This window comes from Bifidobacterium mellis, assembly GCF_000967265.1.
GTDB classification, from domain to species: Bacteria; Actinomycetota; Actinomycetes; order Actinomycetales; family Bifidobacteriaceae; genus Bombiscardovia; species Bombiscardovia mellis.
The window spans coordinates 697908-755578 of record NZ_KQ033885.1 but is presented as its reverse complement, the minus strand read 5'-3'; the positions used below and the strand labels follow the sequence as shown (position 1 = coordinate 755578).

The window sequence follows — 57671 nt, the reverse complement described above, 5'->3', positions numbered from 1 at the left end:
GCTGGTGGCATCCACAATGACGAAGGGGACGTTCATGATGGTGGCCAGGGTTCGCGCCAGGTAGGTCTTGCCCACGCCGGTGGGACCCATGAGCAGGATGTTGGACTTGTCCACCTGGACGCGTGGGGCCGCGTCCTTTCGCTCAAACGCAGTGTCAGCAATACCTCCACGGTCGCCCAGGTCCATATTGACGCGCTTGTAGTGGTTGTAGACAGCCACCGACAAGGTGCGCTTGGCAGCCTCCTGGCCGATGACATAATGGTTCAGATAGGCGAATATCTTTGAGGGCGCAGGCAGGGACACCCGCTGATCGGCGGCATCCTTGGCCATGTCCTCCTGGATGATCTGGGCGCATAGGCGTATGCATTCGTCGCAGATTGCGCAGGAAGGCCCCTTGACCAGACGACGCACCTGGTGCTCGTCCTTGCCGCAGAACTCGCAGCGATTCAGTCCGTCATTGTAGCTGACCACACGGCCCATGGCTCTCCCTTCCTGGAGAATCCGCGAGGATCGCCGAAATCAAATTCTGACTGGCATCGGCCATGATGCCAAAACGTCCGGAGGCCGTGGGTCCCTGGGGCCCACCGCCATCCGGACAATCAATCATGCGCGCAGCCACCGGAGCTAATTGCGGTGATCCAGGACCTCGTCCACCATCCCGTAATCCTTGGCCTGCTGGGCGGTCAGAATGGTGTCCACTTCGATGTCCTTGCGGATCTTCTCCACATCCTGACCGGTGTGCTTGGCCAGGGTCTCCTCCAGCCAGGTGCGCATGCGCAGCATCTCCTTGGCCTGGATCTCAATCTCGGTGGCCTTGCCGAAGTCCTGCTCCATGGCCGGCTGGTGAATGAGCACACGGGCGTTGGGCAGGATCAGACGCTTGCCCTTGGTCCCGGCGGCCAGAAGAACGGCGGCAGCCGAGGCAGCCTGGCCAAGGCAGACGGTCTGCACATCGGGCTTGATGTACTGCATGGTGTCATAGATGGCGGTCATGGCCGTCATGGATCCCCCCGGCGAGTTGATGTAGATGATCACGTCGCGGTTGGGATCCTGGCTCTCCAGAACCAGGAGCTGGGCCATGATGTCGTCCGAGGACGTGTCATCCACCTGGACGCCCATGAAGATGATCCTGTCGTCGAAGAGCCTGGTGTATGGGTCCTGGCGCTTGTAGCCGTAGGGGGTGCGCTCCTCGAACTGCGGCAGCACATAACGGTCGGTGGGCATGGCGGCCAGGCCACGAGGGCCAGCCAATCGACGGGCCCGTGCTACGAATTGCGCTTCTTCAGATGCCATGTGGAGTGCTCACTTCCCTTGATCCGCGGTCATAGTGCCGTGGGTGGTCACGATCCGGTCGACAAAGCCGTACTCCAGGGCCTGCTGGGCCGTGAACCAGTGATCGTATTCATTGTCCCGGTAGATTTCTTCCAGGGTGTGGCCGGTCTGCTCGGCCGTCAGCTGGGAGAGCGTGCGCTTCATGTCCATGATCAGCTCGGCGTTGATCCTGACATCGGTGGCCGTGCCTCCGACGCCACCCGAGGGCTGATGCATGAGCACCCGTGCGTGGGAGGTGACGAAGCGCTTGCCCTTGGCTCCGCTGGAGAGCAGGAACTGGCCCATGGAGGCAGCCATCCCGACCGCGACCGTGGCCACGTCGGGCTCGATCAGCTGCATGGTGTCATAGATGGCCATGCCCGCCGTAATGGAGCCACCAGGCGAATTGATGTAGAGCCAGATATCCTTCTTGGGATCCTCGGCCGCCAGCATCAGCATCTGTGCGCAGATGACGTTGGCGTTGGCGTCCTTGACCTCGTCCCCCAGCCAGATGATCCTGTCCTTGAGCAGTCGGTTGAAGATGGGATCGGTCGGCGTAGGGGCCTCCCCCTCCTCCATCACGGGACTGGTTGCCAATGAGTTGTTCACCCTGTCTCCTTCGATAAACGTATCTGTATTGAGAGTAGCCCCCACAATCGACGCGGCCACGGTCTTTCCGCTCTTTGCGCAACCGCTACGACAGGGCCGCACCCAGGCTGTTTCGCCATTGGGTGCGGCCCTGTTTGCTGCTTTGGAAGCTACTCCTGATCCTGGGAGAGCTGGTCGGCCACTTCAGCTGCGGCAGAAGCAGCCTGGACGCTTTCGTCCTGCTCCTCCTGGGCCTGGGGCTCATCCTCGCCCAGGAAGCGGCTCAGGTCCACCTCCTGGCCATCGGGATCCTTGAAGGTGACAGCCCTCATGCCGGCCAGCATACCCTTGGAGCGGCCGACCTCCTGCACGGCCGAACCCAGCTGGCCGTTGCGGACGATGCCGTTGATGAAGGCGCTGGGATCCATGCCGTACTGCTGGGCGATGGAGGCCAGGAAGTTGGTCACGTCGGCCTGGCTGACCGTGATGCCCAGCTTCTCGGCCAGGGCGTCCAGGGTCATCTGGTCGCGCAGTTCCTTCTCCACGGTCTGCTCGGCCTCGGCCTTCTCGTCCTTGCTGGCCTTGTCGGGATCCTTGCCGCTGTTCTTGAGCTGATCGGTCACCATGGACTGCTTGATGCCCTTGGGCACCGGGATGTCCAGGCCGTCCTGGAGCTTGGCAATGAAGGCGTCGCGGGCGTCAGTGGCCTGCCGACCCTCGGCATCCACCTGGCACTGCTTGCGTACATCCTCGCGCAGCTCCTTCAGGGTCTCGAACTCCGAGGCCTCCTTGGCGAACTCGTCGTCCAGGTCGGGCAGCTCCTCGGCCTTGACCGAGTTGACCTTGACCTTGATCTGGGCCTTCTCGCCCTGATGCTCACCGGCCTCCAGGGTGCCCTCGAAAGTGGTCTCTTCCCCGGCGGACAGCCCGTCCAGGGCCTCATCCAGGCCGTCCAGCATGGTGTTGGAGCCCAGCTCGTAGCTGACCCCCTGCTGGGAGTCCACGGACTCGCCGTCGATGACGGCGTCCAGGTCGATGTTGGCATAGTCACCCTTGGTGGCGGGGCGATCCACGCTGACCAGGGTGCCGAAGCGCTGACGCAGGTTGTCCAGACGCTTGTCCACGTCCTCGTCGGTGACGGCGGGCTTGGGGACCTCAATCTCCATGCCCTCGATGTCGGGCAGGTCGAACTTGGGACGAATCTCCACCTCTGCGGTGAACTTGAGCTTGGTGTCGTCCTTGGCCGAGGAAGGAATGTCCTTGACATCGATCTGCGGCTGTGCCATGGCGTGCAGCTGCTTCTCCTCCAGGGCCTTGGAGTAGAGCTCGGGCACGCCGGCGTTGACGGCCTCGCCCGCCACGCTGGCAAAGCCCACGCGCTGATCGATGATGGGCCCGGGCACATGGCCCTTTCGGAAGCCGGGGATGGTCACCTGCTTGCCGATCTCCTTACGGGCCTGATCCAGGTAGGGGTTCAGCTCATCGGGATCGACGGTGATGGTGAGCCTGACCTTGGTGGGCTCGAGGTTTCTGACGCTGATTTTCACGCTGCGCTCCAATTCATCCAAACCGTTTGATCTGCCAGTAAGGCAACCGTTACATAATAGCGCGAGTCAGGGACTCTGACAGGAGCGAAACCTGCCAGGGGCGGGCGCCCTCCTGACGTAGGAAGTCAGCCACATCCCGCTTCTCCGGTTCGTCGGTCCAGCAGAGGTTGCGCAGGTAGCGGGGCTTGATCAGAATCTCGTCGGGGGTGTTGGTCCGGCGTCCCACCTCAGTCACCGCCTTGCGCGCTGCCTCCAGCCTGGCATATCGGTCCGGGTGGCGGTGCCGCCAGACCTGCATGGACTTGGGGGCGTTGGTCTCCTCACACCGCGGCTTGGGAGGCACCGGCAGTTCTTCGGTGGGCAGACTCAGCGCTTCCAGGATGGCCTGTTTCCAGACCGAGGGCCTGACCCGGCGCTGGATGGGCGCATAGCGCTCGAACATCCGGTCCTGCTCGCCGCCGGTGTGGATCCTGACCCGCTCATTCAAGGATCGGATGGAGCGGAATTGGGCGTTGTTGTGCGGCTTGAGCCTGCCGGCCTCGATGATGGCCTTGTCAGGCAGGAGGAGCGTCGGAGCAATGTCATTGCGTCGTGCCAGCTTGTCACGGGTGGTCCACAGGGAACGGGCCACAGCCAGGCCTCGACGGTCATTGCGCAGGGCGTTGATATGCGAGATATGCCGCCAGGGCTGCTCAGGCTCCTGCTTGGGGATTTTGCCCTGCTGCAGCAGCCAGGTGAATTCCTGCCTGGCCCACTCATCCTTGCCGTGACGGCGCAGATCCTCCAGCTCACACGATCGCACCTGATCCAGCAGCTCCACATCCAAGGCGGCGTAATTGCGCCAATCACGGGGCAGCGGGCGGTAGGACCAGTCTGCAGCAGAATGCTCCTTGGCCAGCGTCAGCCCCAGGTAGTGCGCAGTCACTGCAGACAGGCCGTAATGACCCAGGTTGAGCATCCTGGCCGCCAGCTCGGTGTCGAAGAGTAATGAGGGCCTCATACCCAATGCATGGAAGCCGGGCAGATCCTGAGGGGAGTCGTGAATGATCCACTGGGCTCCATCAACAGCCTTATTGAATTCCGACCAGTCACAGCCCGCCTGCCTCAGAGCCGGTGGGTCCAGCAGGAATATCCCCGCCCCCTGGCGCTTGAACTGGACCAGGTAGTCGTCGTGGCCATAGCGGAAGCCAGAGGCGCGTTCAGCATCAGCAGCCAGCGCACCGCTCCCCTGGGACAGTAGCCGGCAGGCCCGGCGGTATCCGGCCATATCGTCGATGACCGACGGCACACCCTGGGCGGGCTCTGAAAGCAGCTGCGTCTTAGGTTCCGTGGTCACCTGCGCTCAACCTCTTTTTTAGTTTGTCTTCCAAAACTCCACCGGACCTACCGGCCCGGAAAACACACGCCTGAAAGCATAGTCCATGGCCTCAACCCACCGACGATTTCTCACTGTGAATGCCATGTCGGGAATTTATCGATTTTTCAGTGTCGGTCATCCATTGAATCCGTCACCCATTGAATCTGCCAATCATTAAATCTGCCAATCATTAAATCTGCCAATCATTGAACCTGCCAATCATTAAGCCGGTCATTCGGCGTGCCATTCATCTGATGATTCTGTCATTCAGTGAGTCGGTCACTTGCTGATTGGCCGGCTGGCCTGCGCCCGAGCAAACAAAACTCCCCACGACATCTGCCGTGGGGAGTCACAAGAGAATTATTCGGGTTTCTCCTGGATCCGCCCTGGAACCAAATTGGGTTCCACGCCTCAGTAGACCACGAAGCCGTGGGCCTCCAGCTGCTTCTTGACCCGATCCTTCAGGGCCGCAGAGGGGCCTTTGGCATCCTCCAGCGGGTAGGGGATGCGCAGCTCATGCCACTTGGGCCGTCCAAGCTGATGGAAGGGAAGCACATCAATGTGCTCGATGGCATCCTTGAACTGTTCGCACACCCGAGCTACATTCTCGACGTTCTCCTCGGAGTCGGTCAGCCCTGGCACCAGCACAAAGCGAACCCATATCTTGCTGCCACGGGCTGCCAGACGCTTGCCGAATTCGATTGTGGGGGCCAGCGTGCCGCCGGTCACCTTCTTGTAGGTGGCCTCGTCGCCGGACTTGACATCCAGCAAGCACAGGTCGATATCGTCAATCATGGCATCGGTGTAGTTGCGATTGAGGAAGCCCGAGGTGTCCAGGCAGGTGTGAACTCCCATCTCCTTGGCAGCGCGAAAGACGCGTGAGACAAAGGCTGCCTGCATCATGGACTCGCCGCCGCTGAAGGTGATTCCTCCGCCCGTGCTCTTGAAGAGGTCCTGGTAGCGGGCCACCTTGTCGATCATGGCCTGCAGATATACGGGCTGGCCATCGCGCATCTTCCAGGTGTCGGGGTTCTGGCAGTACTGGCAACGCAGGGGGCATCCGCTCATGAAGACGGTCATCCTTGTGCCCGGCCCGTCCACTGAGGTGTTGATGTCCCAGGAGTGAACAAATCCGATGTCGCCCGTGCGCAGGGCATTCATACGGTCGTGCCGGTCCAGTCCAATGGGCGATTCGAACCCCGAAAGGCCGCCCATCAGGGTCTGGCTCTGGTAGACCTTGGATTCCTTGAGCATGTGCGGCTGTGTGGTATGGAAGGTGGTGGTCTCCGTCATCGGATCCTCCTGAAAAAGACGAAAAGGGGGCAGGGCCTTGGTGCGCCCCGCCCCATGATTCACCGTCTCATCAACGGTTGACTATCGCACGAGGGCGATCAGTCGGTTACCGCGCCCTGGTGGAAGGTGCGGGAGATCACGTCGAGCTGCTGCTCGCGGGTCAGCTTGACGAAGTTGACGGCGTAGCCCGAGACGCGCACGGTCAGGTGCGGGTACTTCTCGGGGTGCTCGACGGCATCCTCCAACTGCTCCTTGCGCAGGACGTTGATGTTGGCGTGGTAGAGCCCGTGGCCGTTGCCGGCGTCCAGGATGCCCACCAGGTTGTTGATGCGCTCATCCTCGTCGCGGCCCAGGCCGTCGGGGGTGATCGTGTTGGTCAGCGAGATGCCGTCCAGGGCATCGTTGTAGTCGATCTTGCCCACGGAGAACATGGAGGGCAGCATGCCGTGCGAATCCATGCCGTTCTCGGGGTTGGCACCGGGAGCGTACGGGGTGCCCTTCTTGTGGCCGGAGGGGAAGGACCCGGTGTTCTTGCCATACTCCACGTTGGAGGTGATGGTCAGAATGGACTGGGTCGGCACAGCGCCGCGGTAGACAGGCAGGCGCTTGATCTGGCCCATGACGGTGGACACGGTCCACTTGGCCAGATCGTCGGCGCGATCATCGTCGTTGCCGTAGATCGGGAACTCGCCAACGGTCTTGTAGTTGACGATCAGATCGTTGTCAGCGCCCTCGACATACTCAGGGGTGCCCTTGGCATCCTTGTTGTAGATCGGGTAGACCTTGGCGTACTTGATAGCCGACAGGGAGTCAGCGGCGATGGACAGGCCGGACATGCCGCAACCCAGGGTGCGGTAGACCTCCTTGTCGTGCAGGGCCATCTCAATGGACTCGTAGTCGTACTTATCGTGCATGTAGTGGATGATGTTCAGAGCCTCGACGTACGTCTCGCTCAGCCACTGCAGGGCCTTCTCGTAGTTGTCCTTGACCTCCTGGAAGTCCAGAGAACCGTCTTCCTTGGGGCTGACAGGCTTGATTACGTCCTTGTCGATGACCTGCATGCCGGTCATCTCGTCACGGCCGCCGTTCATGGCGTAGAGCAGGGCCTTGGCGGAGTTGACACGGGCGCCGAAGAACTGCATCTGCTTGCCGACCCTCATGGGGGACACGCAGCATGCGATGGCGGCGTCATCGCCCCAGTGGGCGCGAATGTCCTTGTCGGACTCGTACTGGATGGCGGAGGTGTCGATGGAGATACGGGCGCAGAAGCGCTTGTAACCCTCAGGCAGCTTCGGATCCCAGAAGATGGTGATGTTGGGCTCGGGGCCGGGTCCAAGGTGCTCCAGGGTCAGGGTTGCCAGCAGACGGAAGGAGGTCTTGGTGACCATGGGCCTGCCGTCGTCGCCGAAGCCAGCGTCGGACCAGGTGGCCCAGTAGGGGTCGCCCGAGAAGATGTTGTCGTAGTCCTTGGTCCGCAGGAAGCGCACGATGCGCAGCTTCATCACGATGTTGTCGATGATCTCCTGGGCATCGGTCTCGTCAATCAGGCCAGCGGCCAGATCACGCTCGAAGTAGACGTCGAAGAAGGCGGACAGACGACCGATGGACATGGCGGCGCCGTCCTGGCTCTTGACCGAGGCCAGGTAGGCCATGTAGGTCCACTGGACGGCTTCCTTGGCGTTCATGGCAGGACGGCTCAGATCCAGGCCGTACTCCTTGCCCAGGTTCAGCAGCTGCTTCAGAGCCTTGATCTGCTCGGCGTGCTCCTCGCGGAAGCGAATCCAGTGCTCGATCTCTTCCTCGGTGAAGTCGTTGCGGTAAGGAATCGAATCCTTGTCGGCCTTCTTGCGGGCGATCAGCTCATCGATCCCGTAGAGGGCCACACGACGGTAATCGCCAATGATGCGGCCACGGCCGTAAGCATCGGGCAGACCGGTCAGAATCTTGTTGTGGCGGGCCAGCTTGATCCTCTTGGTGTAAACGTCGAAGACGCCATCGTTGTGGGTCTTGCGATACCGGGTGAAGATCTTCTTAACCTCGGGATCGGGCTCCTTGCCGGCCTCCTTGAGGGCCTGCTCAACCATGCGCCAGCCGCCGTAGGGCATCATCGCACGCTTGCAGGGAACGTCGGTCTGTATGCCGACAATCACGTCGTCTTGGGTCTCGCCGGCAGGCTTGCCGTCGATGTATCCGGCCGGGAAGGCGTCAATGCCCGCCGGAGTGTGGGTGTCCACGTCGTAGACGCGCTGCTTGCGCTCTACGGCAAGGAAATTGTCATCCAGGTAGTTCCACAGGAACTTGGTCTTCTCAGTGGCCGGTGCCAGGAAGGATTCGTCACCGGTGTACGGAGTGTAATTCTTTTGGATGAAGTCGCGAACGTCGATGTCTTTCTTCCAGTCCTCGCCCTTGAAGCCCTTCCAAGCCTTGGCTTGCAGCTCTGCGGGAGAGACGGTATTGGTCTCAACTGCTGTCATAGTCAACTCCTTGTTGATATGGTCAATGGCGCTTCCTCACACCACTGTCACTTTCAAGTATAGGGGGCGCGTTACCACGGGAAACCGAATCGCGACGTGAGCTATATCACACTGCACGAAGACCCGCAATAGGCGTCACAACAATATCTTGCGAGCAGACCCGGCACACCGCCTGAGTCCCGATCCGTTCTGACGGTATGGCCGACTGATCGCCAAAGATAGTGGGCGATCCAGCGGGAGCTTCATCTGTCAGCTGATGACTGTCCCTGCCTGGGATCACCCTCCCAGGCCTGCCGCCAACGGCGGTCTTCTTCATCCCATTCCTTGTTGCGGCGCTTGGCGATCTTCCAGGCATCAAGGGCCTCCTGCCTGCTGCGGTAGGGGCCCATCCGCCTGTCCTGCGGAGACAGCTTGCCCTGCTCGGGCCTGCCGGTGACGGTGTTGAAGTACCAGGCCGGTTGCTCCTCTTGGGGATCCATGGCAATCACTCTTTGAAGGCGTTGGTGACGGGCAGCCGGCGGTCACGGCCGAAGGCCAGGGAGGTGACCTTGGGCCCCAGCGGGTACTGGCGCCGCTTCCACTCGGCCCGATCCACCAGCCGCATGACCGTGTCGACCGTGTCGGGATCGAAACCGTCGGCCAGAAGGTCGGCCCGACCATGCGCATGCTCGATGTATGCCTCCAGGACCTTGTCAAGCAGGCTGTAGTCAGGCAGGGAATCAGAGTCCTTCTGCCCTTGGCGCAGCTCGGCCGAGGGCGGCTTGACGATGGAACTGACCGGGATGGGCTCACGTTCACCCCGTGCCTGGGCCTGGGCGTTGCGCCAGCGGGCCAGCTGCCAGACCCGGGTCTTGAGCAGATCCTTGATGGGCGCGTAGCCACCGACCGCATCGCCATAGATCGTTGAATAGCCGCAGGCCAGCTCGGACTTGTTGCCGGTTGCCAGTGCCAGAAGCCCCTCGGCATTGGCATAGGCCATGACGATGACCCCGCGTATCCGGGCCTGCAGGTTCTCTTCGGCGACCCCCTCCAGATGCAACTGCCCTTGGAAGGCGTCGAACTCAGGGCCTATGGCTTGGACCACATAACGCACTCCCAGACGCTGGGCCAGATCGGCGGCATCATCCTTGGAGCCTTCCGAGGAGTAGCGGCTGGGCATGGAGATGCCGCGCACATGCTCTCCCCCGCAGGCGTCGGCGGCCATGGTGGCCACCAGGGCCGAGTCGATCCCTCCTGAGAGCCCCAGGCAGACGCCCGTGAAGTGGTTCTTGGCCATATAGTCCTTGAGCCCCAGCACGCAGGCCCGATAGACCTCCTCGTCCCCAGGCATCTCTTCGGCCATGCAGGACTCGCTGGGCAGCGGGCGCTTCCCTCGTGCAGGCAGGGTCCACGTGGACAGATCCTGGACGAACCTGGGCGAGCGCTCCAGCAGGGTGCCATCCTGGTCCACCACGAAACTGCCGCCGTCAAAGACCAGATCATCCTGGCCACCCACCTGATTCAGGTAGAGCAGGGGCGCACCGACCTGCTTGGCCCGGCGGGTTGCCAGCTCGTAACGGACGTGCCCCTTGCCTTCCTCGAATGGGGAGCCGTTGATGGTCACCAGGAGGTCGATGTCCCGGCCAGCCAGGTCGCTGATGGGATCACCTTCCTGCCAGATGTCCTCGCAGATGGCCAGCCCTATCCGGTGCCCCTGCACCTCCAGGACGACGGTCCTATCCCCCGGGGTGAAAATCCTGTACTCATCGAAGACCCCGTAGTTGGGCAGGAAGTGCTTGTCGTAGCCGGCCTCGACCCGACCCTGGTGCAGGACCACCAGCCGGTTGCGGGGCCTGTCCTGATCCGTATCGGTACCGACGGTTCCCACGATCACATAGAGATGGCCCAGACCCTGCTCCTCCAGCTCCCCGGCCAGACGGTCGGCCCGAGACCAGGCGGCCCGACGGAAGCTGGCACGAAATGCCAGATCCTCAATCGGGTAACCGGTCAGACTCATCTCCGGGAAGACGACCAGCGTGGCCCCCTGCTCAGCCGCCTTTCGGGAGTAGTCCATAATGATGTCGGCGTTGCCGTCAAGATCGCCCACACAAGTGTCGATCTGAGCCAGAGCCACCAGCAGATCGCCATCCCGCCGCGGCTGTTCCTCTTGTATGCCCATACCCATGATTCTAAACCGTGCCAGGGTCGGCCCACGGGCAGACAGTCCCGAGTGGGGACCGCTACAGAGAAGACTGGATTGCGGATGCCTCAGACCTTATCAGCACCAGCCTTGCTGGCGGCCCGGCGTACCAGCACCGAGGCGACCAGACCCAGGAGGAGTAGCAGAACCGCGAAACCCATGGCCCACTGGGCGCCTTGGGTGAATCCCGCGGTCAGGGCCTTGGTCACCTGAGGACCCAGTGCTCCCAGCCGACCTCGGGTACCCTCAGCACGCAGACCGACTATAGCGTTTCCGGCAGAGGACTGAACCGATCTGACCAGGCCATCGGCCATCCGCGCCGAGATCCCCTTGAGGGCCGTCAGATGTCTTGGCAGCACCAGGCTCAGAGCAAGGGAGAGGACGGAACCGGAGACTGCGGCGCCCAGGGCGGTCCCCCACTGACGGATGGTGGACTGGGTGGCCGAAGCCTGGCCGGACTGTGCCACCGGGACACCGGAGAGCACCAGACTGGTCAGCTGTGCCGAGGCAAAGCCCAGACCAGCACCGTAAATAATCAGAGTCAGGGCCATGGGCCAGACCGGCACCGACCCACGCATGAGCAGAATGGACAGGGCCACGCCGACAATCTCCATCAAGAGACCCGTCTGCACCGTGCCGCCGGCCCCCAGACGGGCTGAAACCACCCGGGCCAAACCGCCGGACACGACCGATCCCAGGGCCATGACGCCCAGGATGGATCCGGCCCCAAGGGGACTCAGGCCTCTGGCGTTGATCAGATAGAGAGGCAGGATGAACATGACCGCGAACTGACCGGCGTTGACGATGGCGGCCGTGAGGTTGCCCCAGCCGAAGGTGCCGATGGCGAACATGGACACGTCCAGGATGACCAGCCTGCCCCTGCGCGCCCTGACCAGCTCGGTCAGCGCAAAGGCGGCCAGCAGGGCCAGCCCCAGGATCAGACTGACCGGAACCGGCGACAGGGGCGCCGATACGGACCAGTGCAGTGGGCCTAGTTCAAGTGCGGCGCGGGGATGCCACCAGCCATAGGTCTGCCCCTCGATCAGCGCAAAGACCACCAGGGCCGACCCCAGGGCCGAAAGGAGTATGCCCTTCCAGTCGGCAAGCATCCCCCACCGGTCGCCGGCCTGCCGGGGCGCTGACTTGGTCTCGGGCACAAAGACCGCACTGGTCACAAGGACGATCAATCCCAGGGGCAGATTGACCAGGAAGATCCACCGCCATCCGATGGTGCTGGTGAAAACCCCTCCCAGGAAGGGGCCGACCGCCGCAGCGGACGACATGACGGCCCCCCAGATGCCGAATGCAGTGGCCCGGTGCCGACCCCGGAAGGTGGCGGACACGGTGGACAGGGTGGATGGCATGACCAGGGAGCCGCCGATTCCCTGAACAAGCCGGGCCAGAAGCAGCAGTGTGCCGGAGGAGGCCGATGCGGCAAAGACGGAACCCAGCACAAAGATGACCGTGCCCACCTGCAGGATCCACTTGCGTCCGATCATGTCCCCCAGACGGCCGGAGGGCAGGAGCAGAGCCGCCAGGACGATGCTGTAGAGGGCGGTCACCCACTGGGCTTGAGCCAGGTTGATATGGATGGCAGCGATGATGGAGGGTATGGAGACGTTGACGATGGACGAATCCAGCACAATCATGGCCAGACCCAGGGCCAGCACCCAGAGGGCACGCCAGGGCGGCGCAGCCTCCTGAGACCCCTGGCTGCCTGTCTGGCTGCCCTTCTTCACATCCATACTTGTCGATCCGGTCATCGGATTCCCCCTCACCCTGGTCTGCGAATTTTTTGCGACTATACGTCGCGAAAACCCGTCAGGCAAGTTCACTCTGCGCGGACAAGCCGCGGGCTAAAGAGGCCCTCGCGGCTTGGCTCTGCTGCGAATAGGCCATATCATATGCCCCATGACCGGTCGGGCTCGATTCACCAGGGCTGCACTTAGGCGGCCGGACCAAGGAGGACCATGCCCAGGATCCGCGAATCCACGCTCCAGGAGCACCGCGCCAAAACCCTGGACCAGATCATCGCCGCCGCCGAGGCCATCCTGCGCACCGGCGGACGCGACCAGCTGACCATGGCCGAGGTGGCCCGACGCACCAAGATGGCCCGGAACTCCCTCTACCGCTACGCCCGGGATGCCGACCAGCTCTGCGACATGGTCATGGAGCGACACCTGCCCGACTGGGGTCAGGCCCTGGACCAGGCCCTGGGTACGACAGACGACCCGAGCCGAACAATCGAGGTCTGGACCCGCACCAATCTGGAGCAGGCCGGACTGCACGGACACGGCTGGCTGATGAACCTCTACGCCGAGCAGCACGACGAGCAGTTACGTCAGGCCCTGATCTACGGCAGCCCTTCGAATCCCCACGAGCCCGCCCCAGGGAGCGATCGGTCCACAGCCCGGCAAATCCAAGCCCTGCTGGACTTCCACCGACAGGTCAACCAGCCGCTGATCCAGGCCTGGACAGCCCTGCGGCCAGCAGATCCGGCCATGGGCGTGGAGGTGACGCGGGGCATCGTCCAATCCGGCATGCGACTGATCGATGCCCTGGACCAGGGGCTTGCCCCCGAACAACGACAGCAACGACTGACCATCATCATCGAGAAAGTGACCGCCTGTGCCAAGGCCGTCACCGCCACCCTGACGGAAGGACCCACATGCGCCTGATTGGCAACATCTGCTGGCTGCTGCTGGGGGGACTGGCCATCGCCCTGGCCTGGACCCTTGTTGGCATCGTGCTCTGCCTGACCGTGGTGGGCATACCCCTGGGCGTCCAGGCCCTCAAGATGGCAAGACTGACCCTGACACCATTCGGCCGACAGGTCATCTATGGAGGCGGACTGGGTTCCTGGCTGGCCAACCTGCTCTGGATCATCCTGGGCGGCTGGTGGCTGGCTCTGGCCTATCTGGCGGCCGGACTGGTCACCATGCTGACCGTGGTGGGCATACCCTTCGGTCTGCAGGCCTTCAAGATGGCCCGCCTGGCCCTGATGCCCTTCGGATCCTCGGTGCGCGTCGCCGTCTTATGAAAGGATTGGGATATGAGCACAGTCATCATGCATACCTCAGAAGGCGACATTCGCCTGGACCTCTTTGACGACAAGGCCCCCGAAACCGTGGCCAACTTCCTGGACCTGGCCGCCGGCCGCAAGGAATGGACCGATCCCGAGACGGGTCAGAAGCGACAGGATCCTTTCTATGACGGGCTGACCTTCCACCGGATCATCAAGGACTTCATGATCCAGGGCGGCTGCCCGCTGGGCACCGGCACAGGCGGCCCCGGCTACGAGTTCGACGATGAGATCGACCCCTCCCTGACCTTCGAGGAACCCTACAAGCTGGCCATGGCCAATGCAGGGCTGCGCCGCGACCCCGCCACCGGGAAGACCCACGGCACCAACGGATCACAGTTCTTCATCACCACCGTGCCCACCCCCTGGCTGAATGGGCACCACACCATCTTCGGCCAGGTTGTCGATGAGGATTCCCGGAAGGTGGTCGACAAGCTGGATGCCGTGGCCACCGACTCGGGCGACCGTCCCCTTGAGCCGGTCTTCATCAACAGCATCGAAGTCCTCTGAGCCGTGCCGGGGATGGTTTCGAAAAAGACACCCAGCAGATTCCAGCCCGGCACACGCAGCTACACCATGTCCCGGATCAGGGGCACGGAAACATCAATAGAACGCCAGGTCCGGTCCTACCTCTTTTCGCGAGGTCTGCGTTTTCGCAAAAATGACAAGAGGTATCCGGGCCATCCTGATGTGGTTCTGCCCAAGTGGCGGGCCATGGTGTTCGTCAATGGCTGTTTCTGGCACATGCATCAGGGCTGTGCCAAATTCTCCCTTCCCAAATCCAATGTGGAGTTTTGGACCACAAAGCTGACAAGGAACCGTCTGCGGGATCAGGAGCAGGGGGAAAAGCTGAAAGCCATGGGCTGGCGGGTTTTTACAGTCTGGGAGTGTCAGCTGGATGCCCGCCACGCCCAGGAAACCCTGCAGAGATTGTATGAGGCCATCACAGCAGATGGCGATCCAAACGAAGGAGTCAAGGATGAGCAGATTGAACGGCAAACGGCAAGAGGCTGAGCAGAAGGGCATGCGGGTCAACTTCGCCATTCTCGGTGCCGGAAGGATAGCCAACGCCCTGGCAAAGACGGTGGTCATGATGGCCCAGGACCCGCAGTACAGCCATCTGATTGCCCCCTACGCCGTGGCCGCCAGGGACGGGGAACGTGCAGCCGCCTTCGCCGAAAAATATGGGTTCGCACATTCCTATGGCTCCTACCAGGAGCTCCTGGATGATCCGCAAGTGGATCTGGTCTACATCGCCACGCCTCACAGCCTCCACGCCGAGCAGGCCATCGCCTGCATGAAGGCCGGAAAGAACGTGCTGGTCGAGAAGTCCTTCGCCGCCAACGCCGATCAGGCCAGGCAGGTCATGGAGACATCCGAGAACACCGGCCTGCTCTGCACCGAGGCCATCTGGACCAGGTACATGCCCTCGCGCTCCATCATCGACGGCATCATCTCCTCGGGGGCAATCGGCACCGTCAGGACCGTGACCGCCAACCTGGGATACGTAACCGTGGGCAAGGCCAGGATGACCGACCCGGCCCTGGCCGGCGGCGCCCTGCTCGACGTGGGCGTCTACCCTCTCAACTTCATCGACATGGTCATGGGACCCAAGCCCATTGAACGGGTCTGCACGGATTGGGTCCGCAGCCCGGAGGGCGTGGACAGCCAGAACTCCACAGCCATTTTCTACAAGGATGGATCCGTGGGGGAAGCGACCAGCTCCATGGTTTCGGACAGCGACCGGACCGGCAGCATCTGGGGAGACCAGGGTTACCTGCAGTGCATCAATATCAACAACGTGGAGTCCATAGACCTGTACGACGGGGACCATAAATTGAGGAAGAGCTACCCCATCCCCGACCAGCTGACCGGTTATGAGTACGAGGTGGCCAGCGCCGCACAGGCCATCCTGGACGGCAAGACCGAGTGCGCCCAGATGCCCCACAAGGACACCATGCGCATCATGGAGCTCATGGACTCCCTGCGCCGCCAGTGGGGGTTGGTCTTTCCCTTCGAATCGAGAACCAGCAGATAAAAGCTGTAGATAAAAGCCACGGTGACCGCCCTGCCTATTTGATGCGGCGGACCCTGCCATGCTCGACCAGGTAGGCCCGCCGGGCAAGATCAATCATGGGCCGGTCGAAGGCCGAATCGGTGTAGAAGGCGTCGATGGCCGTCTCCCGGCCCAGGATCCGCTGAAAATGCAGGGGCTTGTCGGGTCCGAAGTTGAGGTAGCCCACAGTCAGGGACTCCAAATCCAGGGTGGAGCCGATGCAGCGGGTGATGCCCAGTCGCCGGCAGGCCTCCCCCGCCACCAGATCGAAGGAGGCGGTCACCACCACGTCGTCGGCCTGGGGGGTGTACCAATCCATGATCTTGTGCATGTTGGCATCCCAGAATTGGCTGACCAGGCGATCCATGTCAAAGCCGGGACGCGAGGTCAGTCGACGCAGGTAGCGCGAGCCCACCCGACGCATGGCCGAATCCAGCTGCTCCAGGGTGACCCGGCCCAGACGGTAGCGGACGGCATAGAAGAGGGCAACCGGCAGGTAGTGCAGCACTCGCGGATCCTTGCGGACAGTGAACAGGTAGAAGTCAAGCAGGCTCTCGCCATCGTAGATGGTGCCGTCGAAGTCCAGTACCCGCATGCCAATCCTTTCCAGGTCCCGTCACGAAAAGGGAACATCTTAGCATACCGTGGAGCAATGACGGTGATAGTCCCCGACCTTGGCAGGGCAACAAGGCAATTCCCTTAAGCCCATAAGCCTGAGCACAGGCCTGAAGTAGGCAGAGAATCCCTGCACAATCGACGATGAAAGGCTTCGAGCCGAATCGGCACCAGAGAAATCATGGCTTGCCCGGCCCATGTCTGGATCGTGGACGATACCCATGGTGTCGACGGTATTGATATGATGAAAAATGCGTCGTCCGTGCCGGGCCGAGGCTAGGGAGTTGCCGGAAACAGGCCTGGAAGGGGAACGGCGCCGAAGGGGTCCATGCGGTCAATCATGCCCGCCGAACTCTTTGATCTTCCTTACCAGCTAGGGGGCAGCAGCGATGTTGAAGAAGAGCCACTACCACAACCTGAGCAGCTGTATAGCCGGAATCTACCGGCATGCACGCAACGATGCCAGCCGGTACACAGGCGAAACCACCTTACGAGGCACCCAGGGTGATCTGATTATATACCTCTATGACCATCCCGGCCTCAGCCAGCGCCAGATAGCCCGGGACCTATGCGTAGACCCCAGTCTGCTGGCCCGGGATCTCAAGGCTTTGAAGGCCCAGGGTCTGGTCAGCCGTGAACAGAACCCCGCCGATCACCGGGTCAACATCATCGCCCTGACCAGGTCGGGCGCGGACATAGCCCGCAGGAGAATCAGGTCGGTCAACAACTGGTGGATCGATCTGTTCAAGCAGAATCCCGATATCGACCCCGAGACCTTCCAGAGCGAACTGCGCTGCGTCTACAACCGGCTGCTGGCCAACCAGCTCTGATATCTCTTACTGAGAAAGGGGCCTGGCCGAACCTTTCGCCGCCCTTGGACGGCTCCAGGCTCAGGCCAGGCCCCTTGATTTTCAGATTCCTTGCGACCTTGGACCGGCCTCCATCAGCCCACCGAACGACCGGAGGTCTCCCAGCCCATCAGGCCCACGACCAGCATGGAGGCCAGGGCCACCAGGCTGATGGTGACGAAGATCGAAGTGCTCCCCCACTGGCTGAGCATGGCGCCAATCAACACTGGCATGAGCACGTTGCAGAGCTTGGCGACGGCATTGGCGATGCCCACGCAGCGGAAGCGGACCGTGGTCGGGAAGAGCTCGGGCGCGTAGACGGCAACCACCGAAGACATGAGGACATAGAGGCTGGCCATGAGCAGGATGCCCACCAGAATGGCCGTGACCTGGCTGGTCTGCGCTGCGTAGAGCAGGCCGAAGACCGCCGTCAGCAGGAAGGCCGTGACGATGATCCGCTTGCGGCCGATCCGGTCGAGGAGCAGGGATCCGATCAGGCAGCCCAGTGGGGCGCCCAGCATCATCAGGGTGCTGATCCACAGGGATCCGCTCAGATTTATGCCCCGCTTGAGCAGGATGGTGGGCACCCAGGAGGTGAAGGCGTAGGAGCAGACGTTAGTGGCCGATACCGCCACGGTGGCCACAATCAGTCCGTGAACCACGCTACCCGATGCCTTGGCGGGTGCCTCAAGGCCCTCATCCTTGCCAGCAAGTGCGGAACCGCTGACAGAATCGGAGCTTGACCCTCCTCGACCATTGCCGGCCTCCAGAAGCTCAACCACCTGGATGGCCTCGTCCATCCGCCCATGCAGGGCCAGCCAGCGAGGGGACTCGGGGATGTCACGCCGCAGATACCAGATCAGCGCCGCTGCCAGGCCAATGCCGACAAAGAGCGGCCGCCAGGACCAGCGCGGAATGATCCAGGCGCACAGGAGCATGGCCAGGGGCACTCCGGTGTTGGCCACCAGTGAGACGATGGCGCTCCAGCGGCCGCGGTGCCTGATGGGAGCGAATTCGTTGACCATGGAGAATCCGGTGACAATCTCGGCGCCCAGCCCCAGGCCGGCCCCCAGCCGGCAGACCGAAAGGACAGCCATGTTCGGCGCCAGAGCGCCCAGCAGGGTAAAGCCTCCGAAGAGCAGCAGGTTGATCTGATAGGCAGTCTTGCGCCCCCGCAGGTCTCCGATGAAACCGGCCAGCAGCGAGCCCACCAGGAGCCCCAGGAAACCGGCCGACAGGAAGAGGGAATTCTGGGCGACCGTGGACCATCCCGTGCTCAATGCCGAACTGGCTACTGCGCTGCCCACATAGACATCGATGCTGTCCATGAGCATTCCCGCGGCCACCAGGGCCACGATCTTATAAAAAGTAGCCGATTCACGAGCATTGTCTACTCGCCGGGTAATCTCTCGGACCGCCAGGTCGTCCTCGGCCATGCCGAGATTCTTGGATTGTTCGGATATGTCTGCATTGTCAATGACCGCTGTCGACATCGTCACCCTCGCGCCCGTGCATGAGGCAGGCATGCCCCATGCGTCCATGCCAGACCTGCCGACGGCGACAGGCTCCTTCTGGGAGCATGGCGACCGTCAATATGGAAGGCCTGGACCCTGCGGCGTTTCGGTCATTGTGTGGCTACTCAACGTCTATTGGGTGACCAGTATAGGAGTCCGGACGGTCATTGCCCAGACCCGGCGTTTCCATCCGGCCCGACGGCCCTGTCCAGGATGGCCCTGATCGCCTCCAGACGTGGGCCCAGCTGACGCTCATAGCCCCGATCATTGGGGTGATAGTAGCGCCGTCCGACCAGTTCGTCCGGCATATACTGCTGGGGTGCCACTGCATCCGGCGCATCGTGGGCATACTGATAGCCCTCGTGGTTGCCCCAGGCCTTCATCAGCTTGGTGGGAGCGTTGCGTAGATGCAGGGGAACCTGACCGATATGCCCGGCGTCCACGTCCTCCAGGGCCTGGTTGATGGCCAGATAGGAGGCGTTGGACTTGGGTGCGGTGGCCACGGCGATGACCGCCTCGGCCAGAATCAGACGGGCCTCAGGCATGCCCACCATGGCCACGGCCTGGGCAGCCGCGACCGTGATCTCCAGCACCTCAGGAGAGGCCATGCCCACCTCCTCGGCGGAGGCGATCATGATGCGTCGGGCGATGAAGCGCGGATCCTCGCCGGCCCGGATCATCCGAGCCAGGTAGTGCAGGGCCGCATCCACGTCGGACCCCCGCATGGATTTGATGAAGGCAGATGCCACATCGTAGTGATCGTCGCCCTTCTTGTCATAGCGGACGGTGGCCACGTCCATGACCGAGGAGACCACCTTGGCGTTGATCAGCGGGCGACGCGCACCCTTGGCGCGAGACCCGTCCTCGGTGACCGCCCCGGCCGCAGCCTCCAGAATGGTCAGGGCCCGACGGGCGTCACCTCCGGCAAAGCGCACAATTTGGTCCAGGGCCTCTGGAGCCAGCCGCACCTGGTCCTTAAGCCCACGCTGGTCCTTGACGGCCCTGCGGACCAGCTTGGCCAGGTCCTGGTCGTCCAGGGCCTCCAGCTTGACCACCACCGAGCGCGAAAGCAGGGGCGAGATGACCGAAAAGCTGGGATTCTCCGTGGTGGCTGCGATAAACGTCACATCCCGGTTCTCCACGCTGGGCAACAGGGCATCCTGCTGGGACTTGGAGAAGCGGTGGACCTCATCGATAAAGAGGACCGTCTCCCGCCCCTGGCTGACCAGCCGCTCCCGGGCCTGGGCTAGGACCTGCCGCACCTCCTTGACCCCCGAGGTGACGGCCGAAAGCTCCTCGAAATGCCGCCCGGACTGTCGGGCCACAATATAGGCCAGGGTGGTCTTGCCCACCCCGGGAGGACCGAAAAGAATGACCGAACTGGGAGCGGTCAGACGGTTGTTCGGATCCGAGCGGGCCAGCCGCTCCAAGGGGGTTCCAGGAGCCGTGACCTTGTCCTGGCCGACCACCTCGTCCAGGCTCCTGGGCCGCATCCTGACCGCCAGAGGCAGGGTGTGCTCCTCGGGGGGATCCGCCGCCTGGAAGAGATCATCAACCATATGCACTACCTCATTCCTCGGGGCCCCTGTGGCTTCCCGCCCTCACCAGCATAGGCCTGTGCCTGCCACAAACAGCAGGACGAACGCGCTAGACTGGGAACCTATATGGCCGTATCGCCCAGCGCGTAGTTGGGTCCCGGAAACACGGTGTGTGTACAGTTTACTGGTCATCCGCCTGAATATATCTTCAGGTTGGCCCATGGACGGCTGCAAGGCCTGCCGCCTGAAAAACCCGGGACCGGCACAGTCGGAACAATAAGGAGAATCGCCAGTGATCGCCAAGCATGTTCGCCAGGGATGGACATCGGGTCCAGGCAGGTGGGCCATCGGCCTGCTCGCCCTGGTCCTGGGGCTCTCAGCCCTGATCGTCGCCCCCCTGGCCACGCCAGCGCAGGCGGCCGAGGACTCTCCCGCCGCCCAAGCGGTCCAAGGACGCACCTTCCGTGTCGCCACCGATACCACCTTCGCCCCCTTTGAATTCAGGGACTCCTCCGGCAAGCTGGTCGGCATCGATATGGATCTGATCCGCAAGATCGCCGACATCGAGGGGTTCTCGGTGCAGATCCAGTCCCTGGGCTTCAACGCCGCCCTTCAAGCCTTGAACTCCCAGCAGGCCGATGTGGTCATAGCCGGCATGACCATCACCGACCAGCGCAAGCAGGTCTACGACTTCACCGACCCCTATTTCGACTCCGGCGTGCAGATGGCCATCGCCAAGGACAACGACCAGATCCACAGCTACAAGGATCTGCAAGGCACGGTGGTGGCCGTCAAGACGGGCAGCGAGGGCGAGGCTTTCGCCAAGCAGCGTGCGGCCCAGTACGGCTTCACGGTCAAGGCGGTGGACCAGTCCTCCACCATGTATGAGATGGTCAAGTCCGGCAATGCCCAGGCGGTCATCGACGACTACCCGGTCCTGGCTTACGGCATCGCCCAGGGCAACGGACTGAAGACCGTGACCAAGAAGGAGCCTGGCGCCTCCTACGGGGCGGCCGTCCGCAAGGGCGAGAACAAGGAGTTCGTGGCCGCCTTCAACGAGGGTCTGGCCAGGATGAAGGCTGACGGCAGCTATAAGAAGCTGGTCGATTCCTATGTAGGCAGCGGCCACTCCAGCAAGAGTGCCCCCGCATCACGGCCCGGATTCTTCGAACTGGTCCGCCAGGCATTCCCCTCCCTGATGCTGGGCCTGCGCAACACCCTGGCCATCACGGCAATATCCTTCGTCATCGCCCTGGCCATCGGCGTCATCCTGGGACTGTGGAGGATCAGCCCCAACCGGATCCTGTCCTGGATCGCCCGCATCTACGTGGCGGTCTTCAGGGGCACACCCGTTCTGGTCTGGGCCTTCTTCTTCTACCTGGGTGTCCCCCAGCTGATCGGCCACCGCATCAGCATCTGGCTGGCCGGCGCGCTGACACTGTCCCTGAACTCCGGAGCCTACCTGGTCGAAATCGTGCGCGGGGCCATCGACTCGGTGGACGTCGGGCAGATGGAGGGAGCCCGCAGTCTGGGCCTGACACGTCGCATGGCCCTGCGCCGGGTCATCCTGCCCCAGGCCGTCAGGTTCGCCACGCCCTCCATCATCAACCAGCTGGTCATCATGCTCAAGGATTCCTCCCTGCTGCTGGCCATCGGCTTCGGCGAACTGCTCTACCAGGCCCAGCAGATCTACGCGGCCAACTTCCGCGTGACCGAAACCCTCTTCATGGTGGGCGTCATCTACTTCGTCGCCATCAGCGCCCTGACCTGGATGGCCAATATGCTCGATAGGAGGCTGCATCGATGAACTTCGAGGACCCGGACATGGACACCGGACGACTGACCCGTCGCATCCGCCAGAACCAAAGTCGCCTCAACCAGGGAGAGTCCCAGATGGCCGTATCCATCCGCGACCTGCACAAGCGCTACGGCGACACCGAGGTCCTCAAGGGGATCGACATGGAGGTCAAGCCGGGCGAGGTCATCTCCATCATCGGCCCCTCGGGCGCGGGCAAGTCCACCCTGCTGCGCTGCATCAACGCCCTGGAGATGCCGACCTCGGGCACCATCAGCGTCTATGGAATCGACATTTCCGACCCAAAGACCAACATCGACAAGCTCCGCGAGCACGTGGGCATGGTCTTCCAGCACTTCAACCTCTTCCCCAACATGAGCGTGGCCGACAACATCATGCTGGCCCCCCACATGTTGCACAAGACACCCAAGGAGGATGCACGGCAACAGGCCCTGGACCTGCTGGAGACCGTAGGGCTTCAGGAGAAGGCTGACGCACGGCCCACGGACCTGTCAGGCGGGCAGCAGCAGCGTGTGGCCATCGCCCGCGCACTGGCCATGCACCCGGATATCATGCTCTTCGACGAGGCCACCTCGGCCCTGGATCCGGAGATGGTGGGCGACGTGCTTGAAGTCATCCGCTCCCTGGCAGAGGGCGGCATGACCATGATTCTGGTCACCCACGAGATGGCCTTCGCCCGGGAGGTCTCCTCCAGGGTGATCTTCACCGATGCCGGAATCATCGAGGAGGAGGGCACGCCCGAGCAGATCTTCGGCCACCCGCAGAGCCCTCGGCTGCAGTCCTTCCTCTCCAAGGTCCTGTAACGCCTCGGGGCTAGAGGTCCATCAGTTCCTCGATGGGACCCACCCGGTATTCCTTGAAGACCACCTGGCCGCTCTCCTGGGTGGCATCCAGATTCACGATGCCTGCGATGCCCCAGTCGCGTTCGCCCTCGACATCGTCGAAGATCTGTTGGACCCACCAGGTGTGCCCCTGGCGCTCGTCCCGGTCATCCAGGCTGAAGAAGTCCGAGGACCTGGCCTGGGCATCGGTCAGAATCTGCTCATGGTCCTCGTAGAGGTCATCCAGCGCGTCGCTCCAGGCCCGCAGGCCGTAGCCCCAGTCCGCATCCAGGTCGGCCAGGGCCTCCGGACGGTCGGCGGCAACCAGCTCCACCCGCTGGAACATGGCGTTGCGCACCAGCAGGGTCAGTCCCCGCCGGTCCGTCACCACCTGGTTCTCCACCTTGGGCGGGGCGGCATCCAGGCCGCTTGCGACTTCACCATTTTCAGCCCTGCCCGCAGCCTCCCACTCATCCACCAGGCTGGAGTCCACCGAGCGCACAATCAGTCCCAACCAGGCCAGGATGTCCTCCAGCCGCTCATCCATGAACTCTTCGGGGACCGTCCTGCTGAGCGCCCGATAGGCATCGGACAGGTATCGCAGCAGGGTCCCCTCCGACCGGGATATTCCGTAGCGGGCGATGTAGCCATTGAAGTCCGAGGCCGTCTCGATCATGTCCCGCAGAACGGACTTGGGGTGGATCTCATAGTCGTTGGCCCAGGGAACATCCCGACGGTAGCGGTCGAAGGCCTCCCCCAGCAGCTCCTCCAGGGGCTTGGGCCAGGTCACCTCCTGCAGACGCTCCATCCGTTCCTCGTACTCCAGGCCATCCTCCTTCATCTGCTGGATGGCCGCGTCACGGGCCTGCCGCTGCTGGGCCTTGAGAATCTGCCGGGGATCCTCCAGGGTGGCCTCGACCATGGAGAGCAGATTCATGTCGTAGTCGGGGTCCTCGGGATCCAGCAGCTCCAGGGCGGCCAGCAGGAAGGGCGAGAGGGGCTGGTCCAGGGCGAAATCCTCGGGCAGGTCCACGGTCGTGAAGTAGTCCAGGCCGCCGTCAGGGTTCCGTTCGGTCTCGATGACCCCGGTGTCGGTCAGGGTCTGGAATATCTCGTCGGCCCGGTCCTGCAGATGCTCCTTCTGCTGCGGGGTCTGACGGGAGTCCTCGATCAGGTCCTCGACCCGCCTCCTGGCATCCCCGCCCTGGTCGACCTCGTTGAGCACCATAGCATGGGAGATCTTCAGGTGCGGCGTCAGGGTCTCGGGACGGGCCTCGATCAGCTTGTCGAAGGTCCCCTTGCCCCAGGTGACGAACCCCTCCTGGGGCTTCTTGCGTTTGATTCGCTTGAGCTTCTTGGGGTCGTTGCCCGCCTTGGCCACGGCCCTGGCGTTCTCAATCTCGTATTCGGGTGCCTCGGCCACGACCAGCCCGCTGGTATCGAAACCCATGCGCCCGGCCCTGCCAGCAATCTGGTGGAATTCCCGAGCCCGCAGGCGACGCATCCTGTAGCCGTCGAACTTGGTCAGCCCGGTCAGCAGGACCGTGTGGATGGGCACATTGATGCCGACCCCCAGGGTGTCCGTGCCACAGATGACCGGCAGAAGGCCATCCTGGGCCAGCTGCTCCACCAGACGCCGATACCTGGGCAGCATGCCCGCATGGTGGACCCCGACCCCGGTGCGCAACAGCCGCTGCAGAATCCTACCGAAGGCCGTGGTGAAGCGGGTGCCGGCCATGGCCTCCTTGATCCGGTCCCGCTGGCCCCGGTCGGAGACCCCAGTGCTGGACAGGGCCTGGGCCGTCTCCAGGGCGGCATCCTGGGAGAAGTGAACAATGTAGACCGGCGAATCCCCATCGGCCAGCAAGGACTCCACAGTGTTGGGCAATGGGGTGTCCACATAGCGGTAATCCAGAGGCACCGGTCGTGGGGCGTCGGCGACGATGTCCACACCCACCCCGGTTTTGCGCTCCAGGTCCACGGCGATCTGATCCACGTCGCCCAGGGTGGCCGACATGAGCAGGAACTGCACATCGGGCAGGGTCAGCAGGGGCACCTGCCAGGCCCAGCCGCGATCCGGGTCCCCGTAATAGTGGAACTCATCCATGGCCACACAGCCGATATCGGCATGGCGACCCTCTCTGAGCGCCTGGTTGGCCAGGATCTCGGCCGTGCAACAGATGACCGGGGCATCCGTGTTGATATGGGTGTCGCCGGTGATCATGCCAACACGGTCGCGACCCAGAACCGAGACCAGGTCGAAGAACTTCTCGGAGACCAGGGCCTTGATGGGAGCCGTGTAATAGGAGCGCCGCCCTGTGCACAGGGCGATGAAATGCATGGCCAGGGCCACCATGGACTTGCCCGAGCCGGTCGGGGTCGACAGGATCACATGGTCGCCTGAAACCAGGGAGAGGACAGCCTCCTCCTGGTGCGGCCAGGGGGTGATGCCCCGGGAAGCCACCCAGGAGAAGAAGCGGTCGTAGATCTGATCCTCGGTCAGGTTGCGGGGGCCTCCCGCCTCGGGGACCAAGTCGCCCAGGGAGGGAGGCCGGTCGGTTGAGGCGGTTGAGGAATCAGCATGTTCTTGGACCATGTCCACCAGTCTATCCAGCCAGGCACACAAGTCCGGCCGGAGACTGGCTTGGAATCATGGGAGCTGAGGACCGGTCAGTCCTGGTCTTTGCCCTCTTGCTTCTTGCCCTCGGCCTTCTGATCGCCAGCGGAGCGGCTGCCACGGCCGGGCTTGAGGAAGTCCGGAATCTCCAGGCTCGCCTTGTGTGGATCGACCAGCGTGTCGGGCTGGGTCCTGTCATAGCCCTGGATGTAGCGGGTCTTCCTCCAGTGCTGGATGGAGGCGTTGGATCCACGGTGATGTGCATGGTACTGCAACGGCGCGCCGCCGTACCGGTCCTCGTCCACCTCCTTGGCCACGGCTATCTGGTTGACATTGGAGGGATCCATGATGGCCACGGGCGCGGCCGGCTCCACGAAGTCGGCGGGGGCGGCGGTGCGCTCCTGCATCTTCTTGGGCAGCCAGCGGGCGAAGTGGGACAGCAGGAAGCAGACGAAGAAGTAGACCACCGAGGCCACCACCAGGGTCTGCAGGATGTTGAAGTACATGGAGCCCAGACGACGGGACTCCTGCAGCAGATCCGTGTACATGATGATGGAGCCCAGGGCCGTGTCCTTGAGGACCACGACCAGCTGGGTCACGGCCGCCGGCAACATGGCATAGACGGCCTGGGGAACCTCGATCTGCATCAGCGATTGGGTCCTGGTCAGTCCCAGGGCCAGGGAGGCCTCGCGCTGGCCATTGGGCAGGTTGCCCACGCCCGAACGTATCAGCTCGGCCACCACGGAGCCGTTGTAGAGGATCAGGCCCAGCACGACGGCCCAGTAGGAGGCCTGACTGACTCCGGCAAAGGCGAACCAGCGCCAGAAGAAGATCATCATCATCAGCACCGGGACGGCCCGGCAGAACTCCACGATGACGCCTGAGACCGCCCTGACCAGCCCGTTGGGCAACAGACGGCCTATGCCGAAGATGAACCCAAAGACGACCGAGCCGATCACAGCAACCACAGATGCCTTGATGGTCAGCCATAGTCCGGGCAGGTAGAAGTCCGACCAGGCTTCATAGTCCAGGGCCGGGCGCCAGAGCTCCCAGCTCAGCTGGTTCTCACCGTCCGGGGGGTTGTGCAGTCGCATCAGCACCAGGATGACCACTATGGCGAAGACGACAGCGGCTATCCAGTTGACGATTCGTATGGTGCGCCGGCCCTTGGGACCGGGCTGATCGAAGAGCAGCGAGCTCTCATTGTCCTGTGCCATGGCCGCTCACCTCCTCACTGCCAGCTTGTTGGACAGGTACGTGGTCAGCGCCCCGATGGGCAGCACCAGGATCACGTATCCCAGGGCGAAGATCAGGAAGATGGCCACGATGGCGTTGGCGTGGAACTCGATCATCTCGCTCATCAGGGAGGAGCTCTCCGAGGCCACGGAGGCCGCTGCAGCCACGGTGGAGTTCTTCAGCAGTGCGATGAAGGTGTTGCCCAGGGGCGCCACCGACCCACGGAAGGCCTGGGGCAGAATGATCTGCGAGGCCGACTGGAAGAAGCTCAACCCCAGGGCACGGGCCGCCTCGGCCTGGCCCAGAGGCACTGTGTTGATGCCCGAGCGCAGGGACTCACAGACGAAAGCCGCCGTATACAGGGACAGGCCCGTCACCGCCAGCCAGAAGAAGTTGACGGAGAATTCCGGCGAGAAGCTGATCTTGAGCTGGGCGAAGGCCCCCAGGACCATGAAGACCATGATGATGGTCAAAGGCATGTTCTGGAAGAACTCCACATACCCCCGGCCGACGGCCCGCAGGGAGGAGATGGGCGAGATGCGCATGATCACCAGGATGATGCCCAGGATCAGCGAGAAGAGGGCCGACCAGAGGGTCAGCTGGATATTGACCCAGAAGGCCGCCGGGATGTCGTAGTCGGAAAACAGTTCGATGATGGTTGACATCTCACTCCCCTTCCTTGGGCTTGGGCGGGTTGTAGCGCGGATCGGGTTTGTAGTGGGTGCCCCGGGTGTTGTTCTCCAACGCCCGCTGCCAGGAGCCGTTGGCTTCCATCTCAGCCAGAGCAGCGTTGATCTTGTGGGCCAACTCGGTATCGCCCTTCTTGATGCCCACGCCGTAGTACTCCTGGGTGAAGGGCTTGCCCACCAGCCGCAGCCTTCCACGGGAGGCGGAGGCCAGCCCCGCCAGGATGATGTCGTCAGTGGTGACTGCATCGACGATGCCGGAGAAGAGGGCGGTGGCGCATTCGGCATAGCCCGGCTGCTCCATCAGCTGGACCTCCTTGGCGAACCGTTTCTTGACGGTGACGGCCGAGGTGGATCCGGTCACCGAGCACAGCCGCTTGCCGTTGAGGTCCTCGGGCCCGCGGATATGATCGTCCTCCTTGCGCACCAGCAGGTCCTGGCCGGCCACAATGTAGGGTCCGGCGAAGGAGACGGCCCGCTTGCGCTCGTCGGTTATTGAATAAGAGGCCAGGATCATGTCCACGTCGCCGTTCTGGAGCATGGCCTCACGCTGTTTGGAGGGGGCCTCCTTCCAGACGATGTCGTCGGCGCTGTAGCCCAGCTTTCCTGCGATGTATGTGGCCACATCCACGTCGAAGCCCACATAGGTCCCGGCCTTTTTGAAGCCCAGGCCGGGCTGGTCGAACTTGATGCCCACGCGGATCTTGCCTGCCTCCTTGTCGGAACCGCAGGCCGCCAGGGAGACCAGGCAACCCAGGGCACACAGGATTGCAGTCAGATTCCTGGCCAGCCGTTTCAGCGGCCGGCCCATGCCATGCATGCTTGCATTCATGCGGATATGCTTCCCTCCTGCTTCAGTGGGTCAGAATCTTGGACAGGAAGTCGGCGGCCCGCTGGGTCTGGGGATGGTCGAAGAAGTCGTCGGGGTCGTCCTTCTCCAGGATGCGCCCATCGGCCATGAAGACGATATGGTCGGCGGCCTGACGGGCAAAGCCCATCTCGTGGGTCACGCAGATCATGGTCATGCCTTCCTGGGCCAGCTGGATCATGACGTCCAGCACCTCGTTGACCATCTCCGGGTCCAGCGCTGAAGTGGGCTCGTCGAAGAGCATGACCTTGGGCTGCATGGCCAGGGCGCGGGCGATGGCCACACGCTGCTGCTGGCCGCCTGAGAGCTGGGAGGGCATCTTGGAGGCCTGGGATTCCACGCCCACCCGGGCCAGGAGGTCCATGGCCAGGTCCTCGGCATCCTTCTTGGGCATGTGGCGCACCTTGATGGGCGCCAGGGTCATGTTCTCCAGGATGGTCTTGTTGGCGAACAGGTTGAAGGACTGGAAGACCATGCCCACCTCGGCCCTGAGCCGGGCCAGGTCGCGTCCCTCCTGGGGCAGGGGCTCCCCCTCGATCCTGATGACACCCGAGTCGATGGACTCCAGACGATTGATGGTCCGGCACATGGTGGACTTGCCCGAGCCTGAGGGTCCGACCACCACCAGCACCTCACCGGTGTCGACCTGCAGGTTGATGTCCTTGAGGACGTGCAGGCTGCCAAAATGCTTCTCGACGTGGGCCAGCTCGACCAGCGGCCCGGACTTGTCCTTGACGGGGCGATCCGAGGCCGGTTTCTCCGGCAGAATCCGCTCCGACGGATGCTTGGTTGTTTCGCTCATATTGGGCAGTTTACTCATCCTTTGTTGCGGAACGGTCATAGAAACGGTTCTCTTGGAAAGCCGAGCCTGGCCAAACGCACAAACGGTCCTAAACAATCAGGGCCGGAACCCCGCAGGATTCCAGCCCTTGTAGTCTCTCGCCGATCAGTGACGGAATGCGCTCAGTCGGCATCCTCCTGATCCGGCTCCCAGTCCACGCCGGTCTCGGCGCGTTGCTGGTCGGAGATGGGAGCCGGAGCACCGGTCATGGGATCCTGGCCGCCGCCGGACTTGGGGAAGGCGATGACATCTCGGATGGAGTCCGCCCCCGTCAGGATCTGTGCGGTCCTGTCCCAGCCGAAGGCAATGCCCGCGTGGGGCGGAGCGCCGTACTTGAAGGCATCGAGCAGGAAGCCGAACTTCTCCTGGGCCTCCTCGGGGCCGATGCCCAGCACCTTGAAGATCCTGTCCTGGATGTCGTCACGGTGGATACGCACCGAGCCGCCGCCCATCTCCTCGCCGTTGCAGACGATGTCGTAGGAGTCGCTCATGGCGTGCTCGGGATCCTTGTCGAAGCGGTCGATCCAGTCGGCCGAGGGCATGGTGAAGGGGTGGTGCATGGAGGTCCACTTGGAATGGCCCACGGCCACATCGTCGTCGTCCGGGTCGTCGGTGGGCTTGAAGAGCGGGAAGTCCACCACCCAGGTCAGGGCGAATTCGTCGGGCTTGAGCAGCCCCTGGCGGCGGGCGATCTCCACACGGGCCGCACCCAGCAGGGTCTGCGAGGCCTCGCGGGGTCCGGCTGCGAAGAAGACGGCATCCCCGTCCGAGGCGCCCACAGCCTCCTTGAGGCCCTGGCGTTCGGCATCGGACAGGTTCTTGGCCACGGGTCCCTTGAGGGTGCCGTCGCCGGTGAACTGGACGTAAGCCAGACCCTTGGCACCCCGCTGGCGGGCCCACTCCTGCCAGGCATCGAACTGCCGGCGGGGCAGGTTGGCCGCGCCCTGGTAGACCACGGCACCCACGTAGGGGGCCTGGAAGACCCGGAAGGGGGTGTCCTTGAAGTAGTCGGTCAGCTCGACGATGGGGTTGCCGAAGCGCAGGTCGGGCTTGTCGGAGCCGTACTTGTCCATGGCCTCCTGCCAGCTGATCCTGGGGATGGGCAGGGTGACCTCGAATCCCGCAGCCTTCCAGACCTCGGCGATGACCTGCTCGGCCATGGCCATGACGTCCTCCTGGGAGGCGAAGCTCATCTCGATGTCCAGCTGGGTGAACTCGGGCTGCCTGTCGGCACGGAAGTCCTCGTCGCGGTAGCAGCGGGCGATCTGGTAGTAACGCTCGAAACCGCCCACCATCAGCAGCTGCTTGAGCAGCTGGGGGGACTGCGGCAGGGCGTACCAGGATCCGGGCACCAGGCGGGCAGGCACCAGGAAGTCGCGGGCGCCCTCGGGGGTGGACTTGATCAGGGTCGGCGTCTCGATCTCGCAGAAGTCCATCTTGTCCAGGGCGGCACGGGCGGCCCTGTTCATGGCGGCCCTCAGGCGGATGTTGTGCTGCATGGAGGGGCGACGCAGGTCCAGATAACGGTAGCGCAGCCGTACATCCTCGCCTGGCAGCTTGTTCTCGGCCTCGTTCTCCAGGGCAGTGGACACCTGGAAGGGCAGGGCGGCCGACTTGGCCAGAACCTCGATCTTGTCGGCCACGATCTCGATGTGTCCGGTGGACAGGTGCTCGTTGTCATTGCCCTCGGGGCGTTCGCGAACCTTGCCGGTGACCTGGATCACGTACTCACTGCGCAGGGGCCGGGCCTCTTCCTCGTCGTAGATGACGATCTGGACCAGACCGGAGCGGTCACGCAGATCGATGAAGGCCACGCCTCCGTGATCCCGGCGGCGATCCACCCATCCGGCCACCGTCACCTGGCGACCGACCATATCCTGCGTGACATCCGTGGCGTAGCTCGTTCTGTAAGCCGACTGGCCCATGCTTTCCTGTACCTCCATAATGCTCGGCCTGCCCCTGCGTCAGGCCTGGTATTCCACACTCTGCCGGGCATACAGGCTATCCGGCGTCCACGACACCAGATCAGCCGGAATCTGCTCGCCGGTAATGATGTTCTTGACCTGGTCGCCCTCCTGCTGGCCCTCCTTGGCCGGGAACCAGACGTAGGGGATCCCCAGGTGGTCGGCATAGCGGATCTGCTTGCCGATCTTGGCTGCGGTGGGAGCCACGTCGGCGGCGATCCCCCTGGCCCGAAGGTCCTGGGCGATGTGGTTGCTGGCGGTGCGATCCTCCTCGTCCCAGACAGCGACCATGACCGCCGCCGGGGAGACACGGGAGGCCTGGACCCCCTGGGCCAGCAGGTAGGAGAGCAGGCGTGAAAGCCCGATGGACAGCCCCACACCGGGATAGGTGCGGTTGCCCTGGCTGGCCAGGTTGTCATAGCGACCGCCGGAGCAGATGGAGCCCAGGGACTGCGCCCCCTCCAGGAAGGTCTCGTAGACCGAGCCGGTGTAGTAATCCAGACCGCGGGCGATCTTCAGGTCGGCGATGACCGAGCCTGGCCGGATGCGGGCGGCCTCGTCGATGATCATGGCCAGCGTCTCCAGCCCCTCGATGGCCAGAGCGTAGGAAGGAGACTGCTTGTCGATGCCAACCTTGTCGACCAGGGCGTCGAACCGCCGGCGCAGCTGCTTGCCATCGTCGGCGGTCAGCTCGGCCAGATCCAGGCAGGCCCTGGCCTGGTCCTGGTTGGCGCCGCACTCACCGACCAGCAGGTTGGCCACCTCATCAGGGCCGATCTTGTCCAGCTTGTCGATCTCGCGCAGGACACCCTCCACGTCCTCCAAGCCCAGACCCCGGTAGAATCCCTCGGAGAGCTTGCGGTTGTTGGCGTGCACGGTGGGCTTGGGCAGGCCGAAGGCCCGCAGCTGCTCCAAGGCGCTCAGCATGACCAGGGGCACCTCGACCTCGTAGTGGTCGGGCAGCTCCCCGTTGCCGATCACATCAATATCAGCCTGGACGAACTCCCTGAACCGACCCTCCTGGGGGCGCTCCCCCCGCCAGACCTTCTGGATCTGCCAGCGCTTGAAGGGGAAGGTCAAGTCGTTGCTGTGCTCCACCACATAGCGGCTCAGCGGCACGGTCAGGTCAAAATGCAGGCCCAGCCGGCGCTCGACTGGCACATCCTTCTCCTGCCCCAGGTCCTGCAGTCGGGAGAGCAGGTAGATCTCCTTGCTGGTCTCCCCCTTCTTGAGCAGGCTGGAGCCCTCTTCCACGGCCCTGGTCTCAATGCCGATGTAGCCGTTCAATTCAAAGACCTTGCGAAGCGTGTCAATGATGCGCTGCTCCACCACTCTTTGTGAAGGAAGCCATTCAGGGAAACCGGATAGAGATGTGCCTTTTGCCATAAGAACCTATACTATAGGAGGTCAAGGAAAATGGTATTGCCATATTTTGCGATCTCTCCAACACACAAGCCTAAGGAGCTGGCCATGGCCGACAACACCGCCATCACACCCGAGAACACCTCGACACCGCAGGAGGAACACACCGCGGACGCGGAGGGCCAGGTCGCCGCTGCGACGACACCCGAAGCCGGACAGGAACAGGCTGCCCCCGGACAGACCGCTTCAACCGAGGACGCGCAGACACAGAGCACACCGGTACCGGCTGAGCCAAAGCCTGCAACTGCCGAAGCGCCTGCCGCGCCCAAGCCCAAGGCGGTTCCCTCCCCTGCGGCTCTGGCCCACAAGGCCCCTCACGTCAAGGCCGCTCCGGCCGCTCCCACCTACAGCCAGGAGGAGATCGACAAGGCGGAAGCCTTTGGCCGGGTGGACGAGCAGGGCAACGTCTTCGTCCACGAGGGCGACCAGGAGCGCCAGGTAGGCCAGTTCCCCAACGCTGATGCCAAGGAGGCCCTGAACCTCTACGCCCGCCGATACCTGGACCTCAAGGAGAAGCTGAACCTCTTCGCAACCCGGCTGCGCAGCCCCAAGATCAAGGCCCACGAGATCGACGAGTCCATAGCCTCACTCAAGGAGGAGACCAGCCAGCCTGAGGCCGTGGGCGACCTGGCCGCCCTGCGCACGCAGCTGAACCAGCTGGCCGAACAGGGCCAGGCCCGCAAGGCTGAGCTGGCGCAGGCCCGCAAGGACGCCATGGCCAAGGCCATCAAGGAGCGGACCGCCATCGTGGAGAAGGCCGAGGAACTGGCCGCATCCCTGGGCGACTCCACTAACTGGCGTTCCACCTCGGACAAGTTCCGTTCACTTTTCGAGCAGTGGCAGCACCACCAGCGGACCACCATCCGCATCGACAAGGCCGACGCGGACGCGCTCTGGAAGCGCTTCTCCTCCGCCCGCACCACCTTCAACCAGGCACACCGCAAGTGGGCCCAGCAGCGTGACGCCCAGCGGTCCGAGACCAAGCGGATCAAGGAGGAGATCATCGCCGAGGCCGACCAGATCAAGGACTCCACCGACTGGGGACCCACCTCTCGCCAGTTCAACGAGCTCATGGACCGCTGGAAGCAGGCCGGACGGGCGGGGCGTCAGGATGACGACGCCCTCTGGGCTCGGTTCCGTCAGGCCGCGGATGTCTTCTTCAACGCCCGTCAGGCCGACCGTGACAAGACCTCGGTCAACGAGCGCGAGAACCTGACCAAGAAGGAGGCCCTGGTGGCCAAGGCCGAGGCCCTGCTGCCCGTCAAGGACACCAAGGCCGCCAAACAGGCCCGGCAGGAACTGGCCAGGATCCAGGAGGAATGGGATGCCATCGGCTTCGTCCCCCGTGACGACGTGCGCCGGATCGAGGGCAGGATGGATGCCGTGGATCGGCAGATCAAGGCCGTGGAGGATGCGGCCTGGAACCAGTCCGACCCCGAGGCCGATGCCCGAGTCTCCAGCTTCGAGCAGCAGCTGGCCGCCCAGCTTGAGGACCTGGATCGTCGGATCGCCGCCGAGCAGGATCCAGCCAAGAAGCAGGAACTGGAGGCCGAGAAGGCCACCAAGGAACAATGGATGAACGCCGTGCGCTGATCGCACCCGTTTCCGTCAGGGCCCCCGGCCTGGTCATTGACCACCGGGGGTCCTTCTGTAACCACCGTTCACAGCAGTCTTTCAGACTGTGGCCCAGTGAATTTTCAAGGCTGGAAGCAAATGATCACTTCGACAGCACAACAGGAAGAATGCCGTCGAAAGAGTGCAGAGGGTAAGCGGACATATTGGTGGCTGAGAGGGAAGGTCAGATGGCCCGCATATGGGGACTGGCCGAGCCCTTGGCTCCTGTCAGCCGGTAGGCGTCGAAGACCCCATCGATCTTCCTGACGGCCGACAGGAGGGTATTCAGATGCTGGGGGTCGCCCATCTCGAAGACGAACTGGCTGACCGCCACCCGGTCCCGGCCTGTGGACTGGCTGCCCGACAGGATATTGACGCCGTGGTCGGACAGCACCTGGGTGATGTCCGAGAGCAGATGGGGCCGGTCCAGGGCCTCCACCTGGATCTGGACCATGAAGGTGCCCTGTTTGCCCGTCCAGGAGACCTCGATGATCCGTTCAGGCTGCTTCTTGCGCAGCTCCAGAAGGTTCTGGCAGTCGGACCGGTGGACCGAAACGCCCTGGTTGCGGGTGATGAACCCGGTGATGGGGTCTCCCGGCACTGGGGTGCAGCAACGGGCCAGCTTGACCCAGACATCGTCCACGCCCTTGACCGAGATCCCCTGGGAGGTCTCCGGCCGACTGGACTTGGCCACCCGCTGCAGGGGAATGGCCTCCTGCTCAACCTCGTCCTCAAGGGCTGACCGGCCGGCGTCATGGACCAGGCGCGAGATCACGTTCTGGGTGGAGACCTGTCCGTCGCCGATGGCGGCGTAGACCGCCTTCTCGTTGGGATAGTTGAGTTCGTCGGCGGCTCCCACCATGGCTTCGGGGGTCAGCAGGGTGGCCACGGGCAGGTTCCGTTTGCGCATGGCGCGGATCAGCTCGTCCTTGCCCTCCTCGATGGTCTCCGAACGGCGTTCCTTGCTGAACCACTGACGGATCTTACTGCGGGCACGGGGGCTCTTGGCGAAGCTCAGCCAGTCGCGCGAGGGTCCATCGGTGTCCGACTTGCTGGTCAGGATCTCCACCGTGTCCCCGTTGCGCAGCTTGGTGTCCAAGGGGACCAGACGGCCGTTGACACGCGCGCCCATGGTTCTGTGGCCCACCTCGGTGTGGACGGCATAGGCGAAGTCCACCGGCGTGGAATCGGCCGGCAGGGAGATGATCTTGCCCTTGGGCGTGAATACGTAGACCTCGGCCGAACCCAGATCGTCCTTCAGGGAGCCCAGGAACTCATTGGAGTCCGGGGTCTCGCTGGTCCAGTCGGCCAGCTGCTGGATCCAGGTCAGGTTGTCCTCCTGGCTCAGCTCCCCCTCCTGGCGCTCACGCTTGACATCGGACTTGTCGGGCTGGGAGAGCTCGCGGCCGGCGGAACCGTTCTCCTTGTACTTCCAGTGGGCGGCGATCCCGAATTCGGCACGACGGTGCATCTGCCAGGTGCGGATCTGAATCTCGACCGGCTTGCCGCCCGGGCCCACCACCGTGGTGTGCAGGGACTGGTAGCGGTTGGTCTTGGGCATGGCGATGTAGTCCTTGAACCGCCCGGGCACCGGGCTCCAGCGGGCATGGACGGCGCCCAGGGCCGCATAGCAGTCACGGATGGTGTCCACGATGATGCGCACCCCGACCAGGTCGTAGATGTTGGCGAAATCGTGCCCGCGCACAATCATCTTCTGGTAGATGCTGAAGTAGTCCTTGGGCCGCCCGGTCACCTGGGCCTTGATGCCCTGGGCGTCCAGATCCTCGTGGATCTCGTCCAGGATCTGCTTCAGGTAGACCTCCCGCTGGCCGGCCCTGCGGGAGACCAGGACCACGATCTCGTTGTAGATCTTGGGATAGAGGGTCTTGAAGCTGAGCTCCTCCAGCTCGGTCTTGATGGCGTTCATGCCCAGACGGTTGGCAAGGGGCGCATAGACGTCCAGGGTCTCGCGGGCCTTGCGCTGGGCCGATGAAGCCTTGACGTAGCGCCAGGTGCGGGCGTTGTGGACCCGGTCGGCAAGCTTGACGACCAGGACGCGCACATCCCGGCTCATGGCCACGATCATCTTGCGGATGGTCTCGGCCTGGGCCGAATCACCGTAGTCCATCTTGGATATTTTGGTGACCCCGTCCACCAGGCCGGCCACTGTGTCGCCGAACTCGTCCCTGCACTGCTCCAGGGTGTAATCGGTGTCCTCCACCGTGTCATGCAGCAGACCGGCCGAGACCACCGTGGGCCCCATGCCCAGGTCTGCCAGAATCTGGGCCACAGCCAGTGGATGGATGATGTAGGGCTCGCCGGACTTGCGCCTCTGGTCGGCATGCTGAACCACGGCCCGGTCATAGGCGCGCTTAAGCATGGACAGATCCTCACCGGGATGATGGACGGAGCAAATCTCCCAGATGGGCATCAGGGGGTTGAGCGGATCGTCGCTGACCTCGCAGCCCAAGGCTCTGGAGGACAGGCCGGAAGGGACCTGATCGCCGACATCATTGCTGCAGACGCTGCCCTCCTGAGTGACCATTCAAGCCTCCAATGTCCAGATATAATGCACCAATCCTACACTTGCGCCTGGCCCATTCAGGCCGCCCGTGTCCAAGGGTGCCTCAGCGGCCGGTCGAGCCGAATCCGCCATCCGAACGCACTGAGCCAGGCAGGCGTTCGGCGGGCACGAAGCGTGCCTGCACGTAGCGCTGGATGACCAGCTGGGCGATGCGCTCCCCCGGCTCGAAGTGGACCGACTCATGCGGATCCAGGTTGATCAGCGGCACCTTGATTTCACCCCGGTACCCGGCATCGATGGTCCCGGGCGCGTTGAGCACGGTCACCCCCATTTTGACCGCCAGTCCCGAGCGCGGATGAACCAGGCCGACGTAGCCGTTGGGCAGGGCCAGGGCCACTCCCGTGGGCACCAACGCCCGCTGGAAGGGGGCCAGATCCACAGCCACCCTGGCCCGCAGATCGGCCCCTGCATCGCCGGGCATGGCGTATTCCGGCACCTCGGCCCCATCCAAGGACTTGAACAGGACCTCGACCGTTTCAGGCTCGTTGTAGGACTCGTCATAGGCCATCAGGCGGCGCACTCCTTGCAGACGGGTTTGCCGTCGGGGGTGGTGTAGGCCAGCTGGCTCCGGTGCTTGACCAGGAAGCAGTTGGAGCAGATGAATTCATCGCCCTGCATGGGGATGACAGTCACTGAAGAGTCCTCATTGCTCAGGTCGGCGCCAGGCAGCTCGTAATCTTCGGCGATGGCGTTCTCGTCGTCGTCAAGGTCAGCCCCGGTATCCTGACCGCTTTTGCCAAGCTCCTGCAGGGATTCCTCGTCCTCGTCCTTGTCGCGCGGGGTATCGTAATCCTGTGCCATCGTGTACCCTTTCCTTGTTCGACCAGCCACCTCGTATGCCGGTCATTTCGCACGATATGTACTGCGCATAGGATACACGATTTCAAAAGCACGTAAAATACCAACCGTAGGGCACAATGGAAATACCTAAGGCCGTGTAAAGGAACCGTAAGAGGATAGGGGCGTGCATGTCTGAGAATGGGACCAGGGTGGCCAGCTTTGACCATGTCGACGACAGGGGCGATCTGGTCTTCGTCTGTGACCACCGGCACTTCGCCGTAAGGGTCGACGATGCGCTTGATCGCGCCATTCTTGAGGCCAAGCAGGTCAAGGAGGAAGAGGATGTGGACCCCCAGACCGGCAAGTCCAAGCCACTGCCCGTCTCTGCCATCCAGGCGGCTGTGCGCGCCGGCGCCCGCCCCGAGCAGGTGGCTCAGCAATACGCTGTCAACGAAGCGCTGGTACGGCGTTTCGCGGCCCCGGTGGAGACCGAGAAGAAGTACGCCATCGAGCAGTTCCTGACCATGCCGGCGCCCAAGGGGTCGGGCGGGCGAAACTACCAGGAGCTGATCGGCAAGGTGCTGGCCCGTGCGGGGGTCAGCCTGTCACAGGTTTCCTGGCAGGCCACCAGACGAGGGTACGAACCCTGGAACATCAACGGCGTGTTTACGCTGGATAAGCGGATATTCAACGCCCGCTGGGCCTGGAACATGCATGACAACACCGTGACCTGCCTGAACGGGGCGGCAAGGATGCTGCTGGACGATTCCACAGACGACCATGGACAGGAGCGGCCTGCCTGGGACCAGGGCCCCGCCGAAGAGATCGACGACCAGACCGACAGACGGCCTCCAAACCAGGAAGATGCCCTTGCCCAGATCGAGGAAGAGGACCGTGATTCGGACGGCCAGGAGGACGGCGAGCGTCAGGCGGCACTCACGGCCTGGCTCTATGGCAAGCCCAAGGAAGGCCAGGAGCGGACAGCCGAGCGAGAGCCCGGCCACCCCAGCGCAGAACTGAACGAGGACCCCGACACGGCCGAGCATCCTCCCATCCGGGACAATGAATCCACCATGGTCCTGCCCGTACAGAACCATGGGCAGAGCCAGCAGCCGGAACAAGGCGACGATGCCAGTCAGGATGAGCAGAAGGACGAGCCAAAGGAGGGTCGCCGCAGCAAGCGGGCCAAAAAACACTCCGGGCGGTCGGCCGTGCCCAGCTGGGATGAGATCCTCTTCGGCAAGTAGCTGAGTTCGTCATCCCAGGCAGTCGATCCCAGGCAGTCAGACCAGATCGATCAGGCAGGGAATCTGCGTCTCCAGACGGGTCCATGAGCCATGCACGCCAGGCAGTCTGGTCGCGGCATCCGTCTGACCTGCAGAATTCACCAGGGTGACCCGGTCACCGGCCAGAATCAGGAGGTCGCCGATCATGGGTCGAATCCGGGGGTCCACAGGGCCGAAGATGCCCTGTTGGATGGCCTGGTCCCGGGTCAGCACCCAGGCCCGCTCCCCCAGACGATCATGCCAGCGTGCAGAAACGACCTGTGGATCCGCCCCCTGGTCCAGGTAGAGCATGACCGCCCTGGGCTCGCCGCCCACCAGTCGCACATCCTGGCTCAGCTCCGGGTCCTGGGCTATGTCAATGCGCTGGTCCGGATCAGCCTCCACCATGCCGTGATCGGCTACGATCACCGTCAGCGTCCCGGCGGGCAGGCGGCGATGAAGCTCGGCCAGCTGGGCATCGGTCGCTTCGAGGGCGGCCACCCACTCCTCGCCCTCCCAACCGCTGTGGTGGCCCACCTTGTCCACATCGCGGATATAGAGGTAGGTCAGCCCCGACTGGCGGGCGGCCTGGCAGGCGGCCAGGAGACGCTGACGGGAGTGGTTGTGGGCCAGGTAGTCCCCGCCGCGCAGGGCTGCACGGGTCAGGGCGGAGTTGCGGAAACGAGGCAGACCTGACGAGGTCACCCGGACCCCCTGCGCCTGGAGGGTCTCGAAGACCGTGGGGCGGCGCTGCAGGCGCTCGGGGTCCTGGGCCCCCCTGAACTGGATCATCTGGCCCAGCTGGCCGGTGTCCGGATTCAGCTGGGTGTAACCGGTCATGCCGGTCAGTCCAGGGCTGGTTCCGGTGCCGAAGACCCCCATGGCAGCCACGGTCGTCGAAGGCAGGCTGGTGTAGAGGGGACGCTGGTTGATGGGTTCGGACAGCAGCGAGCGCAGGTAGGGCACATGACCCTGGCGGCTGACCAGGTTCCAGAATCCCAGACCGTCCACCAGGACGACGACCACCGACCGGGCGTCAGGCAGTCCCAGGGCCTCCTGGAGGGCTTTGGCGGACGGGTGGACATCAGTGGCCACGGGCGCTCCCAGGCAGGCGCTCAGGGCGGGCAGGACGGCAGACAGATGCCGGGGTCCGCCAACGTAATTGGCCCCCGTCCGGTCCCCGTATCGGATAGGCGGACTCGGCTCCAGCAGTTCCTTCATGTCAGGTGTATCCAGACCCATGCCTTCCATTCAAGCACGGTCAGACCCCAGGCCGACACTGCATCCCCGCCGCGGATGCTTTGGCAAGCCGTCCGGTTATCATAAGGCGGAACGTGAAGGAGCAGGAGCTGGAGCATGGCAACTCATCGCAGGAGCAAGGCGGCGGGGTACGACCCCCGGCAGGTCAAGGAGCACATCGTCGAAACCCCCCTGAACGAGGAGATGAGCAAGTCCTTCCTGGAATACGCCTACTCGGTTATCTACGCCAGGGCCCTGCCCGACGCCCGCGACGGACTCAAACCGGTCCAGCGGCGGATCATCTACCAGATGGGCCAGATGAACCTCAATCCCGACCGCCCCTACATGAAATCGGCCAGGGCCGTGGGCGAGGTCATGGGCAAGCTGCACCCCCATGGCGACTCATCCATCTACGAGGCCATGGTCCGCCTGGCCCAGCCCTTCGCCATGCGCCTTCCCCTGGTCGACGGCCACGGCAACTTCGGATCCCTGGACGACGGACCGGCGGCCTCCCGCTACACCGAGGCCAGGCTGGCCCCGGCGGCCCTGGGCATGAACGCCGACATCGACCAGGACACGGTGGACTTCTCCCCCAACTACGACAACAAGCTCAAGGAACCCCAGGTCCTGCCCTCGGCCATCCCCAACCTGCTGGTCAACGGGGCCTCGGGCATCGCCGTGGGCATGGCCACCAACATGATCACCCACAACCTGGGCGAGGTGGTGGCCGCGGCCAAGTATCTGATGGCCCACCCGGACGCAAGCCTGGACGAGCTCATGCGCTACGTGCCCGGTCCGGATCTGCCCGGCGGCGGAATCATCGTGGGAAGGGACGGTATCCGCAAGGCCTACGAGCACGGCCGGGGGGCCTTCGTGACCAGGTCCGTCACCCACCTGGAGAACGTGACCGCCCGCAAGAAGGCCATCGTGGTCACCGAGCTGCCCTTCATGGTGGGCCCCGAGCGGGTTCTGGAACGCATCTCCGAGGGGGTGCGCAACCACAAGCTGGAGGGCATCTCCAGCGCCATCGACCTGACCGACCGGCACAACGGGACCCGCCTGGTCATCGAGATCAAGACGGGATTCGACCCGGCTAAGGTCCTGGGCAAGCTCTTCAAGTACACGCCGCTGGAGGACTCCTTCACCATCAACAACGTGGCCCTGGTCCACGGACGGCCCAGAACCATGGGGCTCAAGGAGCTGCTGGAGGTCTGGGTGGAGCACCGGCGCACGGTCATCCATCGGCGCAGCGAGTTCCGCCGCAAGAAGGCCCTGGAGCGTCTGCACCTGGTCGAGGGGCTCCTGCTGGCCCTGGTCGACATCGACGAGGTCATCCAGGTCATCCGCAGCTCGGACGACGCGGATGCGGCCAAGACCAGGCTGATGGCGGTCTTCGACCTGGATCAGACCCAGGCCCAGTACATTCTTGACCTGCGGCTGCGGCGGCTGACCAAGATGAGCCGGATCGAGCTGGAGGGCGAGCGAGACGACCTCAACAAGCAGCTGGAGGAGCTGGAGCGGATTCTGGGCTCTTCGGCCGAGCTGGACCGGGTGGTCATCCAGGAGATGGATCAGGCGGTGGCCCAGTGGGGCACGCCCAGACGCACGGTCATCCTGGACCAGGAGCCTTCCGGCGACCTGGCCCCCGTGCAGTCGGCAGCCGGCGATCGGCAGACCGCTCGGCAGACCTCCGGAAAGATCGGTGCTGGCTCCCAGGGTGCACTGCTGGCCAGCGGAGGAACCAGCCGTGGCGGTGACGGGGGCGACCTGCACATGGAGGACAAACCCTGTACGGTCATGATGAGCGCCACAGGGCTCTTGGCACGAAGCACCCCGGGCGCCTTGGATGCCTGGCGGTCCCGGCCGCGCAACCAGGACCGGGGGCATGACGACCAGATCCTCGCCATATTCGCCACCACCACCCTGGCCACCTATGGCCTGGTCACCACGGCTGGACGGCTGATCACGGCCCCAGTGGCCGACCTGCCGCTGATCCCGGCCACCGCCAACCCCAACCTGAGCGGTGGCATCGTGGCCGACGAACTCCTGGGCGGGACCACCAGCACCGAGCCACAGGCCGACGAGCACGCCGTCACCGTCATCGACATGGCCGACTCCCGGCCCCTGGCCCTGGGCACCCGACTGGGCACGGTCAAGCGCTGGAACCGCGAATCCCCTACCACCATGGACTCCTGGTCGGTCATCGATCTGAAGGATGGCGACCAAGTGGTCTTCGCAGCCCCCTGCCAGGACGGGGACCGCATGGTGTTCATCTCCTCGGATGCCAGCCTGTTGACCTTCACCGGGGACAAGGTCCGACCCCAGGGCCGCAATGCGGCAGGCATGGCCGGCATCCGTCTGGCCCAGGGCTGCCAGGTCGCCACCTTCGCGGTCGTGCCGGCCGGGGAGATCGGCTGGACCTACCAGGAGACCGGCGAGGATGGCATGAGCACCCAGGCCGGGGCCGTGGTTCTGACCGTGGCCGGCGACTCCGAGGCCCTTCCAGGCACCGAGAACGGGTCGGGCAAGCTGACCCCGTTGGAGATGTATCCGGTCAAGGGCCGCGGCACGGGTGGCGTGCGCTCCCAACGCTTCCTCAAGGGTCAGGACACCCTCCTGCTGGCACGGGTAGGTGCTTGGCCCCTGCACGCCAGCACCGCCGCCGGTTCTCCGGTCGAACTGCCCGACGTGGACATGCGCCGGGATGCCTCCGGCCAGGAGCTGGCAGCGCCCATCGCCTTCGTGGCCTGAGGGCGCTCGGCACAGACTCAGTAGAGGGCCATGCCGCCCGGCCCGGCCGTGAATCCGGCGGCGGCCAGGGCCATGCCCACCGATTCGCGCATGGTCAGGGGCCGGCCATTGGCATCACTGAAGAGGATGCGTCCCTGCCCGCCCCGCCTCAGCCATGAGGCCAGCTGGGCGAAGGCGGCCTCCAGCAATCCACGCTCGGGATGACCGAAGACCAGGAGATGATGACCCTTGGGTGCCGCATAGACCAGGGCGCGGCCTCGATTCTGCACCAGGAGGTTCCCCATCCGCCGAACGGGCCGGCCGCCGGCATCCCCTGATGTGGTCGGCCAGGCAAGGGCCGTGCCATAGAGGTTGGCTGGATCGGTCACGTCCATGACCACAGGTTCGGCAGTTCGCTGCCCCGATCCGCCTTCACCGTCATCATTGCGATCATCCTCTTGGAAGCCCCTGAGCTGGTCGATCACCTCCCGCGGGGCGAACTGGGCGCCGCCGAAACCGTCGACGATGACCCCACGCGTCAGCTGGCCGGCCTCCTCCATGCGTCTGCAGACCTGATAGAGGGCCGAGAATCCGCCGGGCAGGGTCCGCACTTCGGGCAGGACCGGGGCCAGGAGCCCATAGCGGTCCAGGACGGCTCGCTCCTCGTGGACCAGGCGGACGGTCCGCTGCCGGTCATCGTCCTGGCCGCCTCTGGATCTGTCGCTCGAATCGGTCATGCCAGTTCCCGCTGCAACTTCTGCCGCTCCGCCCTCATCCGCAACCAGAGTCCAGAACCCCTCCATCGCCGCTGACAGCGCTGATGAGCCGGCCACACGCGTCAAGGCTGCGCGACCCAAGGGCCTGCCGCGTCCACGCAGTCCATGGGGTAAACGGCGGGTCCTACCCGAGCGTTGCGGTTCCGATCCTCGGACCAGCCGCCGGACCGGAGCCAGGGAGGCGTTGGTGACCAGTCCACGTCTAACCAGCACCCAGAGCGACCGGGCCATGGCCTCCTGATCGGGGGCCTGGGAATCAGGGGACCCAATGTCATCCCCGCCCCGGCCGGCACAGGCACGCAGAAGGCGATCGAAGCGGTAGGCTCCCCCATCAGCCAGAACATCCAGCAGGGTCTCTTCCATATCGCCCCCGTTGCCCGGGTTGCTCGATTTGCCGGCCTCATCCGTGACCGACGGAGAACCGCTGGATTGTGTCGGAAGCTCCCCATCCAGGTCCTCGGCAAGATAAAAGGTCATGGCGCCCAGCGGACCCTCCCCCTGGTCGGACCCCACCCAGACCACCTGGCCCGAGGCCAGCAGATCGTCCATCAATGCGGGACCGTAATCACGCACCCTGGCCGGGAAGATGGCCGACTCCCAGAGCGCGGGCGGCAGATTCAGTCCTTCCAGCTGCGCAACCACCTCCAGCAGTCCCTCGGTGCCCATCAACGGCTCCTGGCCAAGGGGTGCCAGACCCTGCCGGTGAAGGAGAAAGTCGCTGTAGACATGGCCGGGAACGGGGCTGGCGGCCTTGCTGGCCTTGGCCAGGGACCGCGAGCGCAGCCGACGGAAGACCCCTGGATCCAGCCATCCTCGGCAGGGTTCGCCTCCCTCCCATCCGGGCTCGCCATAGGCACTCAGGTCAGGACGGGGGAAGACACCGGTCATGAGCAGCTCGCGTGCGACCAGGGAACGCAGTCTGTCCTCCAAGAGCGCACTGCCCAGACCCAGGCGGCCGGCCAGGTCCTGGGTGGTGAACGGCCCATGGACTGCAGCATATTGCCTGACCAGCTGGTCGAAGGCCTCGCTGTCCGATTCAGATTGCTTTGTCGGCTGGGCGGATGGATGGATGATGCCGGGCCCCAGGACCGCCGTCAGCCGCCCCGCCTGACCGGCCCATACCCAGCAGTCACGAGCGCCCAGTCTGACCTGGACCACCCTGGACTGGGCCTGCAGCTCATCCAGCATGGCCCGGACCTGTGCCTCCGTCACCGATTCGTCCTCCTGACCGCGCATGCGCCGACGAATCCCGGCCAGGTCCATGGGGCCCAGGGTGCGCAAGAGGTCGGCCAGTCCTTCGGCACCCCTGGCCCGGGTCCTGGGCGAAAGCCGCTGCAAATCCGCGGTCACCTGGTCGACGGTCTCCTGGTCCAGAAGGTCAGCCATGTCCACCTGGCCGACCATCTGCTCCAGCAGGTCGGAGTCGATGGCCAGCATGGCGGCGTCGCGCTCGGCCTTGGGCATGTCGTACTGGTACATGAAGGTGCCCAGGTAGCCGAAGAGCAGTCCTGAGGCCATGGGTGAGGGGGTCTTGGTGGAGGCCGGGACCAGACGGACGCTCCCCTGCTCCAGGTCGGCCATGAGCTCGCGCAGGGCAGGCATGTCGTAGACATCCTGCAGGCACTCGCGCATGGTCTCCAGAACCAGGGGAAAGTCATCCTCCTTCAGGGCCGCGTCCAGCAGACGGGAGGCCCGCAGACGCTGCTGCCAGAGCGGAACCCTGCGGCCCGGCTCCATCCTGGGCATGTAGAGCGAGCGGGCTGCGCACTGGCGGAAACGGGCCTGGAAGAGCGCAGAGCCAACCAGATGCCGTCGGACCTCGCGCTCCACCTGATCGGGGGTGAATCCGAATATCCGCTGATCTTCCAGGAAGGCATCGGTGCCCGGGATCTGCACGACGATGCCATCCTCCCCAGCCCAGACGGAACCGTCGTAGCCGCGCTCGCGGGAGAGCCGGGCGGCTATGGCCAGGGCCCAGGGCTCGTTGACCCTGCGACCATACGGCGAATGGAGGATCAGCCTCAGGTCGCCCTCCTCGTTGGGGCAGCGCTCGACCACCAGATGCCGGTCGTCGGGCACCCGGCCGGTGGAGGCCTGCTGCTCGGCCAGAAAGGTGGCCAGATTGTTGATGGCAGGACGGTCCAGGCCGTCCTCCAACAGACGAGAACAGACGGGTCGAGTGAAGCCTGGTCGACCGGAGGCAGTCTGGACCGCCGGTATAAGGCCCTGTGACAGTTCCCTGGCGAGCCTGCCCAGACGACGGCTGAAGGCGGGGTCACGGCCGTTGCCCTCCCCGTGCCAGAAGGGCAGCCTGGCCGAGCGTCCCGGGGCGGGCACCACCACCACACGGTCGCGGGTGATCTGCTGGATTCTCCAAGAGGTGGTGCCCAGGGTGATCACGTCCCCCTTGCGGGACTCGTAGACCATCTCCTCGTCCAGCTCCCCCACTCGGCGGGGCTTGCCGCCGGCGGCCTCGGAGGGCATGACCACACTGTAGGAGCCACGGTCGGGGATAGTGCCTCCTGAGGTCACTGCCAGTCGTTGTGCACCAGGGCGGGCCGTCAGGGTGCCGGTCTGGTGGTCCCAGACCAGGATGGGGCGGAAGGCGGTGAAGTCCTGGGAGGTGTAGGCCCCGCTGAGCATGCCCAGCACCGCCCGGTAGACCTGCTGGTCCAGGTGGGCGAAGGGCGCGGCCCGTCTGACCGTGGCCAGCCAGTCCCCCTCCTTGAGTGGCCCCATGGCGGCCGCGGCCACCGTCTGCTGGGCCAGAACATCCAAGGGGTTACCGGGCATGACGGTGGGTTCGATGTCGCCCTGGACCATGCTTTCCATGCTGGCCGTGCACTCCAGGATCTGCCCGCGGGTCAGGGGAAAAAGCCTGGCCTGCGATACCCGTCCCACTTGATGGTCGGCTCTGCCCACCCGCTGCAGCCCTGAGGCGGTCGACAGCGGGGCGTTGACCTGGATGACCAGATCGACCGAACCCATATCGATGCCCAGCTCAAGGCTGGAGGTGGCCACCACGCACCGCAGTCTGCCGGCCTTGAGGTCGTCCTCCACCTGGCGGCGGCGCCCCTTGGACACCGAACCATGGTGGGCCATGGCAATGGGTTGGTCGACAGGCTGGCCGGATGTTCTCTCGGAGGTGGACCCGGTGGCCGAATCGTAGTGGGCTGGCTCCCAGGCCTGCACAACCCTGCCCGTGGTCCGGTCTGTTTCAGGGCACAGACCTGGCTGGTCCTGCCCACTGCTGCCTCGCCTACGGTGGTTGGGCGCTTGCAGATCGGACTGGTGCAGGTCATTCAGCCGGGCGGTCAGACGCTCGGCAAGACCTCTCGAGTTGACGAAGACCAGGGTGGTGTGGTGGGACAGGACCTGGTCCAGAATGGCCCGTTCGACGGCTGGCCAGATGGATCCGCTTCTTTGGTCGCCCTCCTGACCCTTCTGGCCGGATTCGCCGGGCGGTGCAGCCAGATCGCCCATGTCCTCCAAGGGCTCGATCAGCCGCAGGTCCATGGCCGTGGACGACTTGGGCTGGATCAGGCTGACCGGACGGCTGCCGCCTAGAAAACGTGCCACCTGTTCGGGCGGCCGTACCGTGGCCGACAGGCCGATCCGCTGCACGGGCTGTCCAACCAGATCGTCCAGCCGCTCCAGGCTCAGGGCCAGATGAGCCCCGCGCTTGTTGCCCGCCAGAACGTGGATTTCGTCCACAATAACGGTCTGCACATTCTTCAACGTGCTGGCTGCCTTGGAGGTCAGCATCAGATAGAGGGATTCAGGGGTGGTGACCAGAATATCCGGGGGATGGGCGGCCAGGACCCTGCGGCCGCGGGCGTCGGTGTCCCCGGTACGGATGCCGGTCCGGACCTTGGGCGCTTTGCGTCCCTGCTGTTCGAATCGCTCGGCTATACCGTCCAGCGGAGCCTGCAGGTTGCGGGCCACATCCGTCCCCAGGGCCTTCATGGGCGAAATGTAAAGCACGGCGACCCCAGGCTTCCGGGAGCGCCGAGGCATGGTCATGAGCTCGTCGATGGCCCAAAGAAAGGCAGCCAGGGTCTTGCCTGACCCGGTGGGCGAAATGATCAGTGCATCACCGCCTGAGCGGATGGCCGGCCAGGCCTGCATCTGGGTCGGCGTGGGCCCGTCGGGAAAGGCCTGGCGGAACCAGCCGGCCGTCTGCGGGGAGAAATTATCTAAGGGATCGCCCATATGCGTCACACTCCTCTCCCCGTCCCTTTGGGCCTTGCTGAAGGTCGATCAGGTGTCGATCTTGCTCCGGTCGAAGTCGTCGGCATTGTCCACGATGAACTGCTTGCGGGGCGGCACGTCGTCGCCCATGAGCAGGGGAAAGATGCCGGCCGCCTGAGCGGCATCCTCCATGCGGATGCGGCGCAACATGCGGGTCCGGGGATCCATGGTGGTGTCGGCCAGCTGGTCGGCGTCCATCTCGCCCAGACCCTTGTAGCGCTGCACATCGGGATTGTAGTCGATGTGCTTGGCCCGCAGGTCGGCCAGCTTGCCCTCCAGCTCATCGTCCGAATAGGTGTAGATGAACTTCCCCTTGTTCTTGCCTGCAAGCGCGATTCGATGCAGGGGCGGCACGGCAGCGTAGACCCGCCCGTTCTCGATCAAGGGCCGCATGTAGCGGTAGAAGAGGGTCAGCAGCAGGATGCGGATGTGGGCACCGTCCACGTCGGCATCGGTCATCATGATGACCTTGTTGTAGCGGGCCTGGTCGATGTCGAAGCTGGCCCCCGAGCCGGCGCCGACCACCTGGATGATGGAGGCGCACTCCTTGTTGGTCAGCATCTGGGACAGGGAGGCCTTCTGCACGTTGAGGATCTTGCCTCGGATGGGCAGCAGGGCCTGGAACGTGGAGTTTCGGGCTGCCTTGGCCGTACCCAGGGCGGAGTCGCCCTCGACGATGAACAGCTCGGCGATGTCGTCGTTGCCGGGCATGGAATCCGAGAGCTTGGAGGGCATGGAGGCCGACTCCAGGGCGTTCTTGCGCCTGGTGACCTCCTTGGTCTTGCGTGCCTGGACGCGGGCGTGCATCTCGCCGACGATCTTCTCCAGCACCTGGCCGGACTGCTCCTTGAAGCCGCGCTTGGAGCCGCTGATCATCTGGCCGAACTGGTCGTCGGTCATCCGGGTGACGATGGGCTTGACCTGGGCCGTACCCAACACGTCCTTGGTCTGGCCCTGGAACTGCGGCTCGGCGATACGCACGGTGACCACGGCCACCAGCCCGGCCAGGACATCGTCTCGCTCCACCTTGGTGTGGGAATCCTTGAGGTTGACCTTGAGGCGGCGGGCGTTGGCCTCCACGGCCTTGCGCACCTGGCGGGTCATGGCGTTCATGAACCCGTCCACATGCATGCCTCCGCCGGGCGTCTCCACCACATTGACAAAGCTGCGAACGACTGAATCGTAATCGTTGACCCAGCGCAGGGCGATATCCACCCCGCAGACGCGTTCCACCTGCTCGGCGTGCAACTCACCGTCCGAGCCCACCCGCTGGGTCTCCTCCTGGTAGGTGTCCTGGCCGCTGATCCGCCAGATGTCGCTGACCGGCTCGCCCTTGGACAGGAAGTCCACGAAGTCCGTCACCCCGCCGGTGTGCAGGAACTCCTCCACGCGCTGATGGCCGGACTCGTCCTCCGGCTGCAGCATGGCCCGGTCGGCCCGCTCGGTGGCCGAAAGGTCGGCATCATCCGGCTGCGCGTCCTCGGCACGTTCGCCTTCGGTGCCTTCTTCAGAGAGATCGTCCCTGTTGGAAGATCCATGAAGGTTTTCCTGATCGTCCTGGACGTTCTGATTGTCCGGCTCCGCAGCGGATTCGCCGTCAACCTCCAGGCGCAGGTCCTGTTCGGCGCTTCCTGTGGCGGGGATGCGGTCGTCAATCACGGTGATCTTGAGGCCGGGCACCAGGAAACTGGTCTGGCGCACCCGGTCGATCAGCTGGGCGTAGCTGAACCGGGCCGTGGGGTTGAAGATTTCCGGGTCGGCCCAGTAGCGCACCCTGGTCCCGGTCCGGGACTTGGGCACGCTGCCCACTACTTCCAGGGGTGTAGGCCGGTTTTTCCTGGTGCGCTTGAAGGGCGAGTCAGGCGAGGGCCGCTCCGGATCTGGGTCCTGGTAGGTGCCTGGATGGCCCTGGTGGAAGCGCATCCGGTGGGTCTTGCCGTCCCTGTCCACCTCCACGTCCAGTCGGGAGCTCAGGGCGTTGACCACCGAAGAGCCCACGCCGTGCAGGCCGCCCACGGCCGTGTAGGAGGAGTTGCCGAACTTGGCGCCCGCGTGAAGCTTGGTCAGGACCACCTCCACGCCGGTCAGCCCGGTTCGAGGCTCAATATCGACGGGGATGCCTCGGCCGTTGTCGTCCACCTCGATGGAGCCGTCCTTGTGCAGAATGACCTTGATGTGGTCGCACTGGCCGGCTAGGGCCTCGTCCACGGCGTTGTCGATGATCTCCCAAAGGCAGTGCATGAGCCCCTGGCTGTCCGTGGTCCCGATGTACATGCCTGGACGTTTGCGCACTGCGTCCAGGCCATCCAGGACCGTCAGACTGCCGGCACCATAGGACTTTCCCTTTTCAGGCTTTTTCGCCACCATTTACCTCGCCGTTCACCTCTTGGCGCCCAGGGGACACGGGTCCTCGCATGGGCGGTCGCTTACGCACCGATGACCATTTCTAGCAAGGAGGCCTCGACAGCATCCGGACCTCCCCGCCGGGCGCAGAGGTCACTGATCCAGGAAGTCACGCAGGGTCTGCGAGCGCGAAGGATGCCGCAGCTTGGACATGGTCTTGGACTCGATCTGGCGGATGCGCTCACGGGTGACCCCGTATACGCGGCCGATGTCGTCCAGGGTCTTGGGCTGCCCATCCTCCAGGCCGTAACGCATCTTGATGACGCCGGCCTCGCGGGGGCTCAGGGTCTCAAGCACCTGCTGGAACTGCTCCTGCAGCAGGGAGAAGGCCACAGCATCCGAGGGGGCGATGGCGTCGGTGTCCTCGATCAGATCGCCGAACTCCGAGTCACCGTCCTCGCCCAGAGGGGTGTGCAGGGAGATGGGCTCGCGCCCGTACTTCTGGACCTCCTGGACCTTCTCGACGGGCATGTCCAGCTCACGGGCCAGCTCGTCGGGGGTGGGCTCGCGACCCAGGTCCTGCAGCATCTGACGCTGGACGCGGGAGAGCTTGTTGATGACCTCGACCATGTGAACGGGCACACGGATGGTGCGGGCCTGGTCGGCCATGGCACGGGTGATGGCCTGACGAATCCACCAGGTGGCGTAGGTGGAGAACTTGTAGCCCTTGGTGTAGTCGAACTTCTCCACCGCACGGATCAGACCCAGGTTACCTTCCTGGATCAGGTCCAGGAAGAGCATGCCTCTGCCGGTGTATCGCTTGGCCAGGGAGACCACCAGTCGCAGGTTGGCCTCCAGCAGATGGTCCTTGGCCTTCTTCCCGTCGTTGGCGGCCCACTTGAGCTCGCGGCGGCGCTTGAAGTCCATGCCATCGCCTTCGGTGTCCAGCAGATGCTGGGCATAGAGGCCGGCCTCGATACGCTCTGAGAGGTCCACCTCCTGTTCGGCGTTCAGCAGGCTGACGCGGCCGATCTGCTTGAGGTAGTCCTTGACGGGATCGGCAGTGGCGCCGGCGGTGACCACACGACGCTTGGGGTTGCCTGAGGGAGTGACATTCTCATCGTCATCGGAATCGTCGACGACGAAGGCGCCCTTGACCTTGGCGGCGAGGGCATGGGCGGCCTTGCGGTCCTCCTCGGCCTCATCCTCGACCTGGTGGGCCTCGTCCTCCTCCTGATCGTCCTCGTCGGGCTCGTCCTCCAGCTGATCCTCGCTCTTGTCCAGCTGGTCGTCGTCCTCCTGGTCCTCGAGCAGGTCCTCGTCGGGCTCCTGCTCCTCCGGCTGCAGGATGGGCTCCTCTTCGACCTTCTTCTTGGTCTTGGAGGCCGGGCGACGGTTGGTCTTGGCCGTCGAAGTGCTGGCAGTGGCGGTCTTGCGGGCTGCGGTCTTGCGGGACGCCTTGCTGCTGCTGGTCTTGGACCTGGTGGCGGTCTTGGTCTTGCCGGCGGTTGAACTGGTCCGGCCCTTCCCGGTATCCACTGCGGCTGTCTTGGCTGACTTGGTGTCCTTCGTGGCCAAATTCTCCTCCTGGATCATCCCACCCGCCGACACTGCTTTCAAGGCACAGCTATGGCAAGGTCAAATCTTAGACTCACTAAGTGAACCACCCCAGGGGGACGATTATTCCCGATTCAGCCCGATTGCCTCCAGGCCGGTTCGATGCCGCGGCCGATCAAAGCCAGGACGATGGCGGCCAGACTGCATGAGCGGTCGTCGGAAAGAGCTTCCTCGGCGAACCCGGATGCCCGGGATCCCCCATTCCACCAGTCGACGTAGGCCGCGACCGCCAGGGGCTGGGACCGAAACCCCGGCGGAACCTGATCAGTTATGGCTTGAAGCATGGCCAGCCCGGCCCGGCAACGCGGATGGTCCGGCCGCGTGGCAGGGTCCTTGAAGACCGCATCCAGAATGTTGCAGAGCACCGTCACATTGGACGCATCGTTGGGACGCACACACAGGTCCAGCAGCCGGTCAGCATGCAGACCAGGCTCAGGCGCCAGGATTGACAGAATCAGCCCGTCGCGTATGGCCAGGGTTTCCTTGATGGCCACAGCCAGACGGTCCGCCGAGTCGGAGTCCAGAGGCGGGTGCGCCTGCTGCCGCCCCCTCAAGCCGGCAGTCCAGTCTGTCAAGGGTTGCTGGAGCCATCGCCTGTCAGCATCTTCCACGCCCCATCGTCGTCGACCCTCTCGATAGTTCTCCACCAGTTTTGTCATGCCGTGTTCATATGAATCGTTCATGCCGTCATCGCCTCCCATCCGCTCCCGGTCTGTGGTCCGGGGAGCCTGGGCACCATCCTGAACCAGCTGGAACCGTTAGGAAGGCCACAGCCGATCATGTGGTCAAGTGGGGTCATCCATCCACCATGGTCCTTGCAGCCATGGGCCTTGCAGCCTGCCTGCTGGGCAGATATGCGGATAGGCTCTAAGGCATGAAGAGCGTGACTGCAGCACGGGTCGAACAACGCATGGAGGAACTGCTCCGGAGCCAATGCGACCACCTGACTGCTCCAGAGCCCGGACTGGACCATCCCCTGGATCAGAACCCCTCACAGGGGGCTTTGCAGGAGGTCATCCACCAGGCAATCGAGGCAGGCCGTGGCGGCAAACGACTGCGCGCCCTCCTGCTCTGCGATGTCTGGCGGGCTCTGGAATCCGAGCAGAATCCGGACCGTGAACAGGCGGCAGTGGACCTTGCCTGCGCCTTGGAGGTCTATCAGACCAGCGCCCTGGTCCACGACGACATCATCGACGGCTCCCCCCGTCGTCGGGGCCGTCCTGCCGCCCATCTGGCCCTGAGCCGGTCGGCCGCCGGAAACGATCCAAGCGACCGGCTCCCCGCAGGCCCCGATGCCCGTGGCACCGGCCTGGGCATCCTCCTTGGCGACCTGCTGGCATCACTGAGCACAACCATGGCCCTCCAGGCGGCTGCCGACCTGCCTCAGGAATCGGCCATCGGCAGAGCCTTCCAAGCCATGCAGACGGCCGTGGTCACCGGCCAGATCCTGGACATGGGTATGGAAGAGGCTCCACTGGACGATCCGGAACGCCTGCGCAGTCAGGCCCTGCACACCATGGCCTGGAAGACCGCCTCCTACACCACCATGGCCCCCCTGGCCCTGGGCCTGCTGGCTGCCGGAATAGACCTGGAAGGGCACAAAGATTCGGTACGCGCCCTGGGCCTGGATCTGGGTCTGGCCTTCCAACTGGCGGACGATCTGCTGGATGTGGCAGGCGACGACCGCCGCACCGGCAAACCCGTGGGCGGCGACATCCGTGAGGGCAAGCGGACCGTCCTCCTGGCCGACACCCTGGCCATGGCCGGCCCTGGTCAGGCCAAGGAGGTCCGCCGACTCTACAATTCACCGACCGAACGCCGCAAGGATGCCCAGGTGGATATGGTCCGTGACCTGATGCGCTCCTGCGGGGCCGTGGAAGCCAGTCGTCGACGCATTGCCGGCCTGTCCTCCCGAGCCCAGGCCCGAGCCCAGGCCCTGGCCGATGCTCTGCAGCTGTCAGCAGAGGGCCGAGCGATCTTCCTCAAGGCCTGCCGACGCTTCCTGCCGCTTGCCACCACCGCCGGGTATCATGAACATGTATCTTCCATTGATGCCGAGGCCGGTCAGGCCTCCGAGGTGCAGAGGGCCGGACAAGACGAGCATGAGTGAAGCGGACGAGAGGACCAGCGACCGGATCATAGACGGGCGCTACCGCATTCTGCGCGAGATTGCGCAAGGTGGCATGGCCACGGTCTACGAGGCTCTGGATCTGCGGCTGTCCAGGCATGTGGCGGTCAAGATCATGCACACCATGCTGGCCCAGGGCCCGCACAGGGCCCAGTTCGAGGAGCGTTTCCGCCGGGAGGCCAGGTCGGCGGCCGCCATCGCCAACCCCCACATCGTCCAGGTCTACGACACGGGCGTCGATCAGGGGCTGGACTACCTGGTCATGGAGTATGTCCACGGCATCAGCCTGCGGCGGGACATGGCCCGGCAGGGCATCTATCCCCTGAAGGAGACCCTGCGCATCCTGGGCGAAATACTGGACGGCCTGGCCTCCGCCCACCGAGCCGGCGTCATCCACCGCGACATCAAGCCGGAAAACATCCTCATCAACGACCGCGGCCACGTGGAGATCACCGACTTCGGCCTGGCCCGCGCCGCCGCCCAGGCCACCCTGTCCTCCACGGGCATGCTCATGGGCACGGCCGCCTACCTGGCCCCCGAAACCATCGAGAACAATGAGGCCTCCCCCCAGAGCGACCTCTATGCCGTGGGCATCATCGCCTACGAGATGCTGACCGGCACGGTCCCCTTCGCCAGCGACAACCCGGTGACCATCGTCTTCAAGCACGTCCACGAGGACGTCCCCTCCCTGGCCCAGGCCTGCCCGGGAATCGACCCATCCGTGGCCGCATTGGTCTCCGGACTTACCGACCGCTCACCGGAAAACCGCCCGGACGACGCAGGCAAGGCCCTGGAAGGCCTGAGGAAGGTGGTCAGGGGACTGGACCGGCAGGCCATGGACTACGTGCTGCCTGCGACAGCCCCAGCGGCCGCAGCAGCCGCAGCCAGCGGACAGCCCGGGTCCGCCAACCCTGAGATGACCGAACCGCCAAGGCAGGCAGCCACGGCACCCAGCGACGATTCCGAAGACGCAGCCACACAGACCATTGCTGCAGCAACCGACCCGGAGGATTCGGACACGGTCCTGAATGTGCCCGCCCCGCCCGAAACCGATGATGCGGACGCAGCGACCAGGCGCTATCGGCTCAACGACGTGGACACCCCCTCACGGGCAGAAACCACAACCGTCCTGCAGCCTCAGGACCCGACAGCATCCCCCGCCGATACAGGCCTCGTTCCGGCTTCCGTCCAGACCATGCAGCAAGGTGCCGAAACGGCCAAACCCAAGCACCGGCATCGGGGCCTGATCATCGCGCTGGTGGTTCTGCTGGTGCTGGCCCTGGCCGGAGGCGGCGGTGGCGCCTGGTGGTACTACCTGGGTCCGGGCAGCTATGTCGCCCTGCCCAAGCCGGACGATATCTCCTGCCCCGAGAATCAGGAGTGCAAGGTCATCGGCGCCGACTACGCCAGGTACGCCAGCACACTCAAGGTCGCAGGCATCGATGTCGACACCGACTACGACTTCAGCGACCAGGTGCCCAAAGGGGCCATCATGGCTGCGGATCCCGATACCGTCGGAGCCCATATCAGCAAGCGGGGCGGCATCCTCAGCCTGACGGTCTCCAAGGGGATTCGCCAGGCCACAGTGCCCAAGGACATCCTCATGCCGGACACCTCCAACGGCAAGGACCCCCTGCAAGCCCTGAAGGCGGCTGGGTTCGACAAGATCGACCATGACTCCTCCAAGGACCAGTACTCCATGGATATTCCCGAGGGAGCGGCGATTTCGGTGGAACCGGCCCCGGGAACCAGGACCCGGCATGATACCAAGGTCAGTCTGGTCCTGTCCAAGGGGCGGATGCCGGTGGCCATGCCCGACATCATCGGCAAGGCCAGGGATGATGCCAAGGCGGCCTTGGAAGCCCTCCGGCTCAAGGTCAACTACAGCGAGGACTGGTCAGACACGGTGCCCCGCAACCAGGTGATCTCCGCCTCCCACCAGGCCCAGGAACAGCTGCACTGGGGCGATGCGGTCAACGTGGTGGTCTCCAAGGGGCCGCAATTCATCAGCATGCCCGACGTGAAAGGCAAGAGCCAGGATGAGGCCACACAGATCCTGCAGGGATACGGGCTCAAGGTCAACATCTCCGCGCCACTGGGCAATCTGACCCACACGGTGCGAATCCAGGACCCCAACCCCGGCACCCAGGTCAAGGTGGTCAATGATGACGGTTCGCCGGCCGTCGTGACCCTGACTGTGGTCTGACCACCCTGTCTCTGCGGTCAGTCGTCAGGCAGCTCTTCCTTGTTTTCATGCGCCTTGATGACCTGGGCATACACATCCACGTAGCGCTGCCCGCTCATCTCCTGAATCTCCTGCATGATGCGGTCGGTCAGGTTGCGGATCTCCTCGTGGGTGAGGCTGTTGACCGGCACGTAGGGCACGGTGATGGGCTTGCCGAAGATGACCTTGGTCCTGCCCTTATGCGGAAGCACGTGGCCAGGCTCCTGAAGCTGCCGGGTGCCGATGATGGCGGTGGGCACCACTGTCGTTCCGGTCTCGAAGGCCAGCCGCGCCGCCCCGGTGTGTCCACGGTAAAGTCTGCCGTCCGGGCTGCGCGTACCCTCCGGATGGATGCCGAAGATATGCCCGTGTTCAAGGATGGAACGTGCCGTTTCCATGGCTCCCAGCGACTTGGAGCCGCCCGACCTGTCGACGGGGAAGACTCCGACCGAGCTGAACCACCACTTCTTGAACTTGCCCTTTATCCCCTTGCCGTTGAAGTATTCGGCCTTGCCCATGAAGTGGATCATCCTGGGGCAGGTGATGGGCAGAAGGGCGTCGTCGATGACGGCCAGATGGTTGGAGGCGATGATGGCAGCCCCCTGCTTGGGAATGTTCCCCGTGCCTTCAACGGTCGGTTTGAACCAGATACGCGCCAACGGACCGAGCAGTTTGACGAAGAACCAGTACAGCACAGAGACTCCTTGGTAGCGAATGCGTGCGGCCGAGGTTACGATGGTTCTATGACCGAGCACAAGCATAACGACGCCGGGAATCAGTATAACAGCGAGGCGGGAACCGGGCCCTCACAGGGGGACGAGGAGTGGGCGGACTTCCTGAATTCGCACGCTGACGAGCTGGGTTCCCTGGAATCGTCCAGGACGGCCAAGGAGTTCGAAAAGAAGGCCCGAAAGTCCGAGAAGAAGGCGGCGCTGAGGGCCGAGGACCTGAAGCGCGACTCCTTCGTCGGCGGCTCCGGACCGCGCGATTTCCAAGGCAGCAGCTGGCTGGACACCGACGAGGTCATGGACCAGTCGTCGAACTTTGTGCCGCCCAACCCCGATCTGAGCGACCTGGGCAGAAGGCATGCGGCCTTCATGATCATGACGGTGCTGGGCCTGATCTGCTTCTTCCTGACCATATTGATCCCCCGCTGGTCCGGCTTGACCGGCCTGCTGGCGGGACTGCTCCTGCTGATAGGCATCGCAGGACTGATCATCGACCGGAAGAACTTCCGCGACGATTCAAGCGGGCTCTTCGATGACGACGAACGGCACTACCGGCGATAATGCCGAGTGCCGCCATATCCAGCATATCCAGGCCACCAATACGTTCGGACCCCACTGGCAGGAACATCAGCCAACGGGGTCCGAACAGGTTTTGCAACCGCGAACCTAGACCAGGACAGGACGGCGTGTCCGTTCCTCTTGCCGGCAGCGGGACTGCG

At 64.0% G+C, this 57671-nt stretch carries 44 protein-coding genes (2 of these 44 cut by a window edge); 14 read left to right on the top strand and 30 right to left on the bottom strand.

Annotated elements, in window-relative coordinates; all coding sequences use genetic code 11:
* From clpX to JF70_RS03305, 10 genes are all read right to left on the bottom strand, one after another.
* Nucleotides 1–480, bottom strand: partial view of an ATP-dependent Clp protease ATP-binding subunit ClpX gene (gene clpX / locus JF70_RS03350; RefSeq protein ID WP_045935286.1) — the beginning only. It extends 834 nt beyond the left edge of the window; only the first 480 of its 1314 coding nucleotides appear in the window; it begins with the start codon at nt 478–480; the stop codon falls past the left edge of the window.
* A gap of 144 nt (nt 481–624) precedes the next feature.
* Entirely contained in the window at nt 625–1293 is a 669-nt protein-coding gene (locus JF70_RS03345; RefSeq protein WP_045935285.1) for an ATP-dependent Clp protease proteolytic subunit, read from the bottom strand.
* Nucleotides 1294–1302: 9 nt separating this feature from the next.
* Nucleotides 1303–1890, bottom strand: coding sequence for an ATP-dependent Clp protease proteolytic subunit (locus tag JF70_RS03340; protein WP_029678947.1), 588 nt, complete (start codon nt 1888–1890; stop codon nt 1303–1305).
* A gap of 179 nt (nt 1891–2069) precedes the next feature.
* Nucleotides 2070–3446, bottom strand: a complete 1377-nt coding sequence (tig, locus tag JF70_RS03335) for a trigger factor (protein ID WP_045935284.1) — start codon at nt 3444–3446, stop codon at nt 2070–2072.
* 49 nt (nt 3447–3495) lie between these two features.
* Complete coding sequence (locus JF70_RS03330) at nt 3496–4782, bottom strand: HRDC domain-containing protein (RefSeq protein ID WP_045935283.1); 1287 nt, start codon at nt 4780–4782, stop codon at nt 3496–3498.
* 432 nt (nt 4783–5214) lie between these two features.
* Nucleotides 5215–6096: a pyruvate formate-lyase-activating protein gene (gene pflA, locus JF70_RS03325; RefSeq protein ID WP_015021700.1), complete on the bottom strand. Its 882-nt coding sequence runs from the start codon at nt 6094–6096 to the stop codon at nt 5215–5217.
* Between the two features lie 98 nt (nt 6097–6194).
* Complete coding sequence (gene pflB, locus JF70_RS03320; RefSeq protein WP_045935282.1) at nt 6195–8570, bottom strand: formate C-acetyltransferase; 2376 nt, start codon at nt 8568–8570, stop codon at nt 6195–6197.
* 242 nt (nt 8571–8812) lie between these two features.
* Nucleotides 8813–9049, bottom strand: a complete 237-nt coding sequence (locus JF70_RS03315) for a hypothetical protein (protein ID WP_045935281.1) — start codon at nt 9047–9049, stop codon at nt 8813–8815.
* Nucleotides 9050–9054: 5 nt separating this feature from the next.
* The gene (locus JF70_RS03310; protein WP_420804932.1) at nt 9055–10734 is read right to left on the bottom strand and encodes an NAD+ synthase; all 1680 of its coding nucleotides are present in this window, start codon (nt 10732–10734) and stop codon (nt 9055–9057) included.
* An 83-nt stretch (nt 10735–10817) separates the two neighbouring features.
* A complete protein-coding gene (locus JF70_RS03305) occupies nt 10818–12512 on the bottom strand; it encodes an MFS transporter (protein ID WP_052690716.1) in 1695 nt (564 codons plus the stop codon).
* 207 nt (nt 12513–12719) lie between these two features.
* On the opposite strand from JF70_RS03305, the gene JF70_RS08485 reads away from it, so the two are divergent.
* The 5 genes from JF70_RS08485 to JF70_RS03280 are packed head-to-tail and all read left to right on the top strand — an operon-like array spanning nt 12720 to nt 15869.
* A complete protein-coding gene (locus JF70_RS08485; RefSeq protein ID WP_052690715.1) occupies nt 12720–13427 on the top strand; it encodes a TetR/AcrR family transcriptional regulator in 708 nt (235 codons plus the stop codon).
* A complete protein-coding gene (locus tag JF70_RS03295) occupies nt 13418–13789 on the top strand; it encodes a YccF domain-containing protein (protein ID WP_045935278.1) in 372 nt (123 codons plus the stop codon). Before JF70_RS08485 ends, JF70_RS03295 begins: the two co-directional genes overlap by 10 nt.
* 12 nt (nt 13790–13801) lie before the next feature.
* Nucleotides 13802–14341, top strand: a complete 540-nt coding sequence (locus JF70_RS03290) for a peptidylprolyl isomerase (protein ID WP_045935277.1) — start codon at nt 13802–13804, stop codon at nt 14339–14341.
* A gap of 12 nt (nt 14342–14353) precedes the next feature.
* Nucleotides 14354–14845 carry a very short patch repair endonuclease gene (locus JF70_RS03285; RefSeq protein WP_045935276.1) on the top strand — a complete coding sequence of 164 codons (492 nt, stop codon included), beginning with the start codon at nt 14354–14356 and terminating at the stop codon, nt 14843–14845.
* A complete protein-coding gene (locus JF70_RS03280) occupies nt 14811–15869 on the top strand; it encodes a Gfo/Idh/MocA family protein (protein ID WP_045935275.1) in 1059 nt (352 codons plus the stop codon). The genes JF70_RS03285 and JF70_RS03280 overlap by 35 nt, the downstream gene beginning before the upstream one ends.
* A 34-nt stretch (nt 15870–15903) precedes the next feature.
* Here the strand turns inward: JF70_RS03280 and JF70_RS03275 are convergent, their stop codons facing one another.
* On the bottom strand, nt 15904–16482 hold the full coding sequence (locus JF70_RS03275) for a haloacid dehalogenase-like hydrolase (RefSeq protein ID WP_045935274.1): 579 nt from the start codon (nt 16480–16482) through the stop codon (nt 15904–15906).
* A gap of 409 nt (nt 16483–16891) precedes the next feature.
* Here JF70_RS03275 and JF70_RS03270 point away from each other — a divergent pair, with 409 nt between their 5' ends.
* Nucleotides 16892–17332: a MarR family winged helix-turn-helix transcriptional regulator gene (locus JF70_RS03270; protein WP_045935273.1), complete on the top strand. Its 441-nt coding sequence runs from the start codon at nt 16892–16894 to the stop codon at nt 17330–17332.
* 113 nt (nt 17333–17445) lie between these two features.
* Here the strand turns inward: JF70_RS03270 and JF70_RS03265 are convergent, their stop codons facing one another.
* Nucleotides 17446–18786 (bottom strand): MFS transporter, encoded by a 1341-nt coding sequence (locus JF70_RS03265; protein ID WP_045936084.1) that lies wholly within the window; start codon nt 18784–18786, stop codon nt 17446–17448.
* A 242-nt stretch (nt 18787–19028) separates the two neighbouring features.
* Entirely contained in the window at nt 19029–20423 is a 1395-nt protein-coding gene (locus JF70_RS03260; RefSeq protein ID WP_045935272.1) for a replication-associated recombination protein A, read from the bottom strand.
* Between the two features lie 271 nt (nt 20424–20694).
* Between JF70_RS03260 and JF70_RS03255 the strand changes: the two genes are divergently transcribed.
* Together JF70_RS03255 and JF70_RS03250 are read left to right on the top strand one after the other, a co-directional pair.
* Nucleotides 20695–22209, top strand: coding sequence for an amino acid ABC transporter substrate-binding protein/permease (locus tag JF70_RS03255; RefSeq protein ID WP_197069095.1), 1515 nt, complete (start codon nt 20695–20697; stop codon nt 22207–22209).
* Between the two features lie 86 nt (nt 22210–22295).
* Nucleotides 22296–23021, top strand: coding sequence for an amino acid ABC transporter ATP-binding protein (locus JF70_RS03250; protein ID WP_045936082.1), 726 nt, complete (start codon nt 22296–22298; stop codon nt 23019–23021).
* Between the two features lie 10 nt (nt 23022–23031).
* Here the strand turns inward: JF70_RS03250 and JF70_RS03245 are convergent, their stop codons facing one another.
* From JF70_RS03245 to hisS, 7 genes are all read right to left on the bottom strand, one after another.
* On the bottom strand, nt 23032–25635 hold the full coding sequence (locus tag JF70_RS03245) for a DEAD/DEAH box helicase (protein ID WP_045936081.1): 2604 nt from the start codon (nt 25633–25635) through the stop codon (nt 23032–23034).
* Nucleotides 25636–25709: 74 nt separating this feature from the next.
* Nucleotides 25710–26873, bottom strand: a complete 1164-nt coding sequence (locus JF70_RS03240) for an amino acid ABC transporter permease (protein ID WP_045935271.1) — start codon at nt 26871–26873, stop codon at nt 25710–25712.
* Between the two features lie 6 nt (nt 26874–26879).
* Nucleotides 26880–27557 (bottom strand): amino acid ABC transporter permease, encoded by a 678-nt coding sequence (locus JF70_RS03235; RefSeq protein ID WP_024627819.1) that lies wholly within the window; start codon nt 27555–27557, stop codon nt 26880–26882.
* A gap of 1 nt (nt 27558) precedes the next feature.
* Entirely contained in the window at nt 27559–28389 is an 831-nt protein-coding gene (locus tag JF70_RS03230; RefSeq protein ID WP_045936080.1) for a glutamate ABC transporter substrate-binding protein, read from the bottom strand.
* A gap of 43 nt (nt 28390–28432) precedes the next feature.
* Entirely contained in the window at nt 28433–29248 is an 816-nt protein-coding gene (locus JF70_RS03225) for an amino acid ABC transporter ATP-binding protein (RefSeq protein WP_269420626.1), read from the bottom strand.
* 161 nt (nt 29249–29409) lie between these two features.
* A complete protein-coding gene (aspS, locus tag JF70_RS03220) occupies nt 29410–31212 on the bottom strand; it encodes an aspartate--tRNA ligase (RefSeq protein WP_045935270.1) in 1803 nt (600 codons plus the stop codon).
* Between the two features lie 39 nt (nt 31213–31251).
* Nucleotides 31252–32637 (bottom strand): histidine--tRNA ligase, encoded by a 1386-nt coding sequence (gene hisS / locus JF70_RS03215; protein ID WP_045935269.1) that lies wholly within the window; start codon nt 32635–32637, stop codon nt 31252–31254.
* Nucleotides 32638–32721: 84 nt separating this feature from the next.
* On the opposite strand from hisS, the gene JF70_RS03210 reads away from it, so the two are divergent.
* Nucleotides 32722–34266, top strand: a complete 1545-nt coding sequence (locus JF70_RS03210; RefSeq protein ID WP_045935268.1) for a DUF349 domain-containing protein — start codon at nt 32722–32724, stop codon at nt 34264–34266.
* Nucleotides 34267–34471: 205 nt separating this feature from the next.
* On the opposite strand, the gene JF70_RS03205 is transcribed toward JF70_RS03210, so the two are convergent.
* The 3 genes from JF70_RS03205 to JF70_RS03195 all read right to left on the bottom strand — a co-directional run bounded on the left by JF70_RS03205 (nt 34472) and on the right by JF70_RS03195 (nt 37672).
* Entirely contained in the window at nt 34472–36832 is a 2361-nt protein-coding gene (locus JF70_RS03205; protein WP_231578826.1) for a RelA/SpoT family protein, read from the bottom strand.
* An 82-nt stretch (nt 36833–36914) separates the two neighbouring features.
* Nucleotides 36915–37379, bottom strand: a complete 465-nt coding sequence (gene dut / locus JF70_RS03200) for a dUTP diphosphatase (RefSeq protein ID WP_045935267.1) — start codon at nt 37377–37379, stop codon at nt 36915–36917.
* Nucleotides 37379–37672, bottom strand: coding sequence for a DUF4193 domain-containing protein (locus JF70_RS03195; protein WP_045935266.1), 294 nt, complete (start codon nt 37670–37672; stop codon nt 37379–37381). The genes dut and JF70_RS03195 overlap by 1 nt, the downstream gene beginning before the upstream one ends.
* Nucleotides 37673–37839: 167 nt before the next feature.
* Between JF70_RS03195 and sepH the strand changes: the two genes are divergently transcribed.
* Nucleotides 37840–38898, top strand: a complete 1059-nt coding sequence (sepH, locus tag JF70_RS03190) for a septation protein SepH (protein ID WP_045935265.1) — start codon at nt 37840–37842, stop codon at nt 38896–38898.
* Nucleotides 38899–38934: 36 nt separating this feature from the next.
* Here the strand turns inward: sepH and JF70_RS03185 are convergent, their stop codons facing one another.
* Complete coding sequence (locus tag JF70_RS03185) at nt 38935–40158, bottom strand: alkaline phosphatase family protein (protein WP_045935264.1); 1224 nt, start codon at nt 40156–40158, stop codon at nt 38935–38937.
* A gap of 114 nt (nt 40159–40272) precedes the next feature.
* Between JF70_RS03185 and JF70_RS03180 the strand changes: the two genes are divergently transcribed.
* Nucleotides 40273–42906, top strand: coding sequence for a DNA gyrase/topoisomerase IV subunit A (locus JF70_RS03180; protein ID WP_045935263.1), 2634 nt, complete (start codon nt 40273–40275; stop codon nt 42904–42906).
* Nucleotides 42907–42923: 17 nt separating this feature from the next.
* On the opposite strand, the gene JF70_RS03175 is transcribed toward JF70_RS03180, so the two are convergent.
* From JF70_RS03175 to JF70_RS03160, 4 genes are all read right to left on the bottom strand, one after another.
* Nucleotides 42924–47873: an ATP-dependent helicase gene (locus JF70_RS03175; RefSeq protein ID WP_045935262.1), complete on the bottom strand. Its 4950-nt coding sequence runs from the start codon at nt 47871–47873 to the stop codon at nt 42924–42926.
* 48 nt (nt 47874–47921) lie between these two features.
* Nucleotides 47922–50279, bottom strand: coding sequence for a DNA gyrase/topoisomerase IV subunit B (locus JF70_RS03170; RefSeq protein ID WP_045935261.1), 2358 nt, complete (start codon nt 50277–50279; stop codon nt 47922–47924).
* A 129-nt stretch (nt 50280–50408) separates the two neighbouring features.
* Nucleotides 50409–51833, bottom strand: coding sequence for an RNA polymerase sigma factor (locus JF70_RS03165; RefSeq protein WP_045936077.1), 1425 nt, complete (start codon nt 51831–51833; stop codon nt 50409–50411).
* Between the two features lie 113 nt (nt 51834–51946).
* Nucleotides 51947–52555, bottom strand: coding sequence for a DUF4192 family protein (locus JF70_RS03160; protein WP_197069094.1), 609 nt, complete (start codon nt 52553–52555; stop codon nt 51947–51949).
* A 191-nt stretch (nt 52556–52746) separates the two neighbouring features.
* Between JF70_RS03160 and JF70_RS03155 the strand changes: the two genes are divergently transcribed.
* The gene (locus JF70_RS03155) at nt 52747–53982 is read left to right on the top strand and encodes a polyprenyl synthetase family protein (protein ID WP_082069367.1); all 1236 of its coding nucleotides are present in this window, start codon (nt 52747–52749) and stop codon (nt 53980–53982) included.
* Entirely contained in the window at nt 53975–56206 is a 2232-nt protein-coding gene (locus JF70_RS03150) for a Stk1 family PASTA domain-containing Ser/Thr kinase (protein WP_045935259.1), read from the top strand. The genes JF70_RS03155 and JF70_RS03150 overlap by 8 nt, the downstream gene beginning before the upstream one ends.
* 17 nt (nt 56207–56223) lie before the next feature.
* On the opposite strand, the gene JF70_RS03145 is transcribed toward JF70_RS03150, so the two are convergent.
* Nucleotides 56224–56919: a lysophospholipid acyltransferase family protein gene (locus JF70_RS03145; RefSeq protein WP_045935258.1), complete on the bottom strand. Its 696-nt coding sequence runs from the start codon at nt 56917–56919 to the stop codon at nt 56224–56226.
* A 48-nt stretch (nt 56920–56967) separates the two neighbouring features.
* Here JF70_RS03145 and JF70_RS03140 point away from each other — a divergent pair, with 48 nt between their 5' ends.
* The gene (locus JF70_RS03140) at nt 56968–57513 is read left to right on the top strand and encodes a hypothetical protein (RefSeq protein WP_045935257.1); all 546 of its coding nucleotides are present in this window, start codon (nt 56968–56970) and stop codon (nt 57511–57513) included.
* A 105-nt stretch (nt 57514–57618) separates the two neighbouring features.
* Here JF70_RS03140 and trpD read toward each other — a convergent pair whose 3' ends face one another.
* Nucleotides 57619–57671, bottom strand: partial view of an anthranilate phosphoribosyltransferase gene (gene trpD, locus JF70_RS03135; protein WP_045935256.1) — the final stretch only. Its footprint extends 1048 nt past the window's final position; 53 of the gene's 1101 nt are visible here — the last part of the coding sequence; the start codon falls outside the window, past its right edge; it ends in the stop codon at nt 57619–57621.

Coding starts and splice junctions, on each gene's coding strand:
- JF70_RS03250 (WP_045936082.1), top strand. CDS start 22,296: ATGGCCGTATCCATCCGCGACCTGCACAAGCGCTACGGCGACACCGAG.
- JF70_RS03175 (WP_045935262.1), bottom strand. CDS start 47,873: ATGGGCGATCCCTTAGATAATTTCTCCCCGCAGACGGCCGGCTGGTTC.
- JF70_RS03155 (WP_082069367.1), top strand. CDS start 52,747: ATGAAGAGCGTGACTGCAGCACGGGTCGAACAACGCATGGAGGAACTG.
- JF70_RS03180 (WP_045935263.1), top strand. CDS start 40,273: ATGGCAACTCATCGCAGGAGCAAGGCGGCGGGGTACGACCCCCGGCAG.
- JF70_RS03205 (WP_231578826.1), bottom strand. CDS start 36,832: ATGGTCACTCAGGAGGGCAGCGTCTGCAGCAATGATGTCGGCGATCAG.
- JF70_RS03295 (WP_045935278.1), top strand. CDS start 13,418: ATGCGCCTGATTGGCAACATCTGCTGGCTGCTGCTGGGGGGACTGGCC.
- JF70_RS08485 (WP_052690715.1), top strand. CDS start 12,720: ATGCCCAGGATCCGCGAATCCACGCTCCAGGAGCACCGCGCCAAAACC.
- hisS (WP_045935269.1), bottom strand. CDS start 32,637: ATGGCAAAAGGCACATCTCTATCCGGTTTCCCTGAATGGCTTCCTTCA.
- JF70_RS03345 (WP_045935285.1), bottom strand. CDS start 1,293: ATGGCATCTGAAGAAGCGCAATTCGTAGCACGGGCCCGTCGATTGGCT.
- JF70_RS03285 (WP_045935276.1), top strand. CDS start 14,354: ATGGTTTCGAAAAAGACACCCAGCAGATTCCAGCCCGGCACACGCAGC.
- JF70_RS03225 (WP_269420626.1), bottom strand. CDS start 29,248: ATGAGCGAAACAACCAAGCATCCGTCGGAGCGGATTCTGCCGGAGAAA.
- JF70_RS03280 (WP_045935275.1), top strand. CDS start 14,811: ATGAGCAGATTGAACGGCAAACGGCAAGAGGCTGAGCAGAAGGGCATG.
- JF70_RS03240 (WP_045935271.1), bottom strand. CDS start 26,873: ATGGCACAGGACAATGAGAGCTCGCTGCTCTTCGATCAGCCCGGTCCC.
- JF70_RS03270 (WP_045935273.1), top strand. CDS start 16,892: ATGTTGAAGAAGAGCCACTACCACAACCTGAGCAGCTGTATAGCCGGA.
- JF70_RS03310 (WP_420804932.1), bottom strand. CDS start 10,734: ATGGGTATGGGCATACAAGAGGAACAGCCGCGGCGGGATGGCGATCTG.
- JF70_RS03265 (WP_045936084.1), bottom strand. CDS start 18,786: ATGGCCGAGGACGACCTGGCGGTCCGAGAGATTACCCGGCGAGTAGAC.
- JF70_RS03150 (WP_045935259.1), top strand. CDS start 53,975: ATGAGTGAAGCGGACGAGAGGACCAGCGACCGGATCATAGACGGGCGC.
- sepH (WP_045935265.1), top strand. CDS start 37,840: ATGTCTGAGAATGGGACCAGGGTGGCCAGCTTTGACCATGTCGACGAC.
- JF70_RS03230 (WP_045936080.1), bottom strand. CDS start 28,389: ATGGGCCGGCCGCTGAAACGGCTGGCCAGGAATCTGACTGCAATCCTG.
- JF70_RS03275 (WP_045935274.1), bottom strand. CDS start 16,482: ATGCGGGTACTGGACTTCGACGGCACCATCTACGATGGCGAGAGCCTG.
- JF70_RS03185 (WP_045935264.1), bottom strand. CDS start 40,158: ATGGGTCTGGATACACCTGACATGAAGGAACTGCTGGAGCCGAGTCCG.
- JF70_RS03170 (WP_045935261.1), bottom strand. CDS start 50,279: ATGGTGGCGAAAAAGCCTGAAAAGGGAAAGTCCTATGGTGCCGGCAGT.
- pflB (WP_045935282.1), bottom strand. CDS start 8,570: ATGACAGCAGTTGAGACCAATACCGTCTCTCCCGCAGAGCTGCAAGCC.
- JF70_RS03305 (WP_052690716.1), bottom strand. CDS start 12,512: ATGACCGGATCGACAAGTATGGATGTGAAGAAGGGCAGCCAGACAGGC.
- JF70_RS03290 (WP_045935277.1), top strand. CDS start 13,802: ATGAGCACAGTCATCATGCATACCTCAGAAGGCGACATTCGCCTGGAC.
- JF70_RS03245 (WP_045936081.1), bottom strand. CDS start 25,635: ATGGTCCAAGAACATGCTGATTCCTCAACCGCCTCAACCGACCGGCCT.
- JF70_RS03160 (WP_197069094.1), bottom strand. CDS start 52,555: ATGAACGATTCATATGAACACGGCATGACAAAACTGGTGGAGAACTAT.
- JF70_RS03340 (WP_029678947.1), bottom strand. CDS start 1,890: ATGGAGGAGGGGGAGGCCCCTACGCCGACCGATCCCATCTTCAACCGA.
- JF70_RS03315 (WP_045935281.1), bottom strand. CDS start 9,049: ATGGATCCCCAAGAGGAGCAACCGGCCTGGTACTTCAACACCGTCACC.
- JF70_RS03140 (WP_045935257.1), top strand. CDS start 56,968: ATGACCGAGCACAAGCATAACGACGCCGGGAATCAGTATAACAGCGAG.
- JF70_RS03210 (WP_045935268.1), top strand. CDS start 32,722: ATGGCCGACAACACCGCCATCACACCCGAGAACACCTCGACACCGCAG.
- JF70_RS03235 (WP_024627819.1), bottom strand. CDS start 27,557: ATGTCAACCATCATCGAACTGTTTTCCGACTACGACATCCCGGCGGCC.
- dut (WP_045935267.1), bottom strand. CDS start 37,379: ATGGCCTATGACGAGTCCTACAACGAGCCTGAAACGGTCGAGGTCCTG.
- JF70_RS03260 (WP_045935272.1), bottom strand. CDS start 20,423: ATGGTTGATGATCTCTTCCAGGCGGCGGATCCCCCCGAGGAGCACACC.
- JF70_RS03195 (WP_045935266.1), bottom strand. CDS start 37,672: ATGGCACAGGATTACGATACCCCGCGCGACAAGGACGAGGACGAGGAA.
- aspS (WP_045935270.1), bottom strand. CDS start 31,212: ATGGGCCAGTCGGCTTACAGAACGAGCTACGCCACGGATGTCACGCAG.
- pflA (WP_015021700.1), bottom strand. CDS start 6,096: ATGACGGAGACCACCACCTTCCATACCACACAGCCGCACATGCTCAAG.